Source organism: Brevundimonas naejangsanensis (assembly GCF_003627995.1).
Lineage (GTDB): Bacteria > Pseudomonadota > Alphaproteobacteria > Caulobacterales > Caulobacteraceae > Brevundimonas > Brevundimonas naejangsanensis_B.
Genome location: NZ_CP032707.1, coordinates 688,015 through 744,043 on the forward strand (window position 1 = coordinate 688,015; position 56,029 = coordinate 744,043).

Annotated in this window: 51 protein-coding genes, 1 tRNA gene and 2 pseudogenes (2 of these 54 running past the window's edge); 28 read left to right on the top strand and 26 right to left on the bottom strand. The window is 69.0% G+C overall.

The window, feature by feature from the left end; translation table 11 throughout:
- The 6 genes and pseudogenes from D8I30_RS03210 to otsB all read right to left on the bottom strand — a co-directional run.
- Positions 1–198, bottom strand: the 5' end (the start) of a protein-coding gene (locus tag D8I30_RS03210; RefSeq protein WP_121481460.1) for a TonB-dependent receptor. The gene continues 2,175 nt to the left of window position 1, outside the view; the window shows 198 of its 2,373 coding nt (coding positions 1–198); its start codon is at positions 196–198; its stop codon lies beyond the left edge, outside the window.
- A 179-nt stretch (positions 199–377) separates the two neighbouring features.
- Positions 378–1,511 carry a capsular biosynthesis protein gene (locus tag D8I30_RS03215; RefSeq protein WP_240387306.1) on the bottom strand — a complete coding sequence of 378 codons (1,134 nt, stop codon included), beginning with the start codon at positions 1,509–1,511 and terminating at the stop codon, positions 378–380.
- Positions 1,512–1,807: 296 nt separating this feature from the next.
- Positions 1,808–2,961: pseudogene (locus tag D8I30_RS03220) on the bottom strand (outer membrane beta-barrel protein).
- 206 nt (positions 2,962–3,167) lie between these two features.
- A complete protein-coding gene (locus D8I30_RS03225; protein WP_121481462.1) occupies positions 3,168–4,559 on the bottom strand; it encodes an alpha,alpha-trehalose-phosphate synthase (UDP-forming) in 1,392 nt (463 codons plus the stop codon).
- Between the two features lie 10 nt (positions 4,560–4,569).
- A complete protein-coding gene (locus D8I30_RS03230) occupies positions 4,570–6,354 on the bottom strand; it encodes a glycoside hydrolase family 15 protein (RefSeq protein ID WP_121481463.1) in 1,785 nt (594 codons plus the stop codon).
- Positions 6,351–7,133 carry a trehalose-phosphatase gene (gene otsB / locus D8I30_RS03235; protein ID WP_121481464.1) on the bottom strand — a complete coding sequence of 261 codons (783 nt, stop codon included), beginning with the start codon at positions 7,131–7,133 and terminating at the stop codon, positions 6,351–6,353. The genes D8I30_RS03230 and otsB overlap by 4 nt, the downstream gene beginning before the upstream one ends.
- Before the next feature lie 179 nt (positions 7,134–7,312).
- Here otsB and D8I30_RS03240 point away from each other — a divergent pair, with 179 nt between their 5' ends.
- From D8I30_RS03240 to D8I30_RS03255, 4 genes are read left to right on the top strand one after another with little or no spacing between them, the layout of a single operon-like run.
- Complete coding sequence (locus D8I30_RS03240) at positions 7,313–8,308, top strand: KpsF/GutQ family sugar-phosphate isomerase (RefSeq protein ID WP_121481465.1); 996 nt, start codon at positions 7,313–7,315, stop codon at positions 8,306–8,308.
- Positions 8,308–9,588, top strand: a complete 1,281-nt coding sequence (locus D8I30_RS03245; protein ID WP_121481466.1) for a glycosyltransferase family 4 protein — start codon at positions 8,308–8,310, stop codon at positions 9,586–9,588. The genes D8I30_RS03240 and D8I30_RS03245 overlap by 1 nt, the downstream gene beginning before the upstream one ends.
- Before the next feature lie 20 nt (positions 9,589–9,608).
- Positions 9,609–10,748 (top strand): polysaccharide biosynthesis/export family protein, encoded by a 1,140-nt coding sequence (locus D8I30_RS03250; RefSeq protein ID WP_121481467.1) that lies wholly within the window; start codon positions 9,609–9,611, stop codon positions 10,746–10,748.
- A gap of 5 nt (positions 10,749–10,753) precedes the next feature.
- The gene (locus D8I30_RS03255; protein WP_121481468.1) at positions 10,754–11,278 is read left to right on the top strand and encodes a hypothetical protein; all 525 of its coding nucleotides are present in this window, start codon (positions 10,754–10,756) and stop codon (positions 11,276–11,278) included.
- Here the strand turns inward: D8I30_RS03255 and D8I30_RS03260 are convergent.
- The 5 genes from D8I30_RS03260 to rpmH are packed head-to-tail and all read right to left on the bottom strand — an operon-like array spanning position 11,275 to position 15,402.
- Positions 11,275–12,270 carry an LLM class flavin-dependent oxidoreductase gene (locus D8I30_RS03260; RefSeq protein ID WP_121481469.1) on the bottom strand — a complete coding sequence of 332 codons (996 nt, stop codon included), beginning with the start codon at positions 12,268–12,270 and terminating at the stop codon, positions 11,275–11,277. The genes D8I30_RS03255 and D8I30_RS03260 overlap by 4 nt on opposite strands.
- A 53-nt stretch (positions 12,271–12,323) precedes the next feature.
- Complete coding sequence (gene yihA, locus D8I30_RS03265) at positions 12,324–12,992, bottom strand: ribosome biogenesis GTP-binding protein YihA/YsxC (protein ID WP_121481470.1); 669 nt, start codon at positions 12,990–12,992, stop codon at positions 12,324–12,326.
- 4 nt (positions 12,993–12,996) lie between these two features.
- Positions 12,997–14,799, bottom strand: a complete 1,803-nt coding sequence (gene yidC, locus D8I30_RS03270) for a membrane protein insertase YidC (protein WP_121481471.1) — start codon at positions 14,797–14,799, stop codon at positions 12,997–12,999.
- A 5-nt stretch (positions 14,800–14,804) separates the two neighbouring features.
- Entirely contained in the window at positions 14,805–15,233 is a 429-nt protein-coding gene (rnpA, locus tag D8I30_RS03275; protein WP_121481472.1) for a ribonuclease P protein component, read from the bottom strand.
- Between the two features lie 34 nt (positions 15,234–15,267).
- The gene (gene rpmH, locus D8I30_RS03280) at positions 15,268–15,402 is read right to left on the bottom strand and encodes a 50S ribosomal protein L34 (RefSeq protein WP_003164000.1); all 135 of its coding nucleotides are present in this window, start codon (positions 15,400–15,402) and stop codon (positions 15,268–15,270) included.
- Between the two features lie 155 nt (positions 15,403–15,557).
- Between rpmH and D8I30_RS03285 the strand changes: the two genes are divergently transcribed.
- The 3 genes from D8I30_RS03285 to D8I30_RS03295 all read left to right on the top strand — a co-directional run bounded on the left by D8I30_RS03285 (position 15,558) and on the right by D8I30_RS03295 (position 18,403).
- Positions 15,558–16,313 carry a TVP38/TMEM64 family protein gene (locus D8I30_RS03285; protein WP_240387366.1) on the top strand — a complete coding sequence of 252 codons (756 nt, stop codon included), beginning with the start codon at positions 15,558–15,560 and terminating at the stop codon, positions 16,311–16,313.
- Positions 16,310–17,800, top strand: coding sequence for a sensor histidine kinase (locus D8I30_RS03290; RefSeq protein WP_240387307.1), 1,491 nt, complete (start codon positions 16,310–16,312; stop codon positions 17,798–17,800). Before D8I30_RS03285 ends, D8I30_RS03290 begins: the two co-directional genes overlap by 4 nt.
- A 102-nt stretch (positions 17,801–17,902) precedes the next feature.
- On the top strand, positions 17,903–18,403 hold the full coding sequence (locus D8I30_RS03295; RefSeq protein WP_121481474.1) for a cell wall hydrolase: 501 nt from the start codon (positions 17,903–17,905) through the stop codon (positions 18,401–18,403).
- A 232-nt stretch (positions 18,404–18,635) separates the two neighbouring features.
- Here D8I30_RS03295 and D8I30_RS03300 read toward each other — a convergent pair whose 3' ends face one another.
- Positions 18,636–19,682, bottom strand: coding sequence for a ribonucleotide-diphosphate reductase subunit beta (locus D8I30_RS03300; RefSeq protein ID WP_121481475.1), 1,047 nt, complete (start codon positions 19,680–19,682; stop codon positions 18,636–18,638).
- Positions 19,683–19,834: 152 nt separating this feature from the next.
- On the opposite strand from D8I30_RS03300, the pseudogene D8I30_RS03305 reads away from it, so the two are divergent.
- A pseudogene (locus D8I30_RS03305) lies at positions 19,835–20,412 on the top strand (glutathione S-transferase family protein).
- Between the two features lie 3 nt (positions 20,413–20,415).
- Here the strand turns inward: D8I30_RS03305 and D8I30_RS03310 are convergent.
- Both D8I30_RS03310 and D8I30_RS03315 read right to left on the bottom strand, forming a co-directional pair.
- On the bottom strand, positions 20,416–22,554 hold the full coding sequence (locus D8I30_RS03310; RefSeq protein WP_162938795.1) for a hybrid sensor histidine kinase/response regulator: 2,139 nt from the start codon (positions 22,552–22,554) through the stop codon (positions 20,416–20,418).
- Between the two features lie 115 nt (positions 22,555–22,669).
- On the bottom strand, positions 22,670–23,407 hold the full coding sequence (locus D8I30_RS03315) for a phosphatase PAP2 family protein (RefSeq protein ID WP_121481477.1): 738 nt from the start codon (positions 23,405–23,407) through the stop codon (positions 22,670–22,672).
- Between the two features lie 270 nt (positions 23,408–23,677).
- Here D8I30_RS03315 and D8I30_RS03320 point away from each other — a divergent pair, with 270 nt between their 5' ends.
- On the top strand, positions 23,678–25,567 hold the full coding sequence (locus D8I30_RS03320; protein ID WP_121481478.1) for a ribonucleoside-diphosphate reductase subunit alpha: 1,890 nt from the start codon (positions 23,678–23,680) through the stop codon (positions 25,565–25,567).
- A 157-nt stretch (positions 25,568–25,724) separates the two neighbouring features.
- Positions 25,725–26,594 (top strand): lipid A-modifier LpxR family protein, encoded by an 870-nt coding sequence (locus D8I30_RS03325; RefSeq protein WP_240387308.1) that lies wholly within the window; start codon positions 25,725–25,727, stop codon positions 26,592–26,594.
- A gap of 15 nt (positions 26,595–26,609) precedes the next feature.
- Here D8I30_RS03325 and D8I30_RS03330 read toward each other — a convergent pair whose 3' ends face one another.
- Entirely contained in the window at positions 26,610–28,382 is a 1,773-nt protein-coding gene (locus tag D8I30_RS03330) for a gamma-glutamyltransferase family protein (protein ID WP_121481480.1), read from the bottom strand.
- A gap of 151 nt (positions 28,383–28,533) precedes the next feature.
- On the opposite strand from D8I30_RS03330, the gene D8I30_RS03335 reads away from it, so the two are divergent.
- A tRNA-Arg gene (locus D8I30_RS03335) sits at positions 28,534–28,610 on the top strand.
- 72 nt (positions 28,611–28,682) lie between these two features.
- Here D8I30_RS03335 and D8I30_RS03340 read toward each other — a convergent pair.
- Complete coding sequence (locus D8I30_RS03340) at positions 28,683–30,194, bottom strand: nitrilase-related carbon-nitrogen hydrolase (RefSeq protein WP_121481481.1); 1,512 nt, start codon at positions 30,192–30,194, stop codon at positions 28,683–28,685.
- A 116-nt stretch (positions 30,195–30,310) separates the two neighbouring features.
- Between D8I30_RS03340 and D8I30_RS03345 the strand changes: the two genes are divergently transcribed.
- On the top strand, positions 30,311–31,180 hold the full coding sequence (locus D8I30_RS03345) for a LytTR family DNA-binding domain-containing protein (protein ID WP_162938796.1): 870 nt from the start codon (positions 30,311–30,313) through the stop codon (positions 31,178–31,180).
- Between the two features lie 9 nt (positions 31,181–31,189).
- Here the strand turns inward: D8I30_RS03345 and D8I30_RS03350 are convergent, their stop codons facing one another.
- Positions 31,190–31,666, bottom strand: coding sequence for a hypothetical protein (locus tag D8I30_RS03350; protein ID WP_121481483.1), 477 nt, complete (start codon positions 31,664–31,666; stop codon positions 31,190–31,192).
- A 214-nt stretch (positions 31,667–31,880) separates the two neighbouring features.
- Here D8I30_RS03350 and D8I30_RS03355 point away from each other — a divergent pair, with 214 nt between their 5' ends.
- Positions 31,881–32,615, top strand: coding sequence for a Crp/Fnr family transcriptional regulator (locus D8I30_RS03355; protein ID WP_205570742.1), 735 nt, complete (start codon positions 31,881–31,883; stop codon positions 32,613–32,615).
- A gap of 104 nt (positions 32,616–32,719) precedes the next feature.
- Positions 32,720–33,982, top strand: a complete 1,263-nt coding sequence (locus tag D8I30_RS03360; protein WP_240387309.1) for a transporter — start codon at positions 32,720–32,722, stop codon at positions 33,980–33,982.
- A 68-nt stretch (positions 33,983–34,050) separates the two neighbouring features.
- Here the strand turns inward: D8I30_RS03360 and D8I30_RS03365 are convergent, their stop codons facing one another.
- Genes D8I30_RS03365 through D8I30_RS03380 form a run of 4 tightly spaced genes read right to left on the bottom strand, consistent with a single transcriptional unit; the run spans position 34,051 to position 36,550 of the window.
- A complete protein-coding gene (locus D8I30_RS03365; protein ID WP_121481485.1) occupies positions 34,051–34,719 on the bottom strand; it encodes a hypothetical protein in 669 nt (222 codons plus the stop codon).
- Positions 34,720–34,745: 26 nt separating this feature from the next.
- A complete protein-coding gene (locus D8I30_RS03370) occupies positions 34,746–35,477 on the bottom strand; it encodes a C39 family peptidase (protein WP_121481486.1) in 732 nt (243 codons plus the stop codon).
- The gene (locus tag D8I30_RS03375; protein WP_121481487.1) at positions 35,474–35,872 is read right to left on the bottom strand and encodes a hypothetical protein; all 399 of its coding nucleotides are present in this window, start codon (positions 35,870–35,872) and stop codon (positions 35,474–35,476) included. Before D8I30_RS03375 ends, D8I30_RS03370 begins: the two co-directional genes overlap by 4 nt.
- 60 nt (positions 35,873–35,932) lie before the next feature.
- A complete protein-coding gene (locus D8I30_RS03380; protein WP_121481488.1) occupies positions 35,933–36,550 on the bottom strand; it encodes a hypothetical protein in 618 nt (205 codons plus the stop codon).
- A 328-nt stretch (positions 36,551–36,878) separates the two neighbouring features.
- Between D8I30_RS03380 and lepA the strand changes: the two genes are divergently transcribed.
- Positions 36,879–38,687 (top strand): translation elongation factor 4, encoded by a 1,809-nt coding sequence (gene lepA, locus D8I30_RS03385; RefSeq protein ID WP_121481489.1) that lies wholly within the window; start codon positions 36,879–36,881, stop codon positions 38,685–38,687.
- Between the two features lie 181 nt (positions 38,688–38,868).
- Here the strand turns inward: lepA and D8I30_RS03390 are convergent, their stop codons facing one another.
- Together D8I30_RS03390 and D8I30_RS03395 are read right to left on the bottom strand one after the other, a co-directional pair.
- The gene (locus D8I30_RS03390) at positions 38,869–40,038 is read right to left on the bottom strand and encodes a Shedu immune nuclease family protein (protein ID WP_121481490.1); all 1,170 of its coding nucleotides are present in this window, start codon (positions 40,036–40,038) and stop codon (positions 38,869–38,871) included.
- Positions 40,039–40,254: 216 nt separating this feature from the next.
- Positions 40,255–41,196 carry a DUF3883 domain-containing protein gene (locus tag D8I30_RS03395; protein ID WP_121481491.1) on the bottom strand — a complete coding sequence of 314 codons (942 nt, stop codon included), beginning with the start codon at positions 41,194–41,196 and terminating at the stop codon, positions 40,255–40,257.
- Between the two features lie 218 nt (positions 41,197–41,414).
- Between D8I30_RS03395 and D8I30_RS14915 the strand changes: the two genes are divergently transcribed.
- The 6 genes from D8I30_RS14915 to D8I30_RS03425 all read left to right on the top strand — a co-directional run bounded on the left by D8I30_RS14915 (position 41,415) and on the right by D8I30_RS03425 (position 49,012).
- A complete protein-coding gene (locus D8I30_RS14915; protein WP_162938797.1) occupies positions 41,415–42,152 on the top strand; it encodes a hypothetical protein in 738 nt (245 codons plus the stop codon).
- Between the two features lie 90 nt (positions 42,153–42,242).
- Positions 42,243–45,107 (top strand): M16 family metallopeptidase, encoded by a 2,865-nt coding sequence (locus D8I30_RS03405; RefSeq protein WP_121481493.1) that lies wholly within the window; start codon positions 42,243–42,245, stop codon positions 45,105–45,107.
- Positions 45,108–45,257: 150 nt separating this feature from the next.
- Positions 45,258–45,590, top strand: coding sequence for a hypothetical protein (locus tag D8I30_RS03410; RefSeq protein ID WP_121481494.1), 333 nt, complete (start codon positions 45,258–45,260; stop codon positions 45,588–45,590).
- 4 nt (positions 45,591–45,594) lie between these two features.
- Entirely contained in the window at positions 45,595–45,885 is a 291-nt protein-coding gene (locus tag D8I30_RS03415) for a hypothetical protein (protein WP_121481495.1), read from the top strand.
- Positions 45,886–46,151: 266 nt separating this feature from the next.
- Positions 46,152–48,035: a cobaltochelatase subunit CobT gene (cobT, locus tag D8I30_RS03420; RefSeq protein WP_121483368.1), complete on the top strand. Its 1,884-nt coding sequence runs from the start codon at positions 46,152–46,154 to the stop codon at positions 48,033–48,035.
- A complete protein-coding gene (locus D8I30_RS03425; RefSeq protein ID WP_121481496.1) occupies positions 48,032–49,012 on the top strand; it encodes an esterase-like activity of phytase family protein in 981 nt (326 codons plus the stop codon). Before cobT ends, D8I30_RS03425 begins: the two co-directional genes overlap by 4 nt.
- A gap of 151 nt (positions 49,013–49,163) precedes the next feature.
- On the opposite strand, the gene D8I30_RS03430 is transcribed toward D8I30_RS03425, so the two are convergent.
- The 3 genes from D8I30_RS03430 to D8I30_RS03440 are packed head-to-tail and all read right to left on the bottom strand — an operon-like array spanning position 49,164 to position 50,921.
- Positions 49,164–49,754: a demethoxyubiquinone hydroxylase family protein gene (locus D8I30_RS03430; RefSeq protein WP_121481497.1), complete on the bottom strand. Its 591-nt coding sequence runs from the start codon at positions 49,752–49,754 to the stop codon at positions 49,164–49,166.
- Between the two features lie 9 nt (positions 49,755–49,763).
- The gene (locus D8I30_RS03435) at positions 49,764–50,303 is read right to left on the bottom strand and encodes a disulfide bond formation protein B (RefSeq protein WP_121481498.1); all 540 of its coding nucleotides are present in this window, start codon (positions 50,301–50,303) and stop codon (positions 49,764–49,766) included.
- A 36-nt stretch (positions 50,304–50,339) separates the two neighbouring features.
- A complete protein-coding gene (locus D8I30_RS03440) occupies positions 50,340–50,921 on the bottom strand; it encodes a YqaA family protein (protein ID WP_121481499.1) in 582 nt (193 codons plus the stop codon).
- A 211-nt stretch (positions 50,922–51,132) separates the two neighbouring features.
- Here D8I30_RS03440 and hppD point away from each other — a divergent pair, with 211 nt between their 5' ends.
- From hppD to D8I30_RS03475, 7 genes are all read left to right on the top strand, one after another.
- The gene (gene hppD, locus D8I30_RS03445) at positions 51,133–52,221 is read left to right on the top strand and encodes a 4-hydroxyphenylpyruvate dioxygenase (RefSeq protein ID WP_121481500.1); all 1,089 of its coding nucleotides are present in this window, start codon (positions 51,133–51,135) and stop codon (positions 52,219–52,221) included.
- Positions 52,222–52,407 (top strand): hypothetical protein, encoded by a 186-nt coding sequence (locus D8I30_RS03450; protein ID WP_121481501.1) that lies wholly within the window; start codon positions 52,222–52,224, stop codon positions 52,405–52,407.
- 146 nt (positions 52,408–52,553) lie between these two features.
- Positions 52,554–53,636, top strand: a complete 1,083-nt coding sequence (locus D8I30_RS03455) for an isoaspartyl peptidase/L-asparaginase family protein (RefSeq protein WP_121481502.1) — start codon at positions 52,554–52,556, stop codon at positions 53,634–53,636.
- Positions 53,633–54,361 carry a hypothetical protein gene (locus tag D8I30_RS03460; RefSeq protein ID WP_121481503.1) on the top strand — a complete coding sequence of 243 codons (729 nt, stop codon included), beginning with the start codon at positions 53,633–53,635 and terminating at the stop codon, positions 54,359–54,361. Before D8I30_RS03455 ends, D8I30_RS03460 begins: the two co-directional genes overlap by 4 nt.
- Positions 54,358–54,831, top strand: a complete 474-nt coding sequence (locus D8I30_RS03465; protein WP_121481504.1) for a methyltransferase family protein — start codon at positions 54,358–54,360, stop codon at positions 54,829–54,831. The genes D8I30_RS03460 and D8I30_RS03465 overlap by 4 nt, the downstream gene beginning before the upstream one ends.
- The gene (locus tag D8I30_RS03470; RefSeq protein ID WP_121481505.1) at positions 54,822–55,112 is read left to right on the top strand and encodes a hypothetical protein; all 291 of its coding nucleotides are present in this window, start codon (positions 54,822–54,824) and stop codon (positions 55,110–55,112) included. Before D8I30_RS03465 ends, D8I30_RS03470 begins: the two co-directional genes overlap by 10 nt.
- A gap of 67 nt (positions 55,113–55,179) precedes the next feature.
- Positions 55,180–56,029, top strand: the 5' portion of a protein-coding gene (locus tag D8I30_RS03475) for a fumarylacetoacetate hydrolase family protein (RefSeq protein ID WP_121481506.1). It continues 158 nt past the right edge of the window; the window shows 850 of its 1,008 coding nt (coding positions 1–850); the start codon lies at positions 55,180–55,182; its stop codon lies beyond the right edge, outside the window.

Genomic DNA, 56,029 nt, shown 5'->3' on the forward strand with positions numbered 1-56,029 from the left:
CGACTTCGGATTGTTCTCAGCGACCACGCCTTCGATGGCGCGCGGACCGCGGGCGCCGGTGACGACCACGTCGCCGACTTGAGTGGCGCGCTCTTCCACAGCCTGCGAAGCCGTCGATTGGGCCGAAGCGGTCTCGGCGACGAAGAGGCTGCTCATCAGGGCGGTAGTCGCCCAGAAGAGCTGTTTGCGGATGGTCATCTGTCTGTATCCCAGTGATAAAGGCAAAGCGCCGTGCAAGGCGGGCCGAAATGCGGCTGCCCGATGGCCTGCGCCTTAAGCCCGCTCTAGGAAGGTCGGGCGACACTTGCGTGACAGAAAAATGACAGCCGCCCGAGGTGGCCGGGGCGCCACACCGAGTCGCAGGGAATCATCAGCGCCTATTTCAGGCGCGTCGCCAGGGCGTCCGCCACGCGGGCCGCCGTCGCCGCCATGACCCGGGGTTCGTGATAGTTGCCGTTGATCTGCGTCCGATCGATGACATAGGCGCGGAACGCCGCGAAAAGCTGGCGATCGGCCGGGCGCGGCGCCCGCCAGAAGGCGTCCAGCGGCTTCTGGTCCGTCAGTCCCTCGAAGTCGAAGAAGGCCTGTCCCAGCACCTTGACCGGCGTGCCGAAGCCCAGGGCCGACAGGGCGGCGCTGGAGTTGTTCACCACCATGCCCTCCGAGGCGCGGCACAGCTGGGCCAGGTTGCCGCCGTCGATGAAGTCGACCCGGCCCTTCAGTCCGCGCGCTTCGGCCATGCGGCGCGTCTCGCGCGCCAGGTTGACGAGGCCGGGATCGAGCGGGTGATTCTTGACGACCAGCCGGCTGTCGGGCGGGGCGCCGCGGACAAAGCTGTCCATGACGTGCGCCAGGAAGGACAGGTTGTCGTGTATCTCGGAATAGCGCAGCAGCTGGGCGTCGCCGTCCCGCTGCAGGCAGGCGATGAAGAAGGGTCCCTTCGCCCGCAGGCGGCCGGCGTCGTTGACGCGGGGCAACCGCATTCCCAGGCCGAGATAACGCCGCACATGGCCCAGGCACTGACGCCACGGCGAGGCCGTATAATGGTGGCGGTGATGGGGGAACATCAGCCGGCCGAACGGCTGCACCGCATGGTAGAGGCTGATGTTGATGACGTGGTGGGGCAGTATCTTGCCCACAGGTCGGGAGACGGGAAGCTCGGGCGGCGGCGGCGGATACCCAGCGGCGGATCGCGGCAGAGCGCTTGAGCCGTTCACTCCATCGCGCTCGAGGGTGATCCAGTCCGGTCGGAAATAGCCGTTCTCCAGAACCCAGACCCGCGCGCTGAGGCTGGCCGCCTGTTCGAGAACGCCCTGATTATAGGGGCCGCCCTCGCCGAAAACGATGATGTCGGTGAAATCGGCAGCCAGTTCGGCCAGCCGCTGGCGCCACCCGGCGGCCTTCTCGCGGAAGGGCACGCCGCCCGAGCGTCTCCAGTTCGCCACGTCGCCGGCGTTGAACAGCATGCGCCGAACCTCGCCGCCACGCGTCTCGATGGCGTGCGCCAGCACGCGCCCAAAACGCCCGAAAGGCGCGGACACGATGAGAAAGCGACGGCCGCTCAGATCAGCAAGGGTCTGGAAACCTGCGTCTGGCTGGTCAGGATCAAAGGGCGCAAGCAAACGCTGTTATCTTTCGGGAGGCAGGCCTTATTAATAGCCGGGCTCGATGCTTGGCAAGGCGAAACCGGAGCTATTTACAACCCAAGCGCAAGAATCAAGGCCGCCGAACCCATGATGGAGTCGGCGGCCTTTCGCCTTGATCGACTTTCAGGTCTCGGGGGCCGATCACGACCGGCCCCTTGATCCTAGAAGTTGATGTCGACGGTGGCGCGACGGTTCAGCGGCTCGCGCACGCCGTCGGCCGTCGGCTTGGCCAGGGCGGTTTCACCCTTGCCGTCCAGCGAGATCACGCCGCCGTTGACGCCTTGGGCGACCAGGGCGTCAGCCACGGTGCGCGCACGGCGGTTCGACAGGCCCACGTTGTAGGCGGCCGAACCCGAGGTGTCGGTGTAGCCGACGACCAGGATGCGGGTCGGAGCGCCCGACTTGGCGTAGTTGGCGGCCTGCGTCACCACCGAGCGGGCTTCCGCCGTCAGGTCCGAGCGGTCCCAGTCGAAATAGACCACGAACTGACGCGCGGCCGGCTTGGCCGGAGGCGGCGGCGGCGGCGGCGGCGGCGGCGGCGGCGGCGGGGGGGCGGCGGCGGCGGCGGGGGCGGCGGCGGCGGGGCCACCGGCTCGGCGCCGAACGCATAGCGCAGGCCCAGGGTCACGGTGTGCGACTGGTCGTAGTCGCCCGACATGATGCCGAAGGGCACATTGCCCGTGCCCGCGACGCGCGTATCGAACTCCATGTCGCCGGTCAGGTAGCGATAGGTCAGGTCGATGTTGGCGCGGTCCGAGACGGCCCAGGCCAGACCGGCGATCGCCTGGGCGGCGAACTTGGTCGAGGTGTCGTCAGCGGCGAAGCTGACGGCCGGGGTCTGGCGCAGGCGGCCGACGACGTCGGTGTTGACGCGGTTCGCGCCCACGCCCAGGCCCACGAACGGACGGATGGTCCAGTCCGGCGAGCCGAAGTCATAGATGACGTTGGCCATCAGCGTCGTGGACGTGATGTCGCCATCGGGCGAGTGACAAGGGCCGGTGGCCGGCGTCAGGTTGCACAGGCCTTGCGCGCCCGACACGGCGCGCACCGTGCCGATGTCGCCCGAGCGGTAGCCGCCTTCGAGTTCGACGCGCCAGTTCGGATTGAAACGGTAGCCGAGGCGAGCGAAGGCCGCCCAGCCGTCGTTCACTTCCCAGTTCCAGTTGGCGCCGTTGGTGGACGCTTCCGTGTTGATGTCGTCAATGACGTGGTAGCCGGCGTCGATCGCGCCGTACCAGCCATCGGGCTCCGCCGAGGCGGCGCCGGCTGCGAACAGCCCCGCGGCGGCGACACTGGCCAGAAGTTTGAGCTTCATGGTGTCCTCACTCTCCTTGTTGATCCGAAAGCCTCGCGCTGCCGCGAAGACGCTCGTTGGGCCGAACGGCGTTGCAGCGCTGCGGTTCCCCTGGATTGTGCGTCGAATGTGGCGACTGTGGCGCCGTTTCAACACATGCGCTGCCGCCCCTTCGGCAATCGGAGGGGCGCGGACGCCCTCGGAAGGTCCCCCCGGCGTGCGTCGAATCAGGCGTCGCCCGAGGCCGCCGCAGCCATCAAAGCCCGCACATAGTCGTCGCGCCAATGGGCGACGTCGGTGTCGCGGACGACCTGCATCAGGGCCTTCCATTTTCGGATGCGCTCTTCTCGCGGCATGGTCAGCGCCTTCTTGATCGCTTCGGACAGCTCCTCGCGGCTGAACGGGTTCACCAGCAGGGCCTCGCCCATCTGTTCGGCCGCCCCGGCGAAGCGCGACAGGATCAGCACCCCCGGGTCCTCGGGGTTCTGGGCGGCGACATATTCCTTGGCCACCAGGTTCATGCCGTCGCGCAGGGGCGTCACCAGCCCCACCTTGGCCGCGCGGTAGATGCCCGCCAGCTGATCCCGGCGGAAGGTGCGGTTCAGATAGCGGATCGGCTGCCAGTCCATGTCGGCGTAGGCGCCGTTGATGCGCCCGGCCAGGGCCTCGAGCCGCACCCGCATGTCCTGATAGGTGTCCACCTCGTCGCGCGAGATGGGCGTGACCTGGAGCAGGAAGACCTCGCCGCGCAGGTCGGGGTTGTCCTCTAGGAACTGCTCATAGCCGAGCAGGCGCTGCTCCAGCCCCTTGGAGTAGTCGAGCCGGTCGACGCCGACGATCATGGAGCGGAAGGCCGCCGAGGCGGCCATCCGGTCGTAGGTCCGCCGTCCCAGAACCGAGTTTCGCGCCGCCAGGAAACCCTCCACGTCGATGCCGATGGGAAAGACCCCGGCGCGGACGCTGCGGCCGAAAGCCTCGACCCGACCGCCGCCCAGGATACGGCCCCGCGCCTCGACCTCGACGTAGCGCTCGAACAACCCCAGCCACTCCCTCGTCTGAAACCCCAGCAGGTCGAAGTCGAACATCGACTCCACCAGGCGGCGATGGTGCGGCAGGGTCACCAGCAGCTGTCGCGCCGGCCAGGGGATGTGCAGGAAGAAGCCGATGCGGTTCCTCACGCCCAGCCGCCTCAGGTCCCGGGCCATGGGGATCATGTGGTAGTCGTGGATCCAGATGACGTCGTCGGGTCGCAACAGGGGCTGCAGCACCTCGGCGAAGCGGCGGTTGGTCCGCTCATAGCCCTCGCCGTAGGAACGCTCATAGGCGGTCAGGTCGACCCGGTGATGAAACAGGGGCCACAGGGTCTTGTTGGCGTAGCCGTTGTAGTATTCGTCGACGTCCTGGGGCTCCAGGTCGACGGTGGCCACCGTGACCCCGGCGCGGTCCTCGATGTTCAGCTCGCCTGTGAACCGCTCGACCGTCTCGCCGGACCAACCGAACCACAGGCCCTCATATTTTCTCAGGGCCGCCGACAGGGCCATGGCCAGGCCGCCGGTCGAACCCGCCGCCGGATCGCGGGGCGCCGAGACCCGGTTGGAGACGACGATCAAGCGAGTCATGGCAGCCGGCTCATCGCGCGTCCTGCCACGACCGGCTGAGCAGGACAGCGCAGTTGATGATGCCGACCAGGGAATAGGTCTGCGGATAGTTGCCCCACAGTTCGCCGTCCTGGATGGCGATGTCCTCGCTCAGCAGGCCCGCGTGCGTGCGCCGGCTCAGCATCTCGTCGAAGATGGCGCGCGCCTCTTCGGTGCGGCCGTTCAGATGCAGGGCCTCGATGTACCAGAAGGTGCAGAAGTTGAAGGCCGTCTCCGGCTCGCCGAAGTCGTCGGGATGGATGTAGCGGAACAGATAGGCCCCCCGTTTCAGGTCCCGCTCGATGGCCTCGAAGGTGCGCACCTGGCGCGGGTCGCGCGCATCGAGGAAGCCCAGATCGGTCATCTGCAGCAGGGCGGCGTCCAGCTCGGTCCCGCCGAAGCTGGCGGCGAAGCGGCCCTCGTCGGGCAGATAGGCCTCGGCCTCAATGCGCTCGCGGATGATGCGCGCCCGCTCGCGCCACAGCTCTTCGCGGTCGCTCAGGCCCAGGTGATGCGCCGCCTTGGCCAGGCGGTCGCACGCGGCCCAGCACATGACCGAGGAATAGGTGTGCACCCGGGCGATGGTGCGGAACTCCCACAGCCCGGCGTCGACCCGATCGTGCATGGCGAAGGCGCGCTCGCCCACCCACTCCAGGGCGCGGAAGTCCTCGATGGTGCCGGGGCGCAGCAGGCGATGGTCGAAGAAGGCCTGGACCAGGGGCAGGACGATCTGGCCATAGACGTCGTGCTGCAGGTGTTCGTGCGCCTGATTGCCGACGCGCACCGGCTTCATGCCGCGATAGCCCTCGACGCTGTCGACGATGCGCTCGACGATGGCGGGCTCCAGCCCCACGCCATAGACCGGCTGCACATGGCCGCCCGCCGAGGCGTCGACCAGGTTGCGCAGATAGCCGAGATAGCTCTCCAGGATGTCCACCGCGCCGAGCCGGTTCAGCGCCCGCACCGTGTAGTAGGCGTCGCGGATCCAGCAGTAGCGATAGTCCCAGTTGCGCCCGCTTTCCGGGAACTCGGGCACCGAAGTGGTCATGGCCGCCACGATGGCGCCCGTCTCCTCATAGACGCACAGCCGCAGGGCGATGGCCGCGCGGATCACCGCCTCCTGCCACTCCAGCGGCAGATAGAGGGTGCGGGTCCAGTGCTTCCAGTGGGCGACGGTCAGGTCCAGGGCGGCGTTGACGCCCGCCACCACCGACTGGTCGTAGCCCTCGTCCGGCCCCAGGAAGAAGGCCAGTTCCTCCTCCAGGCGGAAGGTGCGCTCGTTGAGCACATGGCTGACCGGGCAGTTGGTGGTCAGGCGCAGGGTCACGTCGCTGCACATATAGCGGATGTGGTTCGAGCCCGAGGTGCGCTCGGCCAGCCGCGCGCCCCAGTCGGCGGCGGGGCGCAGACGCACGGTGATGCGCGGCGTCCCCGTCAGAGGGCGCACCACCCGGCCGAAGGCGATCGGGCGATAGATGCGCGAATGCTTCAGATGGCGCGGACAGAAGTCGATGATCTCGACCGAGGCGCCGTTCTCGGCCGTCAGCACGGTGCGCAGCACGGCGGTGTTGCGCACATAGGCCTGCTCGGTCGTCTTCAGCCCCTCCAGCTCGATCGACCAGAAGCCGTGTTCGGGGGCCTCGCCGTCCATCAGCGCCGAAAAGACGGGGTCGTCGTCGATGCGCGGGGCGCAGGCCCAGACGAACCGTCCCTGCCGGTCGATCAGGGCGCTGACCGAACAGTTGCCGATGGGCGCCAGGTCCAGGCTGGGCGTCATGCGCGCGTCTCCTCGTCCGTCGCGGCCGCAGCCAGGCCGCCGAGCCAATCGAGCACCGCCCCGACCCCCTCGAGCCGATAGCGGGCCGCCGTGGGCCGCTCCGGTCCGACCAGAACGCCGAACCCGCCCAGGGCCGCGGCCGCCAGGAACCCGGCCTCGTCGGTCAGGTCGTCGCCGACCATGACGGGCGTGGCGCCGGCGAAGGGCGGTTCGGCCATGAAGGCGGCGACGGCCGTGCCCTTGTCCGCGCCAGGCGTCTTGAGCTCCAGCACCATGGCGCCGGGCTGGAGCGCCAGTCCGGTTTCGTTGGCCAGGGCGGTCGCCATGGCCAGGGCGGCCTCGGCATGGTCCGGCGCCTGGCGAAAATGCAGGCCTGCGGACAGGCCCTTGTCCTCGACGATCACGCCGGGCCGGGCGTCGGCGAAGGCGGCGAAGGCGGCCAGGGCGGCGCGCACCGACGGCGCGGGCTTGCGCGCGGTCAGGGCGCCGTCGGCCCGGCGCCGCTCCAGACCATGCACGCCCGAGGCGGCGCGCGCCGCGCCGCCGACGATGCGGTCGATCTCGGCCAGGGTGCGGCCGCTGACCACGGCCACCCGGCCGTCCAGGGCCCTGGTCACCCGTTCGATCGTCGCGGTGCGGCGGGGTTCCGGGACGACCGCGTCCGGGGTCGGCGCCAGCGGCGCCAGGACGCCGTCTAGGTCAAGGAAAAGGGCCGCGCCGGTCAGACGGGCCGGCGGCGCGGGCAGTCGAGGGCTCGAAAGCCCCGGTTCAGATGACATCCGTCTCAAGGTTCTATTTTCTGTCCCCAGGACGTATTGCAACGCACGGCGGCCGCAATGGTTGTCATTTCCTTCGGCGTTTCCCCACCCGTCTCGCCATTGTGCCGATCCCCCGAATGGGGCATTTCCCTGTGCGCTACCAAGAGCCGCAGAAGCGACCCCGGCGCCTAGGAGCCGTCATGACCGCAAATTCCGTTTCCTCTTCTCCCGAGCAACTCGCCGCCATGTCCGATCGGGCGCGCGAGGTCGTGCGCCTGAACATAGAGGCGCTGCAGGCCCTGGAGCGGTCTCTGGACACCTCGATCGCGCGCGCCGCCGACGTCATCCTGTCGCGGCCGGGCTATGTAGTGGTGACCGGCATGGGCAAGTCGGGACACATCGGCGGCAAGATCGCCGCCACCCTGGCCTCCACCGGGACCAACTCCTTCTTCGTCCACCCGGCCGAGATGAGCCACGGCGACCTGGGCATGCTGCGCCCGGACACCACCTTGCTGGCCATCTCCAATTCGGGCGAGAGCCGCGAACTGCGCGACCCACTGATCTTCTGCGCCCGCAACGACATTCCGGTCATCGGCCTCACCCAGCGGCCGCAGAGCTTCCTGGGCCGCCACTCCGACGTCTGCCTGACCATGCCCAAGGTGGCCGAGGCCTGCCCCAACGGCCTGGCCCCCACGACCTCGACCCTGATGACCCTGGCCATCGGCGACGCCCTGGCCATGGTGCTGATGGACCGGCGCGGCTTCACGCGCGAGGATTTCGGCCTGCACCATCCCGGCGGCGCCCTGGGCATGAGCCTGCAGACCGTGCGCGAATGGATGGGCGACAACGCCGCCGCCCCCGCCGGCGTGCCGCTGGACGCCGACTTCAGCGCCGTGGTCTCGGCCATCACCGAGGGCCGCAAGGGGGCGGTCGCGGTCCTGGCGCCCGACGGGACCCTGGCGGGCATGATCACCGACGGCGACATCCGCCGCGCCTTCGCCCACGACATCTCGGCCCTGCGCGCCGAGGACATCATGAGCCGCAGCCCGATCACCGTCGATCCCGAGGCCCGCATGAGCGACGTGGTCGACCTGCTGAGCGCCAACAAGATCAGCAATCTGTTCGTCGTCGACGATCGCCGTCCGGTCGCCATCATCCACATCGCCGAGTTGATGCAGGCGGGCTACGTGTCCTGATGCCTGAGGACATCCTGTTCGACGCCAGCCGGCTGCTCAGCCGCGCCGAGCGCAGCGCGCCGACCGGGGTGGACCGGGTCTGCCTGGCCTATGCGGAATGGCTGATCCGGCACCCCGTCTATCGGATGACGCCGGTCCGGGCGCGCCATGATCGGCTGGCGCGCGTCGACAACGACTGGTTCCGCGACCGGATCGCCGAACTGCGGGCGCGCTGGAGCGGCCCGGGCGCCGTCAGCGAACTGGGGCCTGACGCCCAGCGCCTGTTCGACGCCCTGCGCTCGCCCGACAACACGGTCTCGGTCATCGGCCACGCGCCCGACCCTGAAGCGCCGCCCAAAGGCATTCAACGACGCGTCTGGAAGCAGTATTTCCGCACCGGCAAGATCAAGGCGCCGCCCTCGGCCCGCGCCTATCTGAATGTCGGCCACACCAGCCTCAACACGCCCGACATCCTGACCTCCCTGGATGCGTGGAACATCGAGCGGGTGGTGATGATCCACGACCTGATCCCGATCACCCATCCCGAATTCTGCCGCCCCGGCGACCGGGCCAAGCACGAGCGCCGTGTCGTCAATGTGCTGCGCCACGCCTCGCGCATCATCGTCAACTCCCAGCATACCGCCGACGAACTGCACGCCTTCGCCGATCGTTCGGCCCTGCCGACCCCGCCGGTGGACGTCGCCCACCTGGGCCTGGAGCCGAGCCTGAACGGGACGCTCGCCGTCGGCGCGGCCCACCCCTACTTCATCCACGTCGGCACCATCGAAGCGCGCAAGAACCTGGCCTTCCTGCTGACCGTCTGGCGCCGCTTGCAGGAAAAGATGGGCGCCGAGGCTCCCCGCCTGGTCCTGGTCGGCCGCTACGGCTGGGAGAATGAGGCGGTGCTGGACCTGCTTCAGCGCTCGCCGAATCTGCAGGGGCTCGTCCATCAGGCCGAGGACCTGCCCGACTGCGCCTTGTCGGCCCTCATGCGCGGCGCCCGCGCCGTGGTGGCCCCCTCGGCGACTGAGGGCTTCGACCTGCCCGCCGTCGAGGCCAGCGCCATGGGCCTGCCCCTGATCGCCTCGGACATCGCCGCCCACCGCGAACTGGTGCCCCACGCCCGCCTGATCGATCCGCTGGACGGCCTGGGTTGGCTGGCCGCCATCGAGGACTGGACCCGCCGGGCGCCGGTCGCCCCGCCCTATTCCGCCCCGACCTGGGACCGGCATTTCGAGGTGATCGAGCAGCAGGTGCTGCCGCCCTCTGGCGACGCCGCCGCCCTGCGGGTAAGTATCTGATCAAACTGCACAGAGTCGCCATGACCAGAACCGCCGCCAGCCTGATCATCGTCGCCCTGCTTGCCGGGTGCTCCACCCTGCCGCGCGACGGACCGTCGGGCCTGAGCGTGGCCCAGGGCGCCTCCTCGCCCGAGCGCGAAGGCGACTATGCGATCGTCCCGCTCGATTTCGAGCTGAGCGAACGGCTGAAGGCGGCCCCGCCGCGGTCCTTCTCGAGCCTGGCCCTGGCCTCCAGCGAAGCCCCGACCGATGTCATCGGCGTGGGCGACACCCTGGTCGTCAGCATCTTCGAGCCCGGCGGCGGCCTGTTCGGCGGCGCCAGCGCCACGGCGGCCGGCAACCAGACTCTTCCGCCCCTGGTCGTGAACCGCAACGGCGCCGTCCCCCTGCCCTTCGCCGGCGAGGTCCAGGTCCAGGGCCTGACCCCGAGCCAGGCCTCGGCCGCCGTGCGCCGCGCCCTGGTCGGCAAGGCGGTCAATCCGCAGGTGATCGTCACCATCTCCGGCAACGCCTCCAACGCCGTCACCGTTCTGGGCGAGGTGCGCAGCCCCGGCCGCCAGCCCCTGTCGGCCAATCACGACCGCATCCTGGACGTCATCGCCGCCGCCGGCGGCTCGTCACGGTCGATCCACGACGTCGACGTGCGCATCCAGCGCGATGGCCGCACCTATGCGGCGCCGATGGCGATCGTCACGACCGAGTTCAACGAGAACGTGCGCCTGCAGCGCGGCGACCAGATCAACCTGGTGTACAAGCCGCGTCGCTTCAGCTCCTTCGGCGCTTTCAACGCCGTGGCGCGCAGCGAACTTCCGCCCGGCCCGCTGACCCTGGCCGAGGCGCTGGGCGGCGTCGGCGGCCTGGACGCCAACCAGGCCAACGCCCGATCGGTCCTGGTCTTCCGCTTCGAGCGGCCCGAGGTGGCCCAGGCCCTGGGCATCCAGCAGCCGGCGACCTCGCGCGGGGTGCCGGTCGTCTATCGCCTGAATCTGAACGAGGGCGAGGGCTTCTTCATCGCCAGCAATTTCCAGATCGAGCCGGACGACATTATCTACGCCCCGCGCGCCGGGGCCGCCGAGATGCGCAAATTCTTCGAGGTCGTGCAGAGCATCACCCGCGTGGTCTATGACGTCTCGGTCACCAGCACCCTGACGCTCAACTAGGCCTGATGCTGGGCCGCTTCGGACGCCGTCGCGACGATCACGCCAGTCGCGCAGCCGCGCCCGAGCGCCCCGGCCGTTCCCCCGACGAGGGCGTGGACAGCCTGCTCGTCGAGATTGCAGCCATGGAGGCGGCCGCGGCCGGGGTCTATGGCCGCCACGGCCTGCCCGATCAGCCGGGCCAATATCGTCAACGAGGCCGCGAAGGCGCGTGGGAAAAGGTAGCCGACGACCTCACGCCAGCCGAAAAATGGGCGATGATCGAAGCGGCGCCGCCGAAAGAAGGCTGGCGTTTCGCCTCGCTGGAGCATCTGGGCGCCCGCTCCCGGATTGCCGAGGTGCGGCAGGCCGCCGCCCTCCTGACCGCCTGCCGGGGCCTGCGCGCGCGGCTCACGGAGGAGGCGCCCATTTCGCCGCAAGACCTCGCCGACGCCATCCGCCTCGGCGCTTCCTGGCGCCGCCTGTCGAATCCCGGCGCTCCCCTGGACGCCGCCGGCCCGCTCCTCTTCCTGCCGCCCGAGGGCGACGACTAGGGTTCGGCCAGTCCCGTCGCCTGGGCCAGCAGTTCGATCGAACGCACGCGGGCGACGGGGTCCCAGATCTGGCTGGTGATCATCAGCTCGTCCGCCTCCGTCCGGGCGATGAAGGCGTCCAGGGCGGCCTTGGCCGTCGCGGGCGAGCCGACGGCCGAACAGGCCAGGGCGGCGTCGATCATGCCCCGCGCCGCGCCGTCCAGAGCCTCGTAATAGCCCTCGACCGGCGGCGGCAGCTTGCCGGGACGGCCGGTGCGCAGATTGACGAAGGCCTGCTGGACCGAAGTGAAGAGCAGGCGCGCCGCCGCATCCGTCTCGGCCACGAAGGCGTTGTAGCCCAGCATGACGTAAGGCTTCTCCAGATGCTGCGACGGGCGGAAGGTTCGGCGGTAGATGTCGATGGCCCGCATCAGCTCGCCCGGCGCGAAATGGCTGGCGAAGGCGTAGGGCAGGCCCAGGTGGGCCGCCAGTTGCGCCCCGTAGGTCGAGGAGCCCAGAATCCAGATCGGCACGTCCTGGCCCTCGCCAGGGTTGGCGATGATGCGCTGATCGGACGTCGCCGGGGCGAACCACTGCATCAGCTCCATCACGTCCTGCGGGAAGGCGTCGACGTCGCCCGTCAGCGTGCGGCGCAGGGCCCGCGCCGTGGCCTGGTCCGAGCCGGGCGCGCGGCCCAGGCCCAGGTCGATGCGGCCGGGATGAAGGGCGTTCAGCGTGCCGAACTGCTCGGCGATGACCAGGGGGGCGTGGTTGGGCAGCATGACGCCGCCGGCGCCGACGCGGATGGTCTTCGTCGCCGCCGCCACCGCCCCGATGACGACCGAGGTCGCGGCGCTGGCGATGCCCGGCATGTTGTGATGCTCGGCCAGCCAGAAGCGGCTGTAGCCCAGCCGCTCGGCGTGGCGGGCCAGGTCGAGGGTATTGGCGAGCGCCTGGCCCACGTCGGAGCCTTCCGGCACGGGGGCGAGATCGAGAATGGACAGAGGGATCATCCGATCGATATGGGGCCGCGCCGCGGCGGCGCCATACCGATCAAATGATCAAATCAGTCGAGGACGACGCCCGTCGTGCGCATGATCTCGGCGCGCAGCTCCGGCAGGCCGAAGCCCTTCTCGGACGAGGTGACGGCCACGTGCGGATAGGCCGCCGGCCGCTTGGCGATGGCCTTCAGCGTCGCCGCCTGGACCTTCTCGGCCTCGCCCTTCTTGAGCTTGTCGGCCTTGGTCAGGACGATCTGATAGGAGACGGCCGACAGGTCGAGGGCGTCCAGCGCCTCGTCGTCGACCTTCTTCAGGCCGTGGCGGCTGTCGATCAGCAGATAGACCCGCTTCAGCGTCACCCGGCCGCGCAGATAGTCGCGGCCCAGGTCCTGGAACTTCTTCACCGTGGTCTTGGACGCCTTGGCCCAGCCGTAGCCGGGCAGGTCGACCAGACGCATCCGGCCGTCCAGGTCGAAGAAGTTGACCTCGCGCGTGCGGCCCGGCTCGTTCGAGGCCCTGGCCAGCTTGTGCATGCCGACCAGGCCGTTGATCAGGCTGGACTTGCCCACGTTGGAGCGGCCGGCGAAGGCGATCTCGGGCAGGTCCGGGCTCGGCAGTTGCTCGATCTTGGCGCAACCCATGATGAAGGTCGCGGGGCGCGCGAACAGGACGCGCGCCGCCTCGATCTCGGCCTCGGCGTATTCGCCGACCTTGGGCTCGTCCGAAAATTCCAAGCGATCAGGCCTTCTTGAAACGGGCGATGAAACTGTCGATCGGGTTCTCGGCCCCGAAGCGATGCATGATCACATACTGCTGGATGATCGACAGGACGTTGTTCCACGCCCAGTAGATCAGCAGGCCGGCCGCGAACGGGGCCATGATGAAGGTGAAGACGATCGGCATCAGCTGGAAGATCTGGCGCTGCATCGGATCCTGCGCCGGCGGGTTCATCGCCATCTGCAGCCACATGGTGAAGCCGTAGACCAGCGGCAGGACGCCCAGGTGCAGCGGGCCGTTCAGCAGGCCGCCCAGCAGCGGCAGGGTGGCCGGATCCCACGGCACGGCGCCGAACAGGTTCCAGATCGTCGACGGGTCGCGCGCCGACAGGTCGCGGATCCAGCCGAAGAAGGGCGCGTGGCGCATCTCGATGGTGACGAACAGCACCTTGTACAGGGCGTAGAAGACCGGAATCTGCACCAGCATGGGCAGGCAGCCGGCCAGCGGGTTGATCTTCTCCCGCTGGTACAGGGCCATCATCTCCTGCTGCTGCTTCTGCGGATCGGAGCCGTGCTTCTTCTTGATCTCCTCCATCTTGGGCTGGAGGGTCCGCATCTTGGACAGGCTCTCGTAGGACTTGTTGGCCAGCGGGAAGAGGACCAGCTTGACCACGACCGTCAGGGCCAGGATGGCCAGGCCGAAGTTGCCCAGGACGCCGTAGAAGAACTCCACCACGGTGAAGATCGGGCGCGTCAGGAACCAGAACATGCCCCAGTCGATGGCATAGACGAAGCGCGGCAGGTCTAGGGACTGCTCATAGCCCTTCAGCACCTCGGCGCGCTTGGCGCCGGCGAACAGACGCTGGGTCTCCTCGATCTGGCGGCCGGGCTGTATGGTGCGGGTCGCGCCCAGCATGGCGGCTTCGTGGATGTTCAGGCCCTGCGCGTCGCGCACCGAGAAGCGGCCCTCGATGGCCTCGTTCTGGGTCGGGATCAGGGCCGCCAGCCAGTATTTGTCGGTGATGCCCAGCCAGCCGCCGGTCGACTCCTTCTGGATGCGCGGCTTCTTGGCCCAGTCCTTGTACTTGACCTGTTCGGTGGTGAATTTGTCGTCCGAGCCGAAGGCGCCGATGGCGCCCTCGTGCAGGATCATCTGCTTGCCCAGGTCGACCGGCACGCCCTGGCGCTCGACGCGGCCGTAGGGGGCGATGGCGATGGCCTGGGTCCCCAGGTTGGCCACCGTGTCCTTGACCGTGAACATGTACTGCTCGTCGATCGAGACCACGCGGATGAAGCGCAGGCCGGCGCCGTTGTCCCAGGTCAGCTCGACCGGCGTCGCGGGGGTCAGGGCTTCGCCCTTCGTCAGCTTCCACACCGTGTTCGGGCCGGGCACGCCGCCCGCGACGTTCGGGCCGCTCCAGCCGAACTGGGCGAAATAGGCGTGCTCCATGCCCTGCGGGCGGAACAGCTCGACCGGCGGCGAATTCTTGTCCAGCGTCTCGCGGTAGCGGGTCAGATACAGGTCGTCGATGCGCGCGCCCTGCAGCGAAAGCGAGCCCTTCAGGGTCGGGGTCTGGATCGGCACGCGCGCCACCGTGCCCAGGGCCTGGGCGCGATCCTGGACGAAGACGCCGGGCGCCGGGCCGGACGGCGTCAGGCCGGCGTCGGCCGAGGTCTCGCGCGCCTTCTGCTGCTCGGCGGCGACGATCTGCGCCTGGCGCCGGCTCTCGGCCTGCGGGCGCATCACCATGAAGTAGTAGACGCCCATGATCAGGGCCGCCAACACGAAGAAGATGATGGTGTTGCGCGAATTCTCGTTCTGCATCGGGATCAGCGGTCCTGGCCGGAAGGGCGCGGTTCGGTGTCGGCGCGGGCGGGCGAAACGACCCGGTCTCCCCCATCGGGAGCCGCGCGCGGGGTTGCGAGCCTTGTAAGGGCCGATTTCACATCGTCAAGCAAGCGGTCCCAGTCGCGGTCCGCCGTGCCCATGCGGGCGATGAACACATAGTCGCACCCGGTCCGTCCGTGCAGGGGGGTCAGCAGGCGAGCGGCCTCGCGCAGGCGCCGCTTGGCGCGGTTGCGCACCACGGCGCCGCCGATCTTGCGGGTGGCGGTGAATCCCAGGCGCACCGTCGGGTCGCCGTCCTTGCGATCCAACTGCTGGACCACCACGGCGCCGCGGGCCTGGGAAACGCCTTTGGCGGCCGCCAGAAACTGGGGCCGCCTCAACAGGCGATCGATTTTCATCAGATCGGTCATGCGCCCCGCCCTGAAGGGAAATGGGCGCGTGACGTCAGGCCGTCAGGCGCTTGCGGCCCTTGGCGCGGCGACGCGCAACAATCTTTTGACCGTTCTTGGTGGCCATCCGAGAACGGAAGCCGTGACGGCGCTTGCGCACGAGTCGCGACGGCTGATAGGTCCGCTTCACGGTCGGCTCCGGGTTACTGGGGTTGGCGACAGACACAAGCGTCAGCCGCGAGAGAGGCGGGCGTATAAGCGGCGACAGGACGAGAGTCAACGCCGTAGCGGATCGAGAAAGCGGCGGCGCGGCCGGAAATCGGCTATGAAGGCGCCGTGTCGAAGATGACGGAGCACGGTTTGGACCGGGTGAAAAGATTCCTGCCCCTGGCCGTGCTCGCAACGATGATCGTCCTGATCTTCGGCATGGGATGGAATCGCTACCTGTCGCTGGACACCCTGCGTGTGCACGGCGCGGCCTTTCAGACCCTGACCGAGCAGCATTACGCCCTGATGCTGCTGGCCCTGATGCTGATCTTCGCCCTGCTGACCGCCAGCGTGGTGCCGGGGGTGGTCTTCGTCACCGTGACGGCCGGCTATCTGTTCGGGCCGTGGGTCGGCGGCGCCGCCACCGCCTTCGCCGCCACCATCGGGGCCCTGGCCGTCTATTATGTGGGACGCACCGCCCTGGGCGATTCCCTGCGTCGCCGGGCGGCCGCCGACACGGGCTTGCTGAACAAGGTCTGCGCCGGCGTGGACAGGAACACCTTCTGGTATGTGCTGGTCGCGCGCCTGGTGGTCACCGTGCCCTTCCACATGATCAATGTGGCGGGGGGCGTCATGGCCGCGCCGTTGCGCCCCTACATGATCGCCACCTTCCTCGGCCTGCTGCCGGCCCACGTCATCTATTGCTGGATCGGCGACAGTCTGCACGACGTCCTGGTCACGAATCCGAATCCCGACATTCGGAGCCTGTTCGCGGAGTTCTTCTGGCCCCTGATGGGGGTGGCCTTCCTGTCCATGCTGCTGCCCCTGCTGCTCAAGCTGGCGCAAAGACTGATCGACGGCCGGCGCGCCCGCCCCCGCCAGGAGGCGCCATGACCGAGCGCGAGGCCCTGCCCCCAAGCACCGCCGCCGCCACAATGGCCGCCGACGCCTCCCCGGCCCAGCCGCCCGCCCGGTGGGCCGCCTGGCGCGAGCGGCTGCGGCTGCGCGCCCCGGACGGCCTGTCCAGCCGCCTGCTGCTGCTGACGGCGGCCTTCACCCTGGCGGTCGCCGCCCTGATCATCGTGCCCAGCGCCGCCTCCTTCCAGGAGCGGTGGCTGATGGACCGACTGCAGGCCGCCGAACTGGCCTCGGTCGGGGTCGAGGCCCTGCCCTATTCCGCCGTCGAGGACGCCACCGCCGAACAACTGCTGAGCATCGGCGGGGTGCAGTCGGTCGTGGTCGGCGAACAGGGGGTGCGGCGCCTGCTGCTGCAGGCCCCCAACCTGCCGCGCGCGCCCGACCTGATCGACCTGCGCCGCCGCAGCCTGGGGGCGCGGCTGCTGGACCCGTGGAAGACCCTGTTCGGCCACCCCGACCGCTCGCTGAGGGTCCAGGCGACGCCGCGCTACCGCTCGGGCGACCTGATCGAGATTCTCGCCCCGGCCCAGCCGCTGAAGAAGGAGCTGGAGACCTTCCTGGTCAACAGCCTGATCATGTCGCTGCTGATCGCGGCGGTGGCCGGGGGGCTGCTCTACGCCGCCCTCTCCTTCCTGGTGCTGCAGCCGCTGCGCCGGGTCACCCGCTCGATCGAACGCTTCGCCGCCAATCCCGAAGGCCCGGCCCAGCCGCCCTCGGCCCGCCATGACGAGATCGGCCGGGTCGAGCGCGAACTGGCCCGGATGCAGGAGGAGGTGCGCCAGTCGCTGCGCTCGCGCGCCCGTCTGGCCGCCCTGGGCGAGGCGGTGGCCAAGATCAACCACGACCTGCGCAACATGCTGACCTCGGCTCAGATGGCGTCCGAGCGGCTGTCGACCTCGTCTGACCCCCTGGTGGCGACCGCCCTGCCCCGGCTGGAGCGGGCGCTGGGCCGGGCCTCGACCCTGGCGCGCAACGTCCTGGCCTACGGCAAGACCGAGGAGCCCGCCCCCCAGCGCCAGAAGATGCTGCTGGCCCGCGCCGTGGCCGCCGCCGCCGAGGATGCAGGCCTGGAGCCGGACGGGGTGCGACTGGTGCGCGACCTGCCCGCCCGCTTCGCCGTCAACGCCGATCCGGACCAGCTTCACCGCATCCTGGTCAATCTGATGCGCAACGCCCGACAGGCCATCGAGGACGCCCCGGACCGCCACGGGAAGGGAGCCATCACGGTCAGCGCGGAGACCCGCGACGGCATGGCCGCCATCGGCGTGCGCGACGACGGGCCGGGCATTCCGCCGCGGCTGGCGGGACGGCTGTTCGAGCCTTTCGTCAGCGGCGGCCGAGCCGACGGCACGGGCCTGGGCCTGACCATTTCGCGCGAACTGGCGGCCAACCACGGCGGCGCCCTGGTCCTGCTGGACACGGGACCGCAGGGAACGAGCTTCGAACTGCGGCTGCCGCACTGAGCCCCCGGGCCGCAGCCTTCCGGCCACGCAGACGTTGTTTCCTTTGAGCGCCGAAAGCGCCAAGCTTGCGACCCCGCCCGTCCGCAACCGAGGAGAGACCCGATGATTCGTCCCCTGGCCCTACGCACGGCGACGCTGGCGCTGCCCTTCGCCCTGACGCTGGCGGCGGCCGCCCTGGCGCCTCACGCCCAAGCTCAACCCCAGACTCAGGCCCAACCGACGCAGAGCGACCCCGTGGCCGAGATGCTGCGCGCGCGCGGCGAGCGTTACCACCGCGCCCCCGATTCCGCCCAGAACCCCGACGAGGTGCGCCGCACCCAGGCCCTGAACGCCGAGATCGTCGCCCAGAACGATCTGGCCGAAAGCCAGGACCGTGCCAATCAGGCGGCCTACGCCGAGGCCCAGCGCCGCTATCAGGCCGAGATGGAGCAGACCCAGGCCGAAGCCCGCGCGGAGAACGAACGACACGAAGCCGACCTGCGCGCCGCCGACGAGGCCCAGGCCCGCTATGAGCGCGAAATGGCCGACTGGCGCGCCACCGTCGCCGCCTGCGAACGCGGCGACCGCGCCCGCTGCAACGCCGGACGCCAGCCGCCGTACTGATCCCTCAAAGCCCTCCCCCTCGATGGGGGAGGGTTGGGTGGGGGTGGAGGCAGGCCGTTGCCGATGGCGCGCGGGAGACGGGGCGCGCCTCCTGCGTCCCCCTTGGGCGTCGCGTCCGCACCCCCATCCCCGCCCCTTCCCCCATCGAGGGGGAAGGGAGAGGAAACCCAACAGAAAGGGCGCCGCCGACCTGCGTCGGGGCGCCCTTGTTCATGTCCGGCCTCGGGTCGGATCAGGCCTCGGCGGCTTCCGTGCGCCGCTTCAGCATGGAGTCGAAGCTGTCCCAGACGCCGTCGGCGCCGTGCCAGGCCCCTTGCGTCGCCGCCTTGGAGTATTCGGTGGCGCGCGCCTCGAAGAAGTTGGCGTGCTCCACGCCCGACAGCAGCGACTGAAGCCACGGCAGCGGGTTTTCCTTCACGCCATAGACTTCCGGCAGTTGCAGCTGGCGCAGGCGCCAGTCGGCGATGAAGCGGATGTAGGCCTTGATGTCGTCCGGGGTCATGCCGTTCACCGGCCCCATCTCGAAGGCCAGGTCGATGAACTTGTCCTCCATCTCGATCACCGTCTTGCAGCAGTCGACGATGTCGTCGGCCACGGCCTTGGTGACGGCGCCCGTCTCCTTGTTGAAGGCGTGGTACAGCTTGATGATGCCTTCGCAGTGCAGGCTCTCGTCGCGCACCGACCAGGACACGATCTGGCCCATGCCCTTCATCTTGGACTGGCGCGGGAAGTTCATCAGCATGGCGAAGCTGGCGAACAGCTGCAACCCTTCCGAGAAGCCCCCGAACATGGCCAGCGTCCGGCATACGTCGGCGTCGGTCTCGACGCCGAACTGGCCCATGAAGTCATGCTTGTCGCGCATGGCCTCGTATTCCATGAAGGCGCCGAACTCGCTCTCGGGCATGCCGATGGTCTCGAGCAGCAGGGCGTAGGCCGCGATATGGATCGTCTCCATATTGGCGAAGGCGGCCAGCATCATCTTCACTTCGGTCGGTTTGAACACCCGGCCGTAGCGCTCCATGTAGTTGTCCTGCACCTCAATGTCCGCCTGGGTGAAGAAGCGGAAGATCTGGGTCAGCAGGTTGCGCTCGCCGTCGTTCAGATTGGCGGCCCAGTCCTTGACGTCCTCGCCCATCGGAACTTCCTCGGGCATCCAGTGGACCTGCTGCTGCTTCTTCCACATGTCGAAGGCCCACGGGTAGCGGAAGGGCTTGTAGGCGGCCGAGGGCGTCAGCAGGCCGGGGGCGCCGGGACGAATGATGGTGGCGGGAGCGTTCATCGACAGGAACCTAGGCGAATCCGAGATGGGTGGGTTTCAAATCCACCATGCGACCACCGGCGCCCGGCGACAAGGGAGGACCACTATCTAGCGATCACATTTCACTAGACCGCTAGATATGGTGTTTTCATGACAGGAATCTGGGGGAGGAAATGGGGATGGTTTTCACGCTTTACGGGGCTGCGGGCTCCGGCTCGGTCCCGGTCGAGGCCGCGCTGCGGCTGATCGGACTGGACTATCGCCGGGTCGAGGCCGTGACCTGGGAGGGCGAGGCCGAGCGCGACAAGGCGGCGGTCGTCAACCCGATGCGGCAAATCCCCGCCCTGGTCACGCCGCACGGGGAGGTGATCACCGAAAGCGCCGCCATCCTGATCTGGCTGGCCGATTCCCATCCCGAGGCGCGGCTGGCCCCCGCCCTGGACGATCCGCGCCGGGCGCAGTTCCTGCGCTGGATGTTCAGGCCGAGGTCAGGCGCCGCACCATCGAGCGCATCGCCGAATGCTGGCGCATCATGGACGCCCAGATCGCGCCGGGCCGCTTCCTGCTGGGCGAGGAGCTGACCGTGCTGGACCTCTATGTCGCCACGGCCAGCCGCTGGACGCCGCGGCGCCGCCGCTTCTACGCCGAGGCGCCTCGCATAGCCGAAGTTGTGCGCCGGGTCGACGCCCTGCCCGAACTCCAGGCCTTCTGGGCCGAGCGCTTTCCGTTCGAGCCCGGCTGGGAAGGATGACCGTCAGGCAGCGTCGGCCGAAGCCCGGACGGCGGCCGCGCGGAAGGCCTGTTCGACGGCGGCGAACAGGCGTTCGTGCGTCAGCGGCTTGGCCAGATGGCCGTCCATGCCGGCCGCGAGACAGCGCGCGGCGTCCTCGGGCATGGCGTCGGCCGTGACCGCCAGGATCACCGCCGCGCTGGAGGGACCCGTCTGGCGACGGATGCGGCGGGTGGCCTCCAGACCGTCCAGGCGGGGCATGCGGACATCCATGAGGATCAGGTCGAACGCGCCGCTCGCCGCCTTGTCGACCGCCTCATAGCCGTCGACGGCCTCGACGGCCTGGGCGCCCGCTGCCTCCATCATGATGCGCAGCATACGCCGATTGGCCGGGTGGTCGTCGACGATCAGGGCGCGCAGGGGCCGGTCGACCGCCCCCGCCTCCTCCTCGGCTTCCAGGCGCAGCGCCTGCGCCTCCGACAGCCGCGCCAGGCGGGCGGTCAGGATGAAGACCGATCCGCCCGCCGAGGTCTCGCTCAACACCACGTCGCCGCCCATGGCGCGGGCGTGAAGCCGGGCCGCCGACAGGCCCACCCCCGCGCCGCCGTGCCGCCGCTGCAGGGAATCGTCGCCCTGGGCGAAGATGTCGAACAGGCTGGGCCGCAGGCTGGGCGCGATTCCCGGCCCGGTGTCGGCCACCTCGATGGCCAGGCGTTCGTCTTCAAGGCTTATCCGGACGCGAACCTGTCCCGAATCCGTGAACTTCACCGCATTGGACAGCAGGTGCCGCAGGGCGGCCCCGAGACGACGCCGATCGCCCAGCCGATGCTCGCCCGCCGCGCCCTCGAAGGCGAGATCGAAGACCAGGCTCTTGGCGGCGGCGGCGGCGGCGGCGGATTCGCAGACCTCGCGGATCAGGGGCTCGACCGCGATGGGTTCGGGCTCGGCCGCCTCCTGGCCGCGCGAGGCGTCCAGCACGTCCTCGACCAGCAGCAACATGGCCCCGCCCGCCTCGCGGATCGCCGCGACCTGGGCCTGGGCGTCCGGGGCCAGGTCGCCACGCCTCGACAACAGGTCGGCATAGCCGCTGATGCCGTTCAGGGGGGTGCGCATCTCATGGCTCATCACCGCCAGGAAGCGCGACTTGGCGGCGACCGCCTCTTCGGCGCGCCGCCTCTGCTCCAGCGCCAGGGCCGTGCGGCGCGCCAACCGCGCCGCATTGGCGCGACGCTCGGCCATCAGGGCGCTGATGGGAAGGGCCGTCAGCGCCGCCACCAGCAGGAAGCCGTAGTAGAGCGGCATCTGCCGCAGCCTTAGGGGCGCCATCTCCAGCCCCGCCACATAGGGCACGGTCGAGGCGCTGACCGGGCCGGAGCCGACCATGGTCATCAGGCCGCTGATCGTCACCCCCGCCAAGAGCGTGATCGCCATCCACGGCGGCGACAACCGATAGGCCGCCAGCATCAGCGGCGGAAACACCATGAACAGGAAGGGCGACGACTGGCTGAAAACCACAATGAACGTCCCGGCCGTCAGGGCCAGGACGCTGACGATCTCCCACGGTGGCGACGCCTCGTCGCGGAACCTGTGCGCGCGCGCCAGCAGCAGCAGGCTGGGCGTCATGATCAAAAGGCCCAGCATCTCCATCATGAACAGATGACGCCAGGTGAAGAGCGCCCGCGTCAGGGAATAGTCTTTGAACCAGACCGCCAGCAGCACCCCGATCGTCGTGGTGGCGGCCACCGCCGGCCCCGCCGCCCCCAGGGCGAACAGCAGGACCCGGCGTGGACGACGCATGTCCAGGGCCGCGCCGCACAGCCGCCGCGCCAGCAGCCCGGCGATGACGGCCTGCCCCAGGTTGAGCAGGGGATTGATCCAGACAAAGGGCGGTGCGTCGCCGCGCAATTCGGCGCTTACCAGATTCAGGCCGAAGCACAGCGCCAGGACGATGGCCGCCCGTCGGCGCGGCAGTTGCAGATAGGCGGCCAGAAGGACCCCATTGGTCGGCCAGACGATCACGGCCTGAAAGGTCGTCGCGCTCCAATGGCCGATCAGCAGGCACAGCAGATACAGCAGCACATAGCCGGCCGCCGGCGGACCGGCCTCCAGACCCGCGTCATGCCGAAACGCGCGCCATCGCCCTCTCGTCGTTACTGCCGCCACGCGGATCCCCGGGTCTCTGACCAACGTTATATTCGTAAAAGCGTAAACAAAAACTGCGCAGCGAATCGCCGCCGCTAGCCTGGCCCCGACGTCGGAGGCGATGACGCCTCCCTTCCTAGGGATCGTCCCGCAGCGGGGCGTCATGCAGGCGCTGGCGGCGTTCGGCGGCGTAGGCGACCAGCCACAGGACCATCGACCAGGCCGCCCCCACGCTCCACCCGGCGAAGACGTCAGAGGCCCAGTGCGCGCCCAGATAGATGCGCGTCAGCCCGATCAGCAGGGCGATGACCACGGCGCAGCCCAGGACATAGGCCTTCAGCCGCTTGCGCGGAAAGGCGCGGGTCAGCATGACCCCCAGGGTCAGGTAGAAGACGGTCGCCAGCAGGGCGTGGCCCGAGGGGAAGCTCGCGTTCAGCGTCTCGACCGCCTGATAGGCGGCGGGCGGTCGTTCGCGCTCGAACAGGGCTTTCAGACCCTCGCTCAGCGCCACCCCTCCGGCCAGGCTGACGACCAGCAGCAGGGCCGACAGCCGTTTTCTCATGATGAGCAGGAAACCCAGGGCGATCAGCGCGAACAGGACCAGCACCGCTATGCCGCCCAGCGAGGTCAGGTCCGCCGCCGCCTCCCGCAGCCACCACGGCCCCCAGGGGCGGCCGGGATCATCGGCGTAGGGCCGCACCGCCGCCAGCACCGCCCGGTCGAAGGCCTGGCCGCCCGGCTCCTGCATCTCATCGGCCGCCTCGATGAAGACCAGCACCCCCAGGGTCGCCACCAGCAGGGCCGCGACGGCGGCGATCTCGGTGCGCGCAACCCGCAGGGCGCGCGTCAGGAAGGCGGTGGGATGAGGAGCCATGGGGCGCTAACGGCGACGCTGGCCAGGACGTTCCCTGGCTCACGGGTCCACCCGCCGCTCGGGACGCAAAAAGTGATCGCCCGCCAATTCCCGAGTCATTTCCACAGGGTGCGGCCGACCGCCCACCGATTCGAAAGAAAAGCCTGCGTCAAGAGCTTTACGAGCGGTTAGGGATGTGCGCCCATATATGTAGCCGAGCATAGGAACCGAGACACCATATCTAGTGTTTCAAACCGGCACGGTCTTCTAACGGATTTGTTCGGGGCAGTGATGAAAATGGCTGGCGGCGAAGCTTTGCAGACGACGGAATTCTCAGCGGTTTCCTCGGCTCCGCCCGAGGGCAAGCCGCACCTGAAGGTGGTCACCGGCCTGCAGCTGGACCGCTCGCGCGACGCCCTGCTGACCGATTTCGGCAAGAAGACCCTGGAAGACCGCTACCTGCTGCCCGGCGAAAGCTACCAGGACATGTTCGCCCGCGTGGCCACGGCCTACGCCGACGACGCCGACCACGCCCAGCGCGTCTATGACTACATGTCCAGGCTGTGGTTCATGCCGGCGACCCCGGTGCTGTCGAACGGCGGCGCCGATCGCGGCCTGCCGATCTCCTGCTTCCTGAACTCGGTCAACGACAGCCTGGACGGCATCCAGAACGTCTGGAACGAGAACGTCGCCCTGGCCTCGAACGGCGGCGGCATTGGCACCTACTGGGGCGGCGTCCGCTCCATCGGCGAGAAGGTCAAGGGCGCGGGCCAGACCTCGGGCATCATCCCCTTCATCCGCGTGATGGATTCGCTGACCCTGGCGATTTCGCAAGGCTCGCTGCGTCGCGGCTCGGCCGCCGTCTATCTGGACATCCACCACCCGGAGATCGAGGAGTTCCTCGAGATCCGCAAGCCGTCGGGCGACTTCAACCGCCGCTCGCTGAACCTGCACCACGGCATCAACATCACCGACGCCTTCATGGAGGCGGTGCGCGACGGCAAGCCGTTCGACCTGGTCTCGCCCAAGAACGGCGAGGTCCGCAAAACCGTCGACGCCCGCAACCTCTGGACCAAGATTCTCGAAATCCGGATGCAGACGGGCGAGCCCTATCTGATCTTCTCGGACACGGTGAACCGGCAGATGCCGCAGCACCAGAAGGACCTGGGCCTGTCGGTCAAGCAGTCCAACCTGTGCTCGGAGATCATGCTGCACACGGGCCTGGACCATAAGGGCGTCGAGCGGACCGCCGTCTGCTGCCTGTCGTCGGTCAACGCCGAGACCTTCCTGGAGTGGCGCGAAGAGCCGCGCTTCATCGAGGACATCATGCGCTTCCTCGACAATGTGCTCGAGGACTTCATCACCCGCGCCCCGTCGTCGATGGCCGCCGCCGTCTATTCGGCCCAGCGCGAGCGTTCGGTGGGCCTGGGCCTGATGGGCTTCCACTCCTTCCTGCAGGCGCAGGGCGTGGCCTTTGAATCGGCGATGGCCAAGAGCTGGAACATGCGCCTGTTCAAGCACCTGCGCCGCGAGGCCGACAAGGCCAGCCGCACCCTGGCCGAGGAGAAGGGCCCCTGCCTCGACGCCGCCGAGCGCGGCGTGATGGAGCGGTTCAGCCACAAGCTGGCCATCGCCCCGACCGCCTCGATCTCGATCATCTGCGGCGGCACCTCGGCGGGCATCGAGCCGATCCCGGCCAACATCTATACGCACAAGACCCTGTCGGGCTCGTTCGCGGTCAAGAACCCCTACCTGCAGAAGCTGCTGGGCGAAAAGGGCATCGACACCGAGGCGGTCTGGTCGTCGATCCTGGAGCATGAAGGCTCGGTCCAGCACCTGGACGCCCTGAGCGAGGACGAGAAGGCCATCTACAAGACCGCCTTCGAGCTGGACCAGCGCTGGGTCATCGAACTGGCCGCCGACCGCACCGGCGACATCTGCCAGGCGCAGTCGCTGAACCTGTTCATCCCCGGCGACGTCAACAAGTGGGACCTGCACATGCTGCACTGGTCGGCGTGGGAGCGGGGCCTGAAGTCGCTGTATTATCTGCGCTCCAAGTCGGTGCAGCGCGCTGCCTTCGCCGGGGCCGACGACAAGCAGGAAGAAGAGATCGATCCGAACCAGCCGGACCTCTTCTCCATCGCCCGCACCGACTACGACGAGTGCCTGGCCTGCCAATAGGCCCTACGCCGCTCATCACGACCGCCTGACCGCCGCCCGGAGGAACCCTCTTCCGGGCGGCTTCGTTTGTCAGAAGGATTGTGGCCCAAAAGAGTCCGTTGCGGTTCACCGGCGTTCGTGCACAGTGGAGTCGTTAACGGATCGGGAGGGACCGTTGATGCGACGCATGGCATGGGCAGGACTGGCGATCGCGGCGACCGCGCCGGCTGCCATGCCGACGGCCGCGCTCGCCCTGCCGCAAGCCCTGCTTGAGGCCCCCGTGGCCGCGCGGGGCGGCGAGGCCGTGCGGTTCGAGGACGCCGCCGCCCGGATCGACAGCCGCCTGCCCTTCTCGGCCGAGCCCGACGCCGCCTTCGGGGCGCCGGTGCAGTTCAACGACGCCGCCCGCCTGAGCGCCGACCTGGCCGAACGACGCCAGGAGGCCTGGTTCGCCGGCGACGGCTTCACCGACCGGCTGCGCGTCACGACCATGGGCGAGTTGCGCCGCGCCGACGGCGGCCCCCTGCCGCCGCGCGCCCTGGATGCGGCGGGCTTCTCCGCCGAGAGCTACGACGTCACCTATACGCGCGGCTGGACGGCGGCCAGCGGCCGCACGGCCTCGGGTCTGGAGGTCTCCCTGACGCCCCACGCGGGCTTCGGCGTCGGCAGCGACGGCCCCTCGGCCGAGGCAGGCGCCACCTTGCGCATCGGCGAAGGCCTGGACCGCCTGGCCCCCAACGGCGACGAGGCCTTCGGCGAACGCCCGCGCTGGTATCTGTACGCCGCGGGCTCCAAACGGGCGGTCGGCTACAACTTCGCCCGCACCCGCGACGGCGACTTCGCCCGCTCCGGCGTCAGCCAGGACGGCGGCTCCTACCTGGGCGACGCCTCCATCGGCGTGGCCTATCGCCGAGGCGCGGTTCAGGGCTCGTTCGGCATCGTCTATCGCGAGATCGAGGTCAAAGGCCTGCGCGGCTATCAGGGCATCGACACCGACGTGTCGGAGGGCCTGGCGGCCTTCCAACTGACCATCCGCCCGCCGCGCTAGGCCGCCCTGCCGGCCCTACTGCGTCCGCGCCACGCCTTCGCGGCGGCTGTCGGCGGCCCCGTCCCAGCGTCCGTTGCGCCACAGGCCGCCGTGCAGGCCCGAAGTCTCGGTGGTGTTGGGGCGCAGTTCGACGCCGCGCGCCGCCATGCCTGCGCGCACATCCGCCGGGAAGCCCTCGGTGTCGGCGCCGAAGCCGTCGCCCTTGGCCACCAGGTTGGGCAGATCGAAGGCCTGCTGCAGCGGCAGGCCCCAGGCCAGGGCGCCGATCAGGGCCTTGGCGTTGTAGGCCAGGATGGAAGAGCCGCCGGGCGAGCCCAGGGCGCCGACCAGCCGCCCCTCGCGGTCCAGGATCAGGGCCGGAGACATGGACGAGCGCGGCCGCTTGCCTGCCGCCACGGCGTTGGCCGCGGGCGTGCCGTCGGCCGCCGCCGGGACCAGGGAGAAGTCGGTCAGCTGGTTGTTCAGGAAGAAGCCGCCCGCCATCCGGCCCGAGCCGAACAGGCTCTCGACCGTGGTGGTCATGCTGACCGCGTTCCCCTGGGCGTCGACCACGACCAGGTGCGAGGTGCCCGCCGGTTCCTGGGTCGCGTCGGCGCCGACCTTGGGCGCACCCGCCGGCACGCCATAGGGCGCCGCGCCGCGCAACGACGGCGCCAGGGCCGCCCGCTCAGCGACGTAGGCCGGGTCCAGCAGCCCCGCCACCGGCACGCTGACAAAGGCCGGATCGCCGAAATAACGATCGCGGTCGGCGTACATCAGCCGCTGAAGTTGGCCGAAGGCGGCCCAGGCCTCGGGGCTGTTCGGCCCCTTGTCGATGGCCGGCGTCCGCTCGGCCATGGCCAGCAACTCCAGGATCGAAGCCCCGCTGGACGGCGGCGGCGGCACGCAGATGGTGTAGATCTTGTAGGGGCCGCAGACGGCCTCGCGCACCACGGGGCGATAGCCGGCGATGTCGGCGGTCGTCAGGGCGCCGGGGCGCGGCCCTTCCGACACGGCGGCGGCGATGGCCTCGGCCAGCGGGCCTTGCTGAAGGGCGGCCGCGCCTTCGCGCGCGATGCGCCGCACGGTCTCGGCGTAGGCTGGATTCCGCAACGTCTCGCCCGCCCGATAGCGCGTGCCGTCCGCCTTGGTGAAATATTCGGTCGCCCAGCGGGTCTTCGACTGGGGCGCGTCGCCGTTGATCATGCCCGCCAGGCGCGGACTGACCACGAAGCCGTCGGCCGCCAGACGCTCGGCGTCGCCGAACAGCTCGGACCAGGCCAACGCGCCGTGCTGCTTCTGGGCCAGGGCCAGCATGGGCACCACGCCCGGCGCCCCGGTCGAGCGTCCGCTCAGCACCGAGTCCCCAAACGCCAGCGGCTTGCCGTTCTCATAGAAGAGCTCGGGCGTGGCGGCGGCGGGCGCCGTCTCGCGTCCGTCATAGACGGTGATCGCCCCGCTCTCGGCGTCGTAGAACATCATGAAGGCGCCGCCGCCCAGGCCCGAGGACTGCGGCTCGACCAGGCCCAGCACCGCCTGGATCGCCACGGCCGCGTCCACGGCCGAGCCGCCGCGCGCCAGCACCTTCATCCCCGCCTCGACCGCCAGGGGGTTGGCCGCGGAGACGAAGGGCCCCTTGGCGACGGAGGCCTGGACCGCCACTGCCTCGACCGGAACCGCCGCCTCCGCCTGGACGCTCGCCGTCGTCGCAGCGCAGCCGGTCAGCAGCAGGGCCGCGACGGCCGTCCCGGCCGCTAGAGACGAAATCCTGCGCGCAGGACGAGAATGGAGAAAGGAAAAGGCGCGCACGCAAGCACTCCGGGACGTTGCAGAGAGGCTTTATGCCTAGGCCCGCAGGTCCCGGAGGCCAACCCCGCATTTTCTCACGATTTTCCGAGAAAACCTGTTGCCTCCCCGAAAGCGACCCGCTAGATACCCGGCCCTGCCCGCAAGGCAGTGCGCACCCGTAGCTCAGCTGGATAGAGCACCAGACTACGAATCTGGGGGTCAGGAGTTCGAATCTCTTCGGGTGCGCCACTTTCCTTTCAAGGACTTAGGTCTTGGGGAAGACGAGCCGCGAGGCTTTCCATATTCCGATGACACACGGCTTTACAGCGCCGCTTGAACTGGAGCCGCAACCGTGTCCGAGCGCGGCCTGACCGCTCCTTGTCGCGCGCGAAACGCCATGACGCCCAGGCCGCCGAGCGTGAACAGCGCCGTCCAGGGCAGCCAGTCGCCGAACCGCGCATAGAGCGTGCGCGTCCCGCGCGTCGGCGCCTCGACGACCATGACGCTGACAGGGGCGCTGGACCGGAAGTCGTCCATGGCGGCCAGAACCCGTCCCTGATGATCGACGGCCAGGCTGCGGCCGTCGTTGACCATCCGCACCAGGGCCGCCCCGTTCTCGATCGCCCGCATCGCCGCCATGTTCGAGTGCATCGGCGCCATGCCGCGGCTGTCCCACGACGGATCCAGCAGGATGTCGGCCCCCGCACGCCCCGCCTGGCGGATCAGGTCGTGGTAGTCGAAGTCATAGCAGATGGCCCAGGCGATGCGGCCGTAGGGCGTATCCATCACCGGCATCCGGCCGTCGCCCCGGACGGAGCGCTCGACGGGAGTCGGCCGGCTCTTGAGGTAGGTCGAGCGCACGGCGCCGGTCGGATCGATGGCGACCATCTTGTTCTCCGCCAGCGGCCGGCCCGGCGTGATCGTCGCCATGGCCATGAACAGATAGATGCGCTCCGCCGCCGCCAGCCTGCCCGCCTCGGCGATGAAGCGCGCCTCGTCGTCCTTGAGCACCAGGGCGTTGGCCTCGCTCCACAGCACCAGCTTGGCGCCCGCGCGCGCCTCCTGCCGGCTGCGCTCGAGCAAGGTGCGCTGAAGAGCCTGCGTCAACGGGCGCGCCCGCTCCGCGCCCGCCGGGCTCAAACCGCCGGCCGCGTTGACCGGGGCCCAGGCCGCCTTGAACACGTCCAGATTCTCGGCGCTGATCCCGGCGATCCTGACCGTGGGCGCGGACGGCGCGTCCAAGGCCAGCCGCAGAGCGCCCAGGGCGATGATCGTCCCCGCTGCGCCGGCGAGAAGCAGGACCGCGCGGCGGGCCGTCAGGCCCTGGCCGCCCGCCTCCCAGATCAGGTTCACGACCGCGGCGACCCAGCCGATCAGGAAGGCGACGCCCCACAGCCCCGTCACCGACAGCATCTGGAGAAGCTGCAGGTCGGTCTGCGCATAGGCCGCCACGCCCCAGCTGCCGAGGCCGACGTTCGACCAGGCGAACTCCGTGAGCGCCAGGGCCGAGGGGAAGACCAGGGTCGCGGCGAACCCCTTGAGGCGCGGGGCCAGCAGGCGGTCGACGATGTAGGGCAGGAAGAAGACCGCCGCCACGCCCGCCACCACGGCGTGATAGGTCACGCCCTGGAAGATGATGGCGCCGCGCCAGGCGATGTCCTGGGCCACGACGAAGGCCGCCAGGCCCGCCGCCGCGCCCTGCCAGGACGACGACTGGCGCAGGAAGCGCAGCATGAAGATCGGGCCGAGCCACGCGAGCACCGGCGCCGTGAAGTTGCCGACCGAGAAGGCGGCGCACCCCGCCGCGATCGCCAGCCAAACGAATCTGGACATGAGAGAAGACCTGGCCTGTATTTGAAGTCACGAAAGAGGCGGGCAACAAACCCGGCGGCGAGGGGCGCCGCCATCGAGGTTTCGCCGTCGGGCCGAGACATTCGCAGGGGGGATTCATGGCGGCGATTGAGCCCGCTCGCGAAGCGTCAACGGGACTGAGGGCGGCGCTGCGCGCGCGCATGATCGTGCTGGAGCTGGCCCTGATGCTGGCGCTGGCGGTCGTGCTGTCGATGCTCGGCCCGTTCGGAACCTATCTGCTCGGCCCCTGGCCCCACCGCCTGGTCTATTGGATCCGCAGCGTCCTGGTCGGCTATCTGATCTACCGCCCCCTCATCCTGCTGGGCGCCCGGCAGGCTATTCAACTGGCCCTGCCGGAGTGGGCGGGATGGGCCGCCGGAGTGCTGGCGGGGGCCGCGCCGATGAGCCTCTGGCTCTGGTGGCTCGGCCCGGACGTCGACCTGGCGCGCCCCTGGCCCAGCGGCGCCGAGTTCGTCGCCACCTACGCGCAGACCGCACTGATCGCCGCCCTGGGGCTGGGCGCGCTCTGGCACATCGCCGGTCAGGCGTGGCCCCCCGCTCCCGAACGCACCGCCGCGCCCGTCGCGCCGCTGTCGGCTCACGAAGGGGCCGCGCCCCTTCCAGCCGGAGAGCCCGCGGCCGGCCAACGCCTGCTGGAGCGCCTACCCCCGCGATTGGGGCGCGAGATCATCGCCCTGGGCATGGAGGACCACTACGTCCGCGTCTTCACGCGACGCGGCGACACCCTGATCCTGATGCGCATGGCCGACGCCATCCATGAACTCGGCGCGCTCGAGGGCGCCCAGGTTCATCGGTCCTGGTGGGTGTGCAAGGCGGCGGTCGCCGGGGTCGAGCGACGCGGGCGCGGCGGATGGATTCGCCTCGACACCGGCCTCGAAGTCCCCGTGGCCCGGCGACGTCTGGCCGAGCTCGCCCGTCGGGGCTGGCCGATCGGCGGGGCGCGCTAGCCGGTGAATTCAGGCGGCGCAGGCGGCCAGGAATTTTTCGGCCAGCCCCTGGGGCGCCGTGATGGGGCCGGCGTTCTGATAGCCGTAGTTGACGTGAAGCGGCCGCCCCGAGGCCAGGATGCGCGCCGGATCGCCGGCCAGCGGGGCGACGCCGACGACCCGACTGGGCGCCGGCGAGCCCGTCACCCCGACCACCAGGACGGTCACGTCCTCGCCCGCGCCCAGGGACATGCGTTCTTCGCTGGACACGACATGGAAGGCCCCGACCGCCAGGGACAGGCGCCCGTCGCGGCACGACAGATCGACCCCCTCGGCCTCATGCTGAAGCATAGGCCGTCCATCTTCGGTCGTCGTCAGCCGCCAGGAGGCGGGCGGCGACGGCGGCGCCTCGACCGCGGGGACGGCGGCGCGCCGTTCGCTCGGCTGGCCGCACCCCGCCCCGAGGCCCAATAGCGCCGCCATCGCCAACGGCTTGATCGTGCGCATCCTCTCTCCTCCATCCCGTCGCCCGACGAGGGCCCGTCGAAGCATTTAACCTAAAATCAACGTTTCTGCGCCTTGGCAGGAACGTCCGCCGCGCCGTCGCCGTTTCCCGTCGTGGAGGAGCGCCTGAGATGGTGTGGGAGAGGGACGGAAACCGGAACGCCGGAGGGGGCTTGCTGCGCCTGCCCGACGGGGAATGGTGACGCGCGCGGTCAGTGTGCGCCGCTCGACGTCCGCGTCGGGGGAACTGGCCGCGCTGCGCAATCTGACGGCCATGACCCGCCTGAGCGAAGAAGAACGCGCCCTGGTGCGGCGGCTGTGCGTCTTCCAGGAAGTCGTTCCGGCGGGCCAGCCCTTCGACCCGGACGGCCGGGCGGCCTCGCCGCGCCTGATCCTGAGCGGCTGGGCCTGCCGCCAGCGCATCCTGGCGGACGGGCAGCGTCAGATCTTCGGCTTCCTGCTGCCGGGCGACTCCGTCGGCCTGAGCCTGGAGCCCCGCCCGCTGGACGAAACCTCGACCGTCGCCCTGACGCGGGTCGAATATGTCGACGCCCTGATGCTGAGGGAAATCCTGGCGCTCCAGGATCCTCGCCACGAACGCCTGCGCCGCGCCCTGGCGACGTCCCGTCGCTATGAAGAGGCCTGCCTGCTGAACCACGTGGTCCGGCTTGGGCGGCATTCGGCCCAGGCGCGCCTGGGCCATCTGCTGCTGGAGTTGCGCGACCGCCTCCAGCGCGCCGGACTTTGCACCGGCGACCGCATGCACCTGCCCCTGACCCAGGAGACCCTGGCCGACGCCCTGGGCCTGAGCCTGGTGCACGTCAGCCGCACCCTAGGCCAGATGCGGCGAGGGCGGCTGATCGCCATGCAGAACGGGTGGGTGACCCTGCTCGACGAGGCCTATCTGCGCGCCGCCTGCGACTACGGCGCCGAGGCCCCCCTTCTTCACTGAACTGGAACAAGAGAAAGAGAAAGCGCGCCATGGGCCAGCACAAACTTCCGTCTCAGCGACGCCGTCCTCCCGCTTCGGCCAGACGCGGACCCGCGCTTCAACTGTTGCGCGCGTCCGTCGCGGCCGTCGCCCTGCTCGCGCCGAGCGCCGTCCTGGCCCAGGACGAGGATCTGGCCGCCCGGGTCGCGCGGCTGGAGGCGCTGATCCTCGAGCAACAACGGCGGATCGAGGCTCAGGAGGCGCTGCTGGCCGAGCGCGCCGCGACGGCTCCGCCCGAGGTCGATCCCCGCTGGCGCGTACAGGCCGACGGCTCGGGCCAAGGCGTCTTCGTCGACCGAACCCTGGACGAACTGCGCGCCGGGCGACAGGTCGCGAGCACTCTCACGCCCAACGGCCAATCCCAGCCGCCCCCCATGGTTGACGCGCAGGCCCCGCCTTCGCCCCAGGAGGTGACTCGCGAGCAGCTGGCCGCCATTCCCGAAGGCATCGCCGTGCTGAGCCAGCCCGGAAAGCTGACGGTGGACCTCTCGGCCGAATACACCCGCTCCAGCGCCAATCGCCTGGTGTTCCGGGGCATTGAGATCGTGCCGGGCGTGCAGATCGGGGTGATCGAGGCCAATGAGGCCGACCGCGACACGGGCGTGGTCACCCTGGCGGCGAAATACGGCATCGCCCCCGGGCTCGAAGGGGAGATCCGCGTGCCCTACGTGTGGCGCAACGACACCATCACCACCGTGCAGCAGCGCGACGAGGCAGTGACCCGCACCATCGACTTGAGCGGCGACGGCGTTGGCGACGTCGAGGCCGCCGTCCGCTACCAGATCAACGGCGGCGAACGCGGGCTCCCGATCTTCATCGCCGGCCTGAGGGTCAAGAGCGACACGGGCGAAGGCCCCTTCGACATCGACCGCGACGAGTTCGGCGTCGCCACTCGGCTGGCCACCGGATCGGGCTTCTGGGGCGTGGAGCCCAGCATCAGCTTCCTCTACCCCAGCGACCCGGCCGTCATCTTCGGCAGCCTGAGCTACTTCGCCCACCTGCCGCGCGACATCGACAAGACGGAAGGCGAGATCCGCATCGGCAAGGTCGATCCCGGCGACGCCATCGGCCTGTCGATCGGCTTCGGCTTCTCGCTGAACCCGCGCTTCTCCTTCTCGCTGGGCTACAAGCACAACTACATCCGGCCGACGTCGAGCCAGTTGAACGACATCACAGAAAAGTCGGACTCGCTGCAGGTCGGCGCCCTGCAGTTCGGCATGTCCTACCTGCTGAGCGATCGGTTCAGCCTCAACGGCAATTTCGAATTCGGGGTGACCGAGGACGCGCCGGACATGCGCTTCGTCCTGCGCGTGCCGATCGTCTTCTGAGCATGAAAAAGGGGCCGCCCGGCGGGCGGCCCTGAAATCCCTCCATCGAGACGCGGGCGCCCCGAACGTCAGAAGCCCGTCCCCCTGAGGCCCGCCCAGTCGATGTCGCGCAGAATCTGCGAGCCGTAGTTCTGCATCCGACTGTCTGCCTGGATCGCAGCCAGGTCGGGCAGGAACAGGTTCAGCTCCATCTCCTGGCGGATATTGCGGTTGTCGGCATTGTTGATGATCAGGTTCTGAAGCTGGCTGGTCGTGATGTTGTGCAGGATCGCCGTCGCGCCGTCGGAATCGATCACCGCCACGCCGCCGGCGTTCTGCAGCCCGCTGAGGTCGATGCCGCCGGCCGCCAGACCCTGCATGGCGCTGGCCAGATCCTGGACCCCGGGCACGCTGTGCTGGGTCTGCTGCGTCACGGGACCGGCTGGCGTCCAGGTCAACTGGGTCTTCAGCGCCAGCTGGCCGTTGACATAGGAGCGAACCACCGCCCCGAAGCCGAAGGTGAAGCCCCCGGCCGTCATGAAGCCGCCCCGCGCCTCGGCCAGGTCGTCGTCGGTCATGGCCTGGGGACCAGGGCCCGCCACGGCGGCGAAGACTTCCGGGGCGGGACGGTCCACGGGACGATCCAAGACAGGATCCAGGGCCGGATCGCCGCCGAGATCGGCGACAAAGCTGATCGCTTGAGCCGAGGCCGACGCCGGGACCAGGGCCGGCCCCAGGAAGATCATGGCGAGCAGCATACTTGAACGCGCGTTTCGCATGAGGGTCACCTCAGATAGGGATCGAGAGAGAAGCGAGTCGTCACCTGGTACAGGGGCGGCAACTCCCGCGTCAGTTCAGCCAGGGACAGGGGCTGGAGCGCCTGGCCCGGCCGCGACCGATTCCAGGGAAGCCATTCCTCGGCATCATTGAAGGTGTCCGCCGGCTGGCGGACCACGAAGGCGACCCCGTTCCACATTGCGGAGAACTGGTCGCGCGAATAGATCTTCAGGCCGAGGGCGGGATCGCCGATCAGCACGCGGCCCGCGTCATCGCCCTTGAAGACCACGAAATGCTTGTAGCCGGCCGTGTCGATCATGACGATGGCCGGAGCGTTCATCCCGATGAGGTCATCGAGGCTGAGCCGGAAGCCGTCGGCGGCGTAGCCGTGCCCATCGAGATACCGCTTCATGTCCAGAAGCGAGAAGCCGACCCTCTGGATCGTGGCCTGATCGCCGGCGGCGTACATGGCCCGGAACACCTGCTCCTCGCCTACGTCGCGTCCGTAGTGATGACGCAGCAGGGTGGCAAGGGCCGCCGACCCGCAGCTGAAATCGTATCGCTGGCGCACCACGGTGCGGAACGGCAGGTCGCGATAGCTGACCACCTTGACCCGTCCGGCCACGGGGCCGTTATGCAACAGGATCTCCGCCCGCGCCGAGGTCGAGGGCAAGGCCAGCAGCCCGGCCATCACGGCCAGAACCGCGCCGACCGAAGCCTTGCGGACGATCGGCCTCACGGGTTCGGGGCCGTCGTCACGATGTTGATCGTGATCGCGCCTTGCAGATTATTGTTGTTGCCGCTGTTCATCACGAAATTGCCGATGCCGTTGAACCCGGCGAAGGCGTTGGCGTCGATGCGCAGGGCGCCGGTGGTCACGGTGTTGGCGTTGACGCTGTTGCCGCTGTTGGTCGCCTGCAGCAGTTGGTCGCTGGCGACGATGACGACGGCTCCCTGGCGGCCGTGCAGGGCGTCGAGTTCATTCGTTTCCAGGGACTGCGGCCCGACGGGCGCATTCGACACGGTCGGCGCCTCGGGCGCGATGATGGGGGGCGGAGGGGGTGCGTCGGGCGCCGCGGCCGATTCCGGATCCGCCGCCCCCAGCAAGGCCAAGGCCGTCAAAATGCTGAACATGTTTCCCTCCCAGGAAGAAAATCGGCGGCCGGGAGAACCGGCCGCCGAGTACAGAGCGATTTACTGGCCGCCGTTGCCGAAAGTGACGTTGGCGTTGGCGCTGACCGCCGTCGCCGCTTGTCCGATCGAGGCCAGGCCCGAGTTGTTGCTCACGGTCTGAATGCCAGCGAAGCCCGCGAAGGCGCCGCCCCGTTGGGTGATGTCGCCGGAGCGCATGTCAGCGTCCTGCCGGCCATCATGGTCTTCACGCTGATCGAAGCCGACGTCGCTCACGTTGGCGGAGAGCTCCTGGTAGTTCAGCGAAACGCGAACGTTCCAGTCATGGGTCGAGTTGTCAGTGTTAAAGGAGTTATTCGTATTGTTCGAATGCTCCGTATTGAAAGAATGATCGACGTCGGTGTCGTTGTCGTAAGTGCGGTTATCGTTGAAAGAGTTGGTGTTGTCGGTGTCGTACTTGCGATTATTGCTGAACGAGCTGCCGAGATCGACATTCGTGTTATAGGTATCGTTGTACGAATCCGTGGTGTGCGAATGGTCGTTGAACGAGTCGTCAATGACCTTGTCGCCACCCTTGTCGTTCCTGTCGTGGCCACCGCCATAGGACTGAGCGTAGCCCGCGCTGGCGAAAGCCAGCACGCCTGCCAGCACCACCGCCGAACTCATCAGTTTGGTACGCATCTCTCTGCCTCCAATCTTATTGGGAACGGAGGCTCCTCCACCTCCGACTTCCGCAATCGCCAGAGCAACGCGGTCGTTCCTGGCAGTCGGGTCACGGAAATTTCTCGGAAATTCGTCGAGTTGGCCGCCTCATGCCGAGACTGGCGCTCAATTGGTGTGGACTCGCCAAGCGGCGGCGATGCAGACCTGCCTTTTGATCAAGAGGCCACCCGGAATAAAATCGGCGACAAGGTGACTTTTTCGAGCCTGGATCGAGTCCGCGTCGAATCGGTCCGAGATCGTCGCTCCCGTGGCGCAATCGCTCCGGCCGTGCTACGCGCGCCGGACCATGACGACGCCCCCTATCGAACGCATCCGCAACTTTTCGGTGGTCGCCCACATCGACCACGGCAAGTCGACCCTGTCCGACCGCCTGATCCAGTTCACGGGCGGCCTGACCGCGCGCGAAATGTCCGAGCAGGTTCTCGACAACATGGACATCGAGAAAGAGCGCGGCATCACCATCAAGGCGCAGACCGTGCGCCTGAACTACAAGGCCAAGGACGGGCTCGACTATGTCCTGAACCTGATGGACACGCCGGGGCACGTCGACTTCGCCTATGAGGTGTCGCGCTCGCTGGCGGCGTGCGAGGGCTCGATCCTGGTGGTGGACGCCTCGCAGGGCGTCGAGGCCCAGACCCTGGCCAACGTCTATCAGGCGATCGACAACAACCACGAGATCGTCCCGGTCCTGAACAAGATCGACCTGCCCGCCGCCGAGCCGGACCGGGTCAAGGCCCAGATCGAGGACGTCATCGGCCTGGACGCCTCGGACGCCGTCATGTGCTCGGCCAAGTCGGGCCTGGGCATCGAGGACGTGCTGGAGGCCATCGTCGCCCGCCTGCCCGCGCCCAAGGGGAACATCGACGCCCCGTTGAAGGCCATGCTGGTCGACGCCTGGTACGACCCCTACCTGGGCGTGGTGCTGCTGGTGCGCGTGTTCGACGGGGTGTTGAAGGCCGGGATGCGCGTGAAGATGATGCAGACCGGCTCGACCCACCTGGTCGATCGCGTCGGTGTCTTCCTGCCCAAGAACACCCCGGTCCAGCAGCTCGGCCCCGGCGAGGTCGGCTTCATCACCGCCCAGATCAAGGAAGTGGCCCACGCCGCCGTCGGCGACACCATCACCGACGAGAAGAAGCCCACGGCCGAACCGCTGAAGGGCTTCAAGGAAGTCCAGTCGGTGGTCTTCTGCGGCCTGTTCCCGGTCGACGCCGCCGATTTCGAGGACCTGCGCGCCGCCATCGGCAAGCTGCGCCTGAACGACGCCAGCTTCACCTTCGAGATGGAAAGCTCGGCCGCCCTGGGCTTCGGCTTCCGCTGCGGCTTCCTGGGCCTGCTGCACCTGGAGATCATCCAGGAGCGCCTGAGCCGCGAGTTCAACCTGGACCTGATCGCGACGGCCCCCTCGGTCGTCTACAAGATCCAGCAGCGCGACGGGACCGAGATCGACCTGCACAACCCGGCCGACCTGCCGGACGTGATGCAGATCGAGACCATCAGCGAGCCGTGGATCAAGGCCACCATCCTGACGCCCGACGAATACTTGGGCGGGGTGATCAAGCTGTGTCAGGACCGTCGCGGCAACCAGATCGAACTGTCCTACGTCGGCGCCCGCGCTCTGGTGGTCTATGAGCTGCCGCTGAACGAGGTGGTGTTCGACTTCTACGACCGGCTGAAGTCCATCTCGAAGGGCTACGCCTCGTTCGACTATGAGATCACCGACTACAAGGTCGGCGACCTGGTGAAGATGTCGATCCTGGTCAACGCCGAGCCGGTGGACGCCCTGTCGATGCTGGTCCACCGCGCCCGCGCCGAGACGCGCGGCCGGGGCATGGTCGAGAAGATGAAGGAGCTGATCCCGCCGCACATGTTCACCATCCCGATCCAGGCGGCCATCGGCGGCAAGATCATCGCCCGTGAGACGGTGCGCGCCCTGCGCAAGGACGTGACGTCCAAGTGCTACGGCGGCGACGCCACCCGCAAGAAGAAGCTGCTGGAGAAGCAGAAGGCCGGCAAGAAGCGCATGCGCCAGTTCGGCAAGGTGGAGATCCCGCAGGAGGCGTTTATCGCGGCCCTGAAGATGGACGAGGATTGAGGGGCGGACGACCGCTTCTGGCTGGGAGCGGTTCTGAATGTCTGCTTCTAGGCGGAACGAGGGGGCGTGCGAAGGTGACGTTCCCCACAGCCGCGAGAGCACTGTGTGGCCTGACTGCGCGAGGGGAGGAATAGATTTGGCCCGCCATCCGCTACCGGCGCTGGTTGGCCCCTTCGGCGGCTTATCTCGTGATAGGGTGATCCACGATAAACCGCGCTCTGTTCAGTAACTCGTCAAACGTTATAATTTCAGGTGACCGCATCTCACGCCGGAACATCTCGAACGACCGGAACTTTGGCTGGTTGATTCCCCTGTCCGACTGGAACTCACTTAGTTGACCGATCACCAAAAATGACTTTGGTTGAACGTTAAACAGAAGCTCGCCAGTCGGATCTCCGTCCGCATCGCTGACCGTGATTGCTCTTGACAGGCGATCTAAGGTGTCGGCTACCGTAGTCTGGACCTGAGCGACACCGCCGCTCAATTCCTTGGAGACGGCCCAAGCGCCTGAACGATAGGGCTTACTGCAATCCAGTAAATCAGTGTCGTGTCGTTTTACTTCTACAAAGCATAATGAACTGATGATCCCACGCGTTTTCATAAGCGCATCTATCCGCTTTCCTGGGCCGGAAATATCGGCACCGCGAACGGTTTGCTCAAGCCGCTTCTCGTCGAGACCGGACAAGAACTGGTAGGTCAAGCCGTACCCAAATATCCAAGTGTTCTCTTCAAAAAACGCCTGCCAAGTGGCTTCCGGCGTCTTGTCGTAGCGGGCTTGTTCGGCAGCGAACGCGGTGCGGTCTGCCAGCATCTTTTCGAACCGATCGAGCTGACCGCGTCGATATCCTACGGCGATGAGGTCACGCTGGAGGTCCTCGCGCTCTGCTAGCTCGATGAAGAGATCTTGGTTTGTGCTAAAAATCTGATGGGCTTGGGCTGCGGTGAGTACGACGGTCCGCACCGCCTCACGGGACAGCTTGCCTTTGCCGTCTCCGCCGAAATCGATGGTCTTCACGCCTGCCATAAATTCTAGCAGGGCGTCGATCTCACGACCCAGAAAAGTGAAATGCACCTTGTCACTGGGGCCAGAAGCAGGGGTGAACTTCTGGATGGTGAGCGTCTCGATGCTCCGATCATCCTCAAGGACTGCTGCCTTGATCTCCACACGTCCCCCGGGAGTGGCGCGGAGTAGGATTTCATCCTTTACTTTGGCAAAGCGCAATGCACCAGCCGTTTCAACCACGCTTGAGAGTATGCGCACGGGCTCACGAAACGGCGACACGATACGCTTGGAAAAATAGGTCGTGTTTGGCTGCTTATTGAAATGGAAATCGCGTTCGCTGTCGTCCATCACGCTCCCCGTCGTTACAACATCAAGCTAGACGATTGACGACAGCAATAAAAGCTACAGTAGAGACTGCTTCTGGGCGTTCGGTCCTAGGCGTCCGGGCGAGAGAATCGCCAAGCTAGACAGAGATCGGCGGCTTGGGCTGTTGGCGAACTGGGCCGGCACTTCTATGTCCACTCCGCGGCGAACATCCAATGTTAGCACTTGGTGCACCCGCCCTCAAAACCCCGCCCGCCACGTCTCCGCCGTCAGCGTCACCGCCGCCTCGAGTGGGGCCTTGAGCTGGAACAGTCCTGGCGCGGCGGCGAGGTCGTGGAGGCGGTAGAGGCGCCAGGCGTCGGGGCGTTCGGTCGCGACCTCGCGCTCGGTGCGGGTCAGGAAGAAGTCGGTGGCGGGGCCGCCGCGCGTGGCCTTGACCTCGATCAGGCGCTCGCGGCCCGCCGGGTCGAAGCTGCGGATGTCGTAGCCGGCGCCGTCGCCGCGCTCCTGGGACGTCCATTCGATCTTGCGCGCTAGGTCGGGGCGGTCGTGGGCGATCAAATAGGCGCGTTCATGGTGGAAGACGTGGTGCTCGCCCCACTGGCCGAGCGCGCGGTTGCGGTGGTCGCGGGCGGCGGGGTCGTATTTGCGGACGATGCGGGCGAGGCCGTCGGGCCGGGGCTTGCGCGCCGGGCCGAGCGGCGGCGGGGCGGAGATGGGGAGGATGGCGGGCGGCGGCGCGTCCGGCTGGCTCCATGGCGAGGCGAAGGGCCGGGCCGGTTCGTGAACTGAAGGCCCGCGTGGCGTCGGCCCCTCCACCGTTTCACGGTCCCCCTCCCCATTCCATGGGGAGGAAAGGGAAAGGCCGAGGCTCCAAGTCTCGGGGTGGGCGTCGAGGTAGCGTTCGACGGCGGAGAAGATCGCGCCCTGGATGTTGTCCTTGCGCTTGTAGCCGCGGATCGTCGGCAGGCCGAGGTCGGCCAGCACCGAGGACAGGTTCATGTGCTTGAACTCGACCGAGCGGTGCGACCGGCCCGTGCGCGCCATCAGGTCGCGCGTGTGATGCGCCTTGACGTAGGGACGGCCCGACAGTTCGGCGGCCAGCATAGCGAAATAGGTCGCGACGATCGCGTCGAGTTCGTCGGCCTGCCAGTCGGTTCCTACCTTAGATGGGTCGATCATGGCCCCTCCGCCTATCGGAGGTTAGCTTTGCCGTGGGAGCTTGGCCAGGCGGGGAGCGGGTGGAGCACCGGGCCCGGCCCGCCCCGCCCGGTCTCCGCTTCGCGTCGACCACCCTCCCCATGAAGGGGAGGGAGAAGACGTTGAGCCTCGCATTGCGGGTTGGGGCCGGATCGGGGGGATCGGCGCGCCCTACCTTCCGGCGGCGCCATGCTGGGCGGATGAGCGGGAAGCTGAAGGGCGGGCCGGCCCATTACCGGCTGTCGCGGGCGACGTGGGAGATCATCCTCGACGAATATCGCAACGGGGCGACCGTGCCGGAGTTGAGCGAGCGGTGGCGGGTGTCGGGCCATGCCTTGCGCAAGCGGATCACGGTGCATGGCGCGACCAAGCGCGACTGGGGCGACCAGATCGCCATCGAGACGGCCAAGGCGCGCGCGGCGGCGCAGGAGGCGGCCGAAACGGCGAAGGCGGCGGCGGATGCGGCGGCCGAGGCGGCGCTGGTCCAGGCCCTGTTCGCGCCGCTGACGGCCGAGGGCGCGCACGAGGGCAAGGCGGTGGCGCTGGCCTCGACGGCGATGATCGCCTCGGGTCGGGCCATGCTGATGCGGCGGCTGCCGGAGGCGCAGGGCCTGGCGCGGCTGGCCGAGGTCTATCTGCGGCTGATGGACCGGCAGGAGAAGGCGAACACCCTCGAGAACACGCCGCTGGAGGTGCTGCTGGCGGCGCGGTTCAACGGCGAGATGATGAGCGCGCGCTTCGCCATGACGCCGGAGTCGAAATACGACGACCCCGAGTATGAGCTGAAATCCCTCTACTGGAGTCAGTTGGCGACGGAGAAGAACTTCCACCTGGACGAACTGATGGCCGCCCGGCGCGAGGCTGACCAGGCCGGGCGGGAGTTGCGGGAGGCGAAGGCGGCGCTGGAGGCGCTGAAGGCGGCGGCCGCCCGATCATGAACAATCTGTCATATAACGATGTGTCGCGTTGCCGGGAGCGCTCGCGCGGCTAAGGTTCGGCCCAGCATCATCCGTTGGGGACTGAAAACCATGCGCCTTGCCGCCTCTTCCGTTGCGCTCGCCGCCCTGCTGGCCGTCAGCACGCCCGTCCTGGCCGCGCCCGCGGCGACCGCCTTCGTCGCGCCAACGACCCAGGCCGCGCCCCAGGCCGAGCCCCTGCGCGGGGCGCCGGTCTCGGAGCTGATCGCCCGCGTCGACATTCCGTGGAAGCGCTTTCAGCTGGACAACGGCCTGACCGTCCTGGTCCACGAGGACCGCAAGGCGCCGGTGGTGGCGGTGTCGGTCTGGTACAATGTCGGCTCCAAGGACGAGCCCAAGGGCTCGACCGGCTTCGCCCACCTGTTCGAGCACCTGATGTTCGGCGGCTCCGAGAACTCGCCGTCCAGCCACATCCAGACCATGAACGCGGCGGGCGCCACGGGCCTGAACGGCACGACCTGGTTCGACCGCACCAACTATTTCCAGACGGTGCCGACCCCGGCGCTGGAGTACACCCTCTATCTGGAATCCGACCGCATGGGCTATCTGCTGGGCCAGGTCAGCCAGGAGGTGCTGGATCTGCAGCGCGGCGTCGTCCAGAACGAGAAGCGCCAGGGCGACAACCAGCCCTACGGCCTGACCTACTACGCCACCCTGGAAGCCCTGTTCCCCGAGGGCCACCCCTATCGCCACTCGACCATCGGCTCGATGGCCGACCTGGACGCGGCCAGCATGGAGACGGTGCGCGACTGGTTCCGCCAGAACTACGGCCCCAACAACGCCGTCCTGGTGCTGTCGGGCGACATCGACGAGGCCAAGGCCCGCGAACTGACCCAGAAATACTTCGGCGCCATCGCGCGCGGCCCGGTCAACACCCCGGCGGCGGCGTCCGTGCCGACCCTGGCGGCGCCGATCGAACAGGTGCTGCACGACCGCGTGGCCCAGACCCGCATCAGCCGCACCTGGGCCGTGCCCGGCCTGGGCGATCCGGACTCGGTGCCGCTGAGCGTCGGCGCCGCGGTGCTGGGCGGGCTGGCCAGCTCGCGCCTGGACAACGTCCTAGTGCGCGACGAGCAGATCGCCTCCGGCGTCTCGGCCAACAATCAGGTGTTCCAGCGCCTCGGCATGTTCAGCTATCTGGCCGTGGTCAAGCCGGGCGCCGACGCCGACGCCGTGGCCCAGCGGATGGACGCCGTCCTGGCCGACCTGATCGCCAACGGCCCGACCCAGGACGAGATCGACCGCGTGGTGACGCGCTACGCCTCGCAGCGCATCCAGGGCCTGGAGATGGCCAACGGCAAGGCCTCGGTCCTGGCCGAGGGTCAGCTGTATGCGGGCGATCCCGACTTCTACAAGAAGGAGCTAGCGGCCTACGCCGCCGTGACCCCGGCCCAGGTCCAGGCCGCGATGAGGAAGTGGCTGAGCCGCCCCGTCTACAGCCAGATCGTCATGCCGGGCGAGCGCGAGGCCTATGTCGAGGCCGCCGCCGCCCCGTCGGGCGCGACCCCGACGCCCGCCGCGCCGATCCAGCGCGTCGCCCGCGATCCCGCCCCGGCCATCGGCCAGGTCTCCAACGTCGACTTCCCGGCGGTGGAGCGCGCCGCCCTGTCAAACGGCATCGAGATCGTTTACGCCCGCTCGACCACCGTGCCGGTGACGCGCGTGGCGCTGGAGTTCGACGCCGGCGTGGCCGCCGACCGCGCCGACCGCCTGGGCGCCCACACCCTGATGCTGAACGTCATGCAGGAAGGGACGACGACGCGCGATTCCAAGGCCCTGGCCGAGGCGCAGGAGCGTCTGGGCGCCAGCGTCTCCGTCGGCTCCTCGATGGACCGCACCGTGGCCAATCTGTCGGCGGTGACCACCAACCTTCAGCCCTCGCTGGCCCTGCTGTCGGACGTGGTGCGCAACCCCGCCTTCGCCCCGGCCGAGATCGAGCGCCTGCGCGCCACCCGCCTGGCGGGCCTGGCCAATGAGAAGACGCAACCCGCCGCCCTCGCCGGCCGCGCCCTGCCGCCGCTGATCTATGGCGAAACCCACCCCTATGGCCGTTCGTTCAGCGGCACGGGCGACGAGGCGGTGATCCGCAGCCTGTCGCGCGACGACCTGATAGCCGAACACGCCCGCTGGATCCGCCCGGACAACGCCAGGCTGTTCGTGGTGTCCGACCTGCCGCTGGCCGAGCTGAAGCCGCAGCTGGAGGCCGCTTTCGGCAACTGGCGCGCCCCAGCGACGGCCAAGGGGACCAAGGCGTTCGACGCCGCCCTGCCCCAGACCGCGGCCCGCATCGTCCTGATCGACCGTCCGCAGTCGCCGCAGTCGCTGATCTATGGCGGTCAGGTGCTGCCGGTGTCGGGCACCGACGACAACCTGACCCTGACCACGGCCAACACCGTGCTGGGGACGGACTTCCTATCGCGGATCAACGCCGACCTGCGCGAGACCAAGGGCTGGTCCTACGGCGTGCGCGGCACGATCAACCAGCTGCAGAACCGCGCGCCCTACATCGTCAACGCCCCGGTCCAGGCCAACCGCACGGGCGAGTCCATCGCCGCCCTGATCGGCCAGTACGAGCGCTTCCTGGGCGCCGACGGCGTGACGGCGGCCGAGCGCGAGCGCACCGTCCTGGGCGACACACGCGCCCTGTCGGGCAGCTATGAGACCTCGTTCCAGGTCCTGAACGCCCTGCGCTCCAACGCCCTGTACGGCCGCCCGGACGACTATCAGGAGACGCTGGCGGGCCGCATCAACGCCCTGACGGCGGAACAGATGGACGCCGCCGCCCGCGCCGCCATCGACCCCGCCCGCTTCGTCTGGGTGGTGGTCGGCGACGCCTCCGTGGTCAAGCCGCAGCTGGACGCCCTGGGCCTGCCGGTCGAGGTGCGTTCGGCCGAGGCGCCGACGACGGCCCAGTAGGCGCAGTCGAGCCGACATGAGGAAGAGACGGCCGGCGGGACGACCCGCCGGCCGTTTCCGTTTGGCCCAAGCTGAGCCTTTCAGGTAACGGTGTTGTCAAATTGCGCGCAACAGTGCATCGTGGATGATCACGCTGGAAGGAAGCCACCGATGTTCACGATCGCCGCCGCCGTCCTTGCCTTGCTGGCCTCGTCGGCCGTTCAGAATGAAGAAGAGGCCCGCCCGCGCGTGGTCTCCAGCACCCCGTCGCGCGCCATCACGGCCCGCGCCCCGTCCCTGCCGGACGGCCCCACTCGAAGGGTGTGCGGCTACGAACGCGCAATGGACAGCAACATCCAGCGCCGCGTCTGCCGCCAGGTGCCCATCAACAACTCGGGCCGCGAACGCATGGCGGGCGACTACCTGCAGCAATTGCAGAGCATTGGTCTGAACGCAGAAAATGGGCCCAATCAACGCCAACCCGGCGGCCGGTCGGTGAACTGAAGCCATGCTGATCTCCCTTCTCGCCGTCATCGCCCTGTCCCAGTCGCCCGAAGCGACGCCGGTCGCGCCGGTGCCTGTAACCGCGCCCCGCGCCCCCGTCCGCGTCATCGCGGCCCGCGCCCCGACCCTGCCGGACGGCCCGACGCGCGTAGTCTGCTCCCGCGAGCGGGCCATGGACACCAACATTTCGCGCCGCGTCTGCCGCGAGGTTCCGGTCAACAGCAGCGAACGCGAGCGCATGGCCAGCGACATGCTGAAGGACATGCAGCGCCTCGGTCGTCTCAACAGCGACTGATCCCGCCAACGGCGCCGAGCAAGCCTGATGATGCTGGCTCCGCTCCCCTGATCCCGGCCATCCGGCCGTCGCCCCAGGCGAGGCTGCCCGCGCGCTCCGCCATGGCGGCGCGCCGACCGCGCCCAATGTGAGCAGGACCTCCGCCGGCTGGTTCCGGTCGAGCGCGCGCCTCCGAGGCCCGGCGCTAGACCTCCTCGCGCGCGCGATTCCACGTCGGGGAGGCCGCGCCCCCTTTCCCCCGGCGCGGCATCGTCTATGTGTGGCCCATGGCCGCCGCAGAGACCCCCGTCGAGACCTTCAAGCGCGCCCTGGCGCACGCCGCGCGGGCCCTGGCCGAACAGGCCGAGCTGGAAGTGCATTTCGGCTCGGACGGGCCGAAGCTGTCCAAGGGCGTCCTGACCCTGCCGCATCCGCCGCGCGATCCGGCCGCGCCTGAAAGCGCCGCCCTACGCGGCCAGGCCGACCGGCTGGCCCTGCGCCTGGCCAATCACGACGACGCCCTGGACGCCCGCCTGCGCCCCGCCGATCCGGCGGCGGCCGAGGTGTTCGACGCGGTCGAACAGGCGCGGGTCGAAGCCGTCGGCGCGCGCGAGCTGAAGGGGGTGCGGCGCAACCTGGACGCCGCCCTGCTGACCCGGCTGGAGCGCAGCGGCGCCCTGCGCGCCGAGGCCGAGCGCGTGCCCCTGGCCGAAGCGGCGGCGCTGCTGCTGCGCGAGCGGCTGAGCGGCGAGCGGGCGCCCGACGGCGCCGGCGCCATGCTGGACAAGGTGCGCGCCGACCTCGAGACCAAGGCGGGTCGGCAGCTGGACGCCCTGGCCGCCGCCGGCGACGACCAGGCGGCCTTCGGCGCCCGATTGAAGGACCTGCTGCGCGCCCTGGACCTGGACGCCGGCGACGCCGAGACGCCCGACTCCAGCGAGGAAGAGGGCGAGGACGAGCCCGATCAGAACCAGCAGGACCAGGCCGACGAGGATGAGCAGGAGGAAGAGGACGGCGGCGAGGGCGGCGAGTCTCTGGAAGGAACCGCCGACGACCAGTCCGCCGAGGACGAGCGCCAGGCTCGCCCCGACGGCGCCCCGGCCGAGCCCGACGGCGAAGGGATGGAGGACGGCCCCGAACTGAGCGAGGGCGACCGTCCCAACCGCCAGCAGACGGCCGACGACGGCCGCGCCGTCGACGTCTATCGCGCCTTCACCACCGCCTTTGACGAGACCATCGACGCCGCCGACCTGTGCGATCCGATGGAGCTGGATCGGCTGCGCGCCCTGCTGGACGCCCAGCTGTCGACCCTGGGCAGCGTGGTCTCGCGCCTGGCCAACAAGCTGCAGCGGCGGCTGCTGGCCCAGCAGAACCGCAGCTGGATGTTCGACCTCGAGGAAGGGATGCTGGACACGGCGCGCCTGACCCGCGTCATCACCGATCCGACCAGCCCCCTGTCGTTCAAGATGGAGAGCGAGAGCCCCTTCCGCGACACGGTGGTGACCCTGCTGCTCGACAATTCGGGCTCGATGCGCGGGCGGCCGATCATGGTAGCCTCGGTCTGCGCCGACATCCTGGCGCGGACGCTGGAGCGGTGCGGGGTCAAGGTCGAGATCCTGGGCTTCACCACCCGCGCCTGGAAGGGCGGACAGAGCCGCGAGGCCTGGATCAGCGCCGGCAAGCCCGCCAATCCGGGCCGCCTGAACGACCTGCGCCACATCATCTACAAGGCCGCCGACGCCCCCTGGCGCCGGGCCAAGAAGAACCTCGGCCTGATGATGCGCGAGGGCCTGCTCAAGGAGAACATCGACGGCGAGGCGCTGACCTGGGCCCACGATCGCCTGCTGGCCCGGCCCGAGCAGCGCCGCATCCTGATGGTCATCTCGGACGGCAGCCCGGTGGACGATTCCACCCAGTCGGCCAACTCGGCCCTCTATCTGGACAAGCACCTGCGCCAGGTGATCGAGCGGATCGAGACCCAGAGCACGGTCGAGCTGATCGCCATCGGCATCGGCCACGACGTGACGCGCTGGTACCGCCGCGCCCTGACCATCGTCGACGTCGAACAACTGGCCGGGGCCATGACCGAAAAGCTGGCCGAACTGTTCGAGGCCGAGGCGAAGAGCGTCAGCAGCAAGGGCGGGCGCCGTCCGCACAAGCGCGCGGCGTGAACCGCCGCCTCTATGTCGCCGCCCTGATCTCCCTCGCCCTGGCCGCCTGCGCCGGGGCGGCCGTGTCGTCGCATCCGTGGACGCCCGAGGCCCAGGCCGAGGGCTGGGCGGCGGCGGGCGGCGCGACCCGCCAGGTCGGGCTGGGCTGGCCCGGCGGGGCCAGGCTGGCGAAGGGCGTGCGCTTCGCCGGAGGGGTGCAGTTGATCGCCGCCCCCGTCTCGGCCCTGCACGGCCTGTCGGACCTGACGCTGACCGGCGACGGCGGCTTCCTGGCCGTGTCGGACTCCGGCGCGCTGGTGCGCGGGCGGCTGGCCCTGGACGAGGCGGGGCGGCTGACCGGGCTGGACGACCTGCGGGTGCGTCGGCTGACCCTGGCCGACGGGACGCCCATCGCCGACAAGGCCGACGGCGACGCCGAGGGCCTGGCCCTGACCGAGGACGGCGAGGTGCTGGTCAGCTTCGAACGCGACCACCGCATCTGGAGCTACGGCCCGCTGGAGACGATGCGCGCCCGGCCCGAGGCCCGGCCGCATCCGGCGGCGGACTTCCCCCTGAACGCAGGCATGGAGGCCCTGGCCGCCGCGCCGGACGGCTGGCGCGTCGGCGGCGAGGACGGCGGTGTGTGGGACTGTTCGCTTGAGGGCTGCCGCGTCGTGGCCGCGCCGCCGGACGCGGCGCCCGGCGCGGGCGACTGGCGGCTGACCGGGCTGACCCGCGATCCCGGCGGCGACGGCTGGTTCGCGGTGCAGCGCGCGTGGCGGCCGCCGTTCGACCTGCGCGCCCGCGTGCGGCGCATGGCCCAGGACGGCGCCCTGGGTCCGGTGCTGGTCGAGCTGAAGCTGCCGGGCCTGGCCGATAATTTCGAGGGCGTCGCCGCCGAGGCTCAGGGTGAAGGCGTGCGCCTCTACCTCCTGTCCGACGACAACGCCAATCCGGCGCAGAAGACGCTGATGCTGGCGTTTGACGTGGCCTACTGAGTCCTTCTCCCCTTGTGGGAGAAGGTGGCCGAGCGCAGCGAGGTCGGATGAGGGGTTGCGCGCCATAACCCGCCTCTCACGATCCGCTGAGGAGAAACCCCTCATCCGTCAGGCTTCGCCTGCCACCTTCTCCCACAAGGGGAGAAGGGTTTTAGATCCGCTCGCTGATCTTGATGGCGGCCTTGCAGCCGGCCTTGATGACGCTGCTCAGCAGGCGATAGGCCGGGGCCTCGCGGCTGCCGTGGGCGACGGCGTGGTCGTGGTGGGCCAGCTCCTCCTCGCGGAACCGGGTCAGTTCGGCGGCCAGTTCGGGGTCGCGCTCGCGGATTTCCTCGATCTGGTCGGCGTAGTGCTGCTCGATGACGCTCTCGACCGCCTCGGTGCAGGCGTGGGCGGCCTTTTCCGAGATCAGGGCGGTGCCGGCGCCCAGCGCCGTGGCGGCCAGCTTCCACAGCGGGATCATGGCCGTGGGGCGCACGCGGTTCTCGGTCAGCAGGGCCTCGAAGCGGGCCAGGTGGACGGCCTCGTGGCCCTCCATCTCGGTCAGGTCGGCGGCGATGGCGTCCTTGCCCTTGCGGCCTTCCAGCACGGCGCGCTGGGCGCGGTAGATGTGGACGGCGGCGAACTCGCCCGCGTGGTCGACGCGCAGCATCTCGGCCAGACGCGCCCTGTCCTGGCCCGGACCGGGGCGCGGCAGGGGGATGCGGCGGGCGTCGGCGACGGATTCGGCGGCTTCGGTCATGGCATTCCCTTAGCTCCTGGGCGCGCGGGCGTCCTTGGGACGTTTCGCCGCCAGCAGGCTGAACACCGCCAGCGCCAGGGAGATGACAAGGTTCCATCCGGCCATCGACAGACCGGCGAAGCTCCAGGGAACGTCGCCGCAGGAGACGAAGCCCGTGCTGCCGCCCGTGCCCTCGGCCAGGGCCGTCAGCAACGACAGGTCGATGGCGGTCGTCGGCGCGGCGGCGCAGGTGGCCGGCAGGGCCCACCACTTCAGCTCGCCCCCGGCGTGATAGCCCGCCGTGACGGCTCCGGTCAGGAAGACGACGGCCAGCAGGAAGGAGGCGATGCGCGGCGTGCCGCGGCTGGCGCGGCTGAACACGGCCCAGAAGGTGGCGGCCCCGGCGATGGCCACGGCGGCCCAATAGACCTCGCGCTGGCGCAGGCACAGGTTGCACGGCGCCAGGCCCGCGAACCGCTCGAAGGCGTGAGCCGCCCCCAGCATGGCCAGGGAGGCGGCCAGGGCGAAGGCCGTCCACCAGCGGGTCAGCAATTTGTAAAGCGCGCTCATCCGGCCCCTCATAAACCGGGCTGCGTCCGGCGTCGATCAGTGTCCGATAAGCTTGACCATAAAGAAGGCGCCGACCAGCACCACCAGGAAAAGCACGGTGAACAGGGCCAACCGCTTCTCCACGATCGCCAGCATCGGCGGCCCCCAGCGCCGCAGCACGAAGGCCACCAGGAAGAAGCGGGCGCCGCGCGTCAGGACGCACAGAGCGATGAACAGCGCCAGATTGAACTGGAAGATGCCCGAGGCGATGGTGACCAGCTTGAACGGGATCGGAGTCAGTCCCTTGATCAGGATCACCCAGGCCCCGTGCTGCTGGAACAGGGCCTTGGACGTCTCGAAGGTGTCGGCCTTGCCCAGGAAGGCCAGGATCGACAGGCCGACCGGCTCCAGGAAGTAGCCGATGGCGTAGCCCAGCAGGCCGCCCAGCACCGAGGCCACGGTGCAGACCATGGCGTAGAAATAGGCGCGGTCCGGCCGGGCCAGGACCATGGGCGCCAGCATGACGTCCGGCGGAATGGGGAAGACCGAGCTTTCGGCGAAGGCGACCACGGCCAGGGACCGGGTGGCGTGGCGGTGGCGGGCCAGGGAGAAGACCCAGTCGTACAGCTTGCGAAGCATTCAGGCGTCCCGATCGAGGCCCCCGCCTCTGATGCCGCCCCGATAGCAGCCCGCGCGGAGGGGCGCGAGGGGCTGCGACACCGGAACGTGTGCCGCTTCGGCGACGGCCCGCCTTGCGCGCCACGGGGGACGGCCATTAGGTTCCGCCTCAATCAGCGGCCCGCCCGGCAAGGCGACGGGCCGCGCATAAGACAATGAGAGGAGACGCGTCATGCAGGACGCCGCCGCCAAGCTCGACCAGGAAAACCCCCTCGGCGTCGACGGCTTCGAGTTCGTCGAATTCACCGGCCCCGAGCCGGAAGCGATGATTTCGCGCCTGGAGCTGATGGGCTTCACCCAGACCCATGTGAACCCGGCCAACGGCGTGGTGCGCCTGAAGCAGGGCGACATCACCATGCTGGTCCACCGCGCCCCGAAGGGCCAGGCGGCGGACTTCGCCAGGGACCACGGCCCCTCGGCCAACGGCATGGCCTTCCGCGTCGCCGACGCCAAGGCCGCCTATGAGGGCGCGCTGGCGCGCGGCGCCCGCGCCGCCGAGGGCGTGCACGGCGGGGCGCTGGCGGGCGACTACCCCTATGTGCTGCAGGGCATCGGCGGCTCGCTGCTGTATGTCGTCGACCAGTACGGCGAGCACGGCTCCCTCTATGACGCCTGGGACGAGATCGAGGGCTGGGAAGAGGCCGAGCGCAAGAACAGCGTCGGCCTGCAGGTGCTCGACCACCTGACCCACAATGTGCGTCGCGGCGAGATGCGCACCTGGTCGGGCTTCTACCACTCGGTGTTCAACTTCGAGGAGCAGAAGTATTTCGATATCAAGGGCAAGGCGACGGGCCTGTTCTCTCAGGCCATGATCGCGCCCGACCGCGCCATCCGCATCCCGCTGAACGAAAGCCAGGACGAGAATTCCCAGATCGAGGAATTCATCCGTCGCTACAACGGCGAAGGCATCCAGCACATCGCCCTGACGACCGACAACATCTATGAGACGGTCGAGACGATGAAGGCCCGCGGCGTGGCCTTCCAGGACACGATCGACACCTATTTCGAACTGATCGACAAGCGCCTGCCGGGCCACGGCGAGGACGTGGAGCGGATGAAGAAGAACCGCATCCTGATCGACGGTTCGGACGAGGAAGGCCTGCTGCTGCAGATCTTCACCCAGGACACCTTCGGCCCGATCTTCTTCGAGATCATCCAGCGCAAGGGCAACGAGGGCTTCGGCAACGGCAATTTCCAGGCCCTGTTCGACTCCATCGAGCTGGACCAGATCCGTCGCGGCGTCATCAAGGTCGACGCCTGAATGAAGTTGCGACCGCCGCACTGGCTGCCCTGGCTCGGCCCGCTTCTGGCCGCCGGGGCCGGGGCCCTCGCGGGCGAATACTGGCTGGGCGGGGGCTTCTGGATGGTCCTGGCCGCCGCCCTCGTCTGCGGTTTCGCCCCCATCCTGGCCCACCGCCTCTGGCGACGCCTGCACCATAAGCGCTAGCCTTGCTTTCCTCCCCATGGAATGGGGAGGGGGACCACGAAGTGGTGGAGGGGTTGAGCGGCTTGAAACAGCCCCTCCGTCTCGTCCGCTGCGCGGCCGATCCACCTCCCCATGAAATGGGGAGGAGAATGAATGGGGAGCTTGAAATGAAATCCGTCGTCTTCGCCGCCGCGGCCGCCGCCCTCCTGGCCTCGCCCGCCCTTGCTCAAGACGCGCCGCAATGGTCGCTGGCCATCCACGGCGGCGCCGGGGTGATCGAGCGCGCCCAGCTGAGCCCCGAACGGGACGCGGCCTATCGCGCCGGGCTGCAGGCGGCCCTGGACGCCGGCTCGGCCGTGCTGGCGCGCGGCGGCTCGGCCCTGGACGCGGTCCAGGCCGCCGTCGAGACGATGGAGGACAACCCCCTGTTCAACGCCGGGCGCGGGGCCGTCTTCACCTCGGCCGGCAAGAACGAGCTGGACGCCGCCGTGATGAGCGGCCCGGACCTGACCGCCGGCGCCGTCGCCGGCCTGACCCGCACCCGCCACCCCATCGCCGCCGCCCGCGCCGTGATGGAGAAGTCGCCCCACGTCATGATGATCGGCGAAGGCGCCGAGACCTTCGCCCGCTCGGTCGGGCTGGAGGAGGTCGCCCCGTCCTGGTTCTTCACCGAGAGCCGCTGGCAGGCCCTGGTCCGCACCCTGACCGAACGCGGCGAGCCCGTGCCGCCGCGTCCCGAAGGCGCCCCGGCCGAGCCGGCCCGCCAAGGCCCGGCCGCGCCCCTGGCCTTCAACCTCAACGAAGCCCCGCTGGACGAGCGCAAATTCGGCACCGTCGGCGCCGTGGCCATGGACAGCCAGGGCCGTCTGGCGGCGGCCACCTCGACCGGCGGCACCACGGGCAAGCGCTGGGGCCGGGTCGGCGACGTGCCGATCATCGGCGCCGGGACCTACGCCTCCAACGCCGACGGCTGCGCCGTCTCGGCGACGGGCGCGGGCGAATACTTCATCCGCGCCACCGTGGCGCGGGACATCTGCCAGCGCACCGCCGAGGGCGCCAGCGTCCAGCAGGCCGCCGACGCCGAAATCGCCGAGGTCGGCAGCATCGGCGGCGACGGCGGCGTCATCGTCATGGGCAAGGACGGCGTCCACGCCTTCTCGATGAACACCTCGGGCATGTATCGCGGGGCCGTGTCCTCGACCTCGCCCGCCCGCGTGGCCATCTACGGCGACGAAGAGGGCCGGCGTTGAGCCGGAAGGTCATCATCTTTGCGGCCTTAGCCGCAGCCGCGACGGCCGGCATTGTCGGCACGCCCGTGACAGCGCAGCAGCCCTTCGCCGGACGCACGGTCGCGGTCCCCGCCGCACGCGGGGAAACTGAACCAGGCGCCGTTTATGCCGGCAATTGGACGGCTATCTACACTGGCCTTCAGGCCATGGTCGCCCGCCCCGCCGACGAAGACGAAGCGGTCATCGCCGAGGTTCGGGCTATGGGTGAGGCGGCGCCACCGCCTTACCTCATGGAAATGGGCCGGCGCCTTGCAAAGACGAATTTGGGGGAAGGCGCCTATTGGTTCCAACTGGGACGGCTGCGCGGGACTTGGGATGGCTATTCGTGCATCGACAGGTCAGCCCGCGGCGGACTTCAGATAGTGGACATGACCATCAACCAAACCGATCCTGATGCCTTTAAAGGCCTCTTCGCGCCTGCCGTCCAGCTCGCTGCGTTCGAGCGTCTTGGCGATGGCTCGCCTATCTTCGCGGGGAGAGCGAGCGCTTGGTGGATTTGCTCCCACGGAATCCAGGCGACCATGAACGGCATGAACGGCGGCGGCGGCGGACAACTCGTCCCGGTTACCCGTTGGCTCATGGCTGATCAGCAGCGCACGGCCCTCAAGCAAGAGATGCGCGAAATGATCGCCCAGGTGATAACCGCCGACAAAGCCGAGCCAGAAGCGGAACCGGCCTCGCAATGATCGGCAAGACTGATACGCCTGGGGTCATCGCACCCCCGCCGCTGATCTACCTGGCCTTCCTGCTGGCCGGGTTCGGCATCGGCCGGCTGATCCATGAGCCCTCCTTCGGCCTGGCGGTCGACTGGCGGCGCGGCCTGGCCTTCGTCCTGGTGATCGGCGGCCTGCTGCTGGACGGGATCGCGGCGGGGACCTTCCGCCGCCTGGGCACCCCGCCCGAGCCGTGGAAGCCGACCACGGCCCTGGCCACGGGCGGCCTCTACGCCGTCAGCCGCAACCCGATCTATCTCGGCTTCGCCATCACCTACGCGGGTTTCGCCGTCGCCATGGACAGCCCCGTCGCCCTGGCCCTGCTGTTCCCTTGCCTGATCGTGATCGACCGCTTCGTCATCGCCCGCGAGGAACGCTATCTGGCGGCCAGGTTCGGCGCCGCCTACGCGGCCTACAAAGGAAAGGTCCGTCGATGGCTGTGACCCCCGAGACGCCCGCCCCCCACGCCGACGAACTGTCGGAAATGGCCATCGAGGAGCTGGACGCCGCCTGCGGCCTGCGCTGGGTCGAACTGAAGGCCGTCACCCCCTGGGGCGACGTCTATGAGGGCATGGCCCCCTCGGGCCGCGTGGTCGAGATCGAGCGCCGCTACCTGTGGGCACATGAACCCGCCGGCGCCATCGCCGTCGAGGTCGAGGTGCGCGACCCGGCCCTGCGCACCGGCGCCGAGGCCCGCGCCGTCATCGCGCCCCCGAACAGTTGATCGAACGGCGTCCGCGCCGACCATGTCTCCGCTTTCCAACCGCCTTCGCCAAGATTAGCTTCGCCCTATGAAACTCGCCTCGCTCAAGCACGGCCGTGACGGCCGCCTCGTCGTCGTCTCCAAGGACCTGAACTGGTTCACGGACGCCTTCCTGATCGCCCCGACGCTGCAGGCCGCGCTGGACGACTGGGAGCGCTGCGAACCTCTGTTGCGGGCCCTGGCCGAGAGCCTGGAGCACGAAGCCGTGCCGCGCGGCCGCTTCCGCGAGCACGAGGCCGCCGCCCCCCTGCCGCGCGCCTATCAGTGGGCCGACGGCTCGGCCTATGTGAACCACGTCGAACTGGTGCGTAAGGCGCGCGGGGCCGAGATGCCGCAGAGCTTCTGGACCGACCCGCTGATGTATCAGGGCGGTTCCGACGGCTTCCTGGCCCCGCGCGACGCCATCCCGCTGAAGGACGAGGCCTGGGGCTGCGACCTGGAGGCCGAGATCGTGGTCGTGACCGGCGACGTGCCCCTGGGCGCCAGCCGCGAAGAGGCCCTGGCGGCGATCCGCCTGGTCGGCCTGGTCAACGACGTGAGCTTGCGCAACCTGATCCCGGCGGAACTGTCCAAGGGCTTCGGCTTCGTCCAGTCCAAGCCGGCCAGCGCCCTGTCGCCGGTCTTCGTCACGCCCGACGCCCTGGGCGACCGCTGGAAGGACGGCAAGCTGCACGGCGCCCTGCTGGTGCAGGTCAACGGCCAGGACTTCGGCCGCGCCGACGCCGGGGTCGACATGACCTTCGACTTCGGCACCCTGATCGCCCACCTGGCCAAGACCCGCGCCCTGGGCGCCGGGACGATCATCGGCTCGGGCACGGTGTCGAACAAGGACGCCGACGGCGGCCCCGGCAAGCCGGTGTCCGAGGGCGGCCTGGGCT

Bases quoted from the DNA above. Each gene is read 5' to 3' on its own strand.
- D8I30_RS03225 (WP_121481462.1), bottom strand. From the start codon at position 4,559: ATGACTCGCTTGATCGTCGTCTCCAACCGGGTCTCGGCGCCCCGCGAT.
- D8I30_RS03230 (WP_121481463.1), bottom strand. From the start codon at position 6,354: ATGACGCCCAGCCTGGACCTGGCGCCCATCGGCAACTGTTCGGTCAGC.
- otsB (WP_121481464.1), bottom strand. From the start codon at position 7,133: ATGTCATCTGAACCGGGGCTTTCGAGCCCTCGACTGCCCGCGCCGCCG.
- D8I30_RS03240 (WP_121481465.1), top strand. From the start codon at position 7,313: ATGACCGCAAATTCCGTTTCCTCTTCTCCCGAGCAACTCGCCGCCATG.
- D8I30_RS03245 (WP_121481466.1), top strand. From the start codon at position 8,308: ATGCCTGAGGACATCCTGTTCGACGCCAGCCGGCTGCTCAGCCGCGCC.
- D8I30_RS03250 (WP_121481467.1), top strand. From the start codon at position 9,609: ATGACCAGAACCGCCGCCAGCCTGATCATCGTCGCCCTGCTTGCCGGG.
- D8I30_RS03255 (WP_121481468.1), top strand. From the start codon at position 10,754: ATGCTGGGCCGCTTCGGACGCCGTCGCGACGATCACGCCAGTCGCGCA.
- D8I30_RS03260 (WP_121481469.1), bottom strand. From the start codon at position 12,270: ATGATCCCTCTGTCCATTCTCGATCTCGCCCCCGTGCCGGAAGGCTCC.
- yidC (WP_121481471.1), bottom strand. From the start codon at position 14,799: ATGCAGAACGAGAATTCGCGCAACACCATCATCTTCTTCGTGTTGGCG.
- rnpA (WP_121481472.1), bottom strand. From the start codon at position 15,233: ATGACCGATCTGATGAAAATCGATCGCCTGTTGAGGCGGCCCCAGTTT.
- D8I30_RS03285 (WP_240387366.1), top strand. From the start codon at position 15,558: ATGACGGAGCACGGTTTGGACCGGGTGAAAAGATTCCTGCCCCTGGCC.
- D8I30_RS03290 (WP_240387307.1), top strand. From the start codon at position 16,310: ATGACCGAGCGCGAGGCCCTGCCCCCAAGCACCGCCGCCGCCACAATG.
- D8I30_RS03295 (WP_121481474.1), top strand. From the start codon at position 17,903: ATGATTCGTCCCCTGGCCCTACGCACGGCGACGCTGGCGCTGCCCTTC.
- D8I30_RS03300 (WP_121481475.1), bottom strand. From the start codon at position 19,682: ATGAACGCTCCCGCCACCATCATTCGTCCCGGCGCCCCCGGCCTGCTG.
- D8I30_RS03315 (WP_121481477.1), bottom strand. From the start codon at position 23,407: ATGGCTCCTCATCCCACCGCCTTCCTGACGCGCGCCCTGCGGGTTGCG.
- D8I30_RS03320 (WP_121481478.1), top strand. From the start codon at position 23,678: ATGAAAATGGCTGGCGGCGAAGCTTTGCAGACGACGGAATTCTCAGCG.
- D8I30_RS03325 (WP_240387308.1), top strand. From the start codon at position 25,725: ATGCGACGCATGGCATGGGCAGGACTGGCGATCGCGGCGACCGCGCCG.
- D8I30_RS03340 (WP_121481481.1), bottom strand. From the start codon at position 30,194: ATGTCCAGATTCGTTTGGCTGGCGATCGCGGCGGGGTGCGCCGCCTTC.
- D8I30_RS03345 (WP_162938796.1), top strand. From the start codon at position 30,311: ATGGCGGCGATTGAGCCCGCTCGCGAAGCGTCAACGGGACTGAGGGCG.
- D8I30_RS03350 (WP_121481483.1), bottom strand. From the start codon at position 31,666: ATGCGCACGATCAAGCCGTTGGCGATGGCGGCGCTATTGGGCCTCGGG.
- D8I30_RS03365 (WP_121481485.1), bottom strand. From the start codon at position 34,719: ATGCTGCTCGCCATGATCTTCCTGGGGCCGGCCCTGGTCCCGGCGTCG.
- D8I30_RS03375 (WP_121481487.1), bottom strand. From the start codon at position 35,872: ATGTTCAGCATTTTGACGGCCTTGGCCTTGCTGGGGGCGGCGGATCCG.
- D8I30_RS03380 (WP_121481488.1), bottom strand. From the start codon at position 36,550: ATGCGTACCAAACTGATGAGTTCGGCGGTGGTGCTGGCAGGCGTGCTG.
- lepA (WP_121481489.1), top strand. From the start codon at position 36,879: ATGACGACGCCCCCTATCGAACGCATCCGCAACTTTTCGGTGGTCGCC.
- D8I30_RS03390 (WP_121481490.1), bottom strand. From the start codon at position 40,038: ATGGACGACAGCGAACGCGATTTCCATTTCAATAAGCAGCCAAACACG.
- D8I30_RS03395 (WP_121481491.1), bottom strand. From the start codon at position 41,196: ATGATCGACCCATCTAAGGTAGGAACCGACTGGCAGGCCGACGAACTC.
- D8I30_RS14915 (WP_162938797.1), top strand. From the start codon at position 41,415: ATGAGCGGGAAGCTGAAGGGCGGGCCGGCCCATTACCGGCTGTCGCGG.
- D8I30_RS03405 (WP_121481493.1), top strand. From the start codon at position 42,243: ATGCGCCTTGCCGCCTCTTCCGTTGCGCTCGCCGCCCTGCTGGCCGTC.
- D8I30_RS03410 (WP_121481494.1), top strand. From the start codon at position 45,258: ATGTTCACGATCGCCGCCGCCGTCCTTGCCTTGCTGGCCTCGTCGGCC.
- D8I30_RS03415 (WP_121481495.1), top strand. From the start codon at position 45,595: ATGCTGATCTCCCTTCTCGCCGTCATCGCCCTGTCCCAGTCGCCCGAA.
- cobT (WP_121483368.1), top strand. From the start codon at position 46,152: ATGGCCGCCGCAGAGACCCCCGTCGAGACCTTCAAGCGCGCCCTGGCG.
- D8I30_RS03430 (WP_121481497.1), bottom strand. From the start codon at position 49,754: ATGACCGAAGCCGCCGAATCCGTCGCCGACGCCCGCCGCATCCCCCTG.
- D8I30_RS03435 (WP_121481498.1), bottom strand. From the start codon at position 50,303: ATGAGCGCGCTTTACAAATTGCTGACCCGCTGGTGGACGGCCTTCGCC.
- D8I30_RS03440 (WP_121481499.1), bottom strand. From the start codon at position 50,921: ATGCTTCGCAAGCTGTACGACTGGGTCTTCTCCCTGGCCCGCCACCGC.
- hppD (WP_121481500.1), top strand. From the start codon at position 51,133: ATGCAGGACGCCGCCGCCAAGCTCGACCAGGAAAACCCCCTCGGCGTC.
- D8I30_RS03450 (WP_121481501.1), top strand. From the start codon at position 52,222: ATGAAGTTGCGACCGCCGCACTGGCTGCCCTGGCTCGGCCCGCTTCTG.
- D8I30_RS03455 (WP_121481502.1), top strand. From the start codon at position 52,554: ATGAAATCCGTCGTCTTCGCCGCCGCGGCCGCCGCCCTCCTGGCCTCG.
- D8I30_RS03465 (WP_121481504.1), top strand. From the start codon at position 54,358: ATGATCGGCAAGACTGATACGCCTGGGGTCATCGCACCCCCGCCGCTG.
- D8I30_RS03470 (WP_121481505.1), top strand. From the start codon at position 54,822: ATGGCTGTGACCCCCGAGACGCCCGCCCCCCACGCCGACGAACTGTCG.